This window comes from Edaphobacter sp., assembly GCF_028283685.1.
Classification (GTDB): domain Bacteria; phylum Acidobacteriota; class Terriglobia; order Terriglobales; family Acidobacteriaceae; genus Edaphobacter.
The window spans coordinates 115343-158465 of record NZ_JAPWKF010000002.1; the positions used below are offsets into that span (position 1 = coordinate 115343).

At 56.4% G+C, this 43123-nt stretch carries 24 protein-coding genes (1 of these 24 only partly in view); 12 read left to right on the forward strand and 12 right to left on the reverse strand.

Going from position 1 to position 43123, the window contains the following annotated elements; all coding sequences use genetic code 11:
- Positions 1-792: the 3' portion of a pyrroloquinoline quinone-dependent dehydrogenase gene (locus tag PW789_RS04365; protein ID WP_299371970.1), read on the forward strand. It extends 1416 nt beyond the left edge of the window; the window shows 792 of its 2208 coding nt (coding positions 1417-2208); its start codon lies beyond the left edge, outside the window; it ends in the stop codon at positions 790-792.
- Between the two features lie 17 nt (positions 793-809).
- On the opposite strand, the gene PW789_RS04370 is transcribed toward PW789_RS04365, so the two are convergent.
- Positions 810-1973, reverse strand: coding sequence for an ROK family protein (locus PW789_RS04370; RefSeq protein WP_299371973.1), 1164 nt, complete (start codon positions 1971-1973; stop codon positions 810-812).
- Positions 1974-2317: 344 nt separating this feature from the next.
- On the opposite strand from PW789_RS04370, the gene PW789_RS04375 reads away from it, so the two are divergent.
- The 3 genes from PW789_RS04375 to PW789_RS04385 all read left to right on the forward strand — a co-directional run bounded on the left by PW789_RS04375 (position 2318) and on the right by PW789_RS04385 (position 7622).
- A complete protein-coding gene (locus tag PW789_RS04375) occupies positions 2318-5686 on the forward strand; it encodes a TonB-dependent receptor (protein ID WP_299371976.1) in 3369 nt (1122 codons plus the stop codon).
- A gap of 113 nt (positions 5687-5799) precedes the next feature.
- On the forward strand, positions 5800-6783 hold the full coding sequence (locus tag PW789_RS04380) for a Gfo/Idh/MocA family oxidoreductase (RefSeq protein ID WP_299371979.1): 984 nt from the start codon (positions 5800-5802) through the stop codon (positions 6781-6783).
- On the forward strand, positions 6771-7622 hold the full coding sequence (locus tag PW789_RS04385) for a sugar phosphate isomerase/epimerase (RefSeq protein WP_299371982.1): 852 nt from the start codon (positions 6771-6773) through the stop codon (positions 7620-7622). The genes PW789_RS04380 and PW789_RS04385 overlap by 13 nt, the downstream gene beginning before the upstream one ends.
- 69 nt (positions 7623-7691) lie before the next feature.
- Here PW789_RS04385 and PW789_RS04390 read toward each other — a convergent pair whose 3' ends face one another.
- Both PW789_RS04390 and PW789_RS04395 read right to left on the reverse strand, forming a co-directional pair.
- Positions 7692-8897, reverse strand: a complete 1206-nt coding sequence (locus PW789_RS04390; protein ID WP_299371985.1) for a glycosyltransferase family 87 protein — start codon at positions 8895-8897, stop codon at positions 7692-7694.
- A 608-nt stretch (positions 8898-9505) separates the two neighbouring features.
- Positions 9506-10060 carry an outer membrane beta-barrel protein gene (locus tag PW789_RS04395; RefSeq protein WP_299371988.1) on the reverse strand — a complete coding sequence of 185 codons (555 nt, stop codon included), beginning with the start codon at positions 10058-10060 and terminating at the stop codon, positions 9506-9508.
- Between the two features lie 249 nt (positions 10061-10309).
- On the opposite strand from PW789_RS04395, the gene PW789_RS04400 reads away from it, so the two are divergent.
- On the forward strand, positions 10310-13330 hold the full coding sequence (locus PW789_RS04400; protein ID WP_299371991.1) for a choice-of-anchor D domain-containing protein: 3021 nt from the start codon (positions 10310-10312) through the stop codon (positions 13328-13330).
- A gap of 333 nt (positions 13331-13663) precedes the next feature.
- On the opposite strand, the gene menC is transcribed toward PW789_RS04400, so the two are convergent.
- Positions 13664-14773: an o-succinylbenzoate synthase gene (menC, locus tag PW789_RS04405; RefSeq protein WP_299371994.1), complete on the reverse strand. Its 1110-nt coding sequence runs from the start codon at positions 14771-14773 to the stop codon at positions 13664-13666.
- Positions 14770-15480, reverse strand: a complete 711-nt coding sequence (locus tag PW789_RS04410; RefSeq protein ID WP_299371997.1) for a GNAT family N-acetyltransferase — start codon at positions 15478-15480, stop codon at positions 14770-14772. Before PW789_RS04410 ends, menC begins: the two co-directional genes overlap by 4 nt.
- A 270-nt stretch (positions 15481-15750) precedes the next feature.
- On the opposite strand from PW789_RS04410, the gene PW789_RS04415 reads away from it, so the two are divergent.
- The 5 genes from PW789_RS04415 to PW789_RS04435 all read left to right on the forward strand — a co-directional run bounded on the left by PW789_RS04415 (position 15751) and on the right by PW789_RS04435 (position 24068).
- Positions 15751-17136 (forward strand): APC family permease, encoded by a 1386-nt coding sequence (locus tag PW789_RS04415; protein ID WP_299371999.1) that lies wholly within the window; start codon positions 15751-15753, stop codon positions 17134-17136.
- Between the two features lie 77 nt (positions 17137-17213).
- Positions 17214-18788 (forward strand): D-alanyl-D-alanine carboxypeptidase/D-alanyl-D-alanine-endopeptidase, encoded by a 1575-nt coding sequence (dacB, locus tag PW789_RS04420; RefSeq protein WP_299372002.1) that lies wholly within the window; start codon positions 17214-17216, stop codon positions 18786-18788.
- 93 nt (positions 18789-18881) lie between these two features.
- On the forward strand, positions 18882-20027 hold the full coding sequence (locus tag PW789_RS04425) for a M20 family metallopeptidase (RefSeq protein WP_299372005.1): 1146 nt from the start codon (positions 18882-18884) through the stop codon (positions 20025-20027).
- Positions 20028-20052: 25 nt separating this feature from the next.
- Entirely contained in the window at positions 20053-21684 is a 1632-nt protein-coding gene (locus tag PW789_RS04430) for an amidohydrolase family protein (RefSeq protein WP_299372008.1), read from the forward strand.
- Complete coding sequence (locus PW789_RS04435) at positions 21681-24068, forward strand: serine hydrolase (RefSeq protein ID WP_299372011.1); 2388 nt, start codon at positions 21681-21683, stop codon at positions 24066-24068. The genes PW789_RS04430 and PW789_RS04435 overlap by 4 nt, the downstream gene beginning before the upstream one ends.
- A gap of 6 nt (positions 24069-24074) precedes the next feature.
- Here PW789_RS04435 and PW789_RS04440 read toward each other — a convergent pair whose 3' ends face one another.
- The gene (locus PW789_RS04440; RefSeq protein WP_299372014.1) at positions 24075-24962 is read right to left on the reverse strand and encodes a MurR/RpiR family transcriptional regulator; all 888 of its coding nucleotides are present in this window, start codon (positions 24960-24962) and stop codon (positions 24075-24077) included.
- 324 nt (positions 24963-25286) lie between these two features.
- Between PW789_RS04440 and PW789_RS04445 the strand changes: the two genes are divergently transcribed.
- Positions 25287-28514, forward strand: a complete 3228-nt coding sequence (locus PW789_RS04445; RefSeq protein ID WP_299372017.1) for a TonB-dependent receptor — start codon at positions 25287-25289, stop codon at positions 28512-28514.
- Positions 28515-28669: 155 nt separating this feature from the next.
- Here PW789_RS04445 and PW789_RS04450 read toward each other — a convergent pair whose 3' ends face one another.
- The 5 genes from PW789_RS04450 to PW789_RS04470 form a co-directional block, all read right to left on the reverse strand.
- Entirely contained in the window at positions 28670-31822 is a 3153-nt protein-coding gene (locus PW789_RS04450; RefSeq protein WP_299372020.1) for a TonB-dependent receptor, read from the reverse strand.
- 163 nt (positions 31823-31985) lie between these two features.
- Complete coding sequence (locus PW789_RS04455) at positions 31986-32192, reverse strand: hypothetical protein (protein WP_299372023.1); 207 nt, start codon at positions 32190-32192, stop codon at positions 31986-31988.
- Between the two features lie 3 nt (positions 32193-32195).
- Positions 32196-33368 carry a PepSY domain-containing protein gene (locus tag PW789_RS04460; RefSeq protein ID WP_299372026.1) on the reverse strand — a complete coding sequence of 391 codons (1173 nt, stop codon included), beginning with the start codon at positions 33366-33368 and terminating at the stop codon, positions 32196-32198.
- Between the two features lie 463 nt (positions 33369-33831).
- On the reverse strand, positions 33832-35649 hold the full coding sequence (locus PW789_RS04465) for a heparinase II/III family protein (protein ID WP_299372029.1): 1818 nt from the start codon (positions 35647-35649) through the stop codon (positions 33832-33834).
- A gap of 79 nt (positions 35650-35728) precedes the next feature.
- Positions 35729-39442, reverse strand: coding sequence for a carboxypeptidase regulatory-like domain-containing protein (locus PW789_RS04470; protein ID WP_367182479.1), 3714 nt, complete (start codon positions 39440-39442; stop codon positions 35729-35731).
- A gap of 101 nt (positions 39443-39543) precedes the next feature.
- Between PW789_RS04470 and PW789_RS04475 the strand changes: the two genes are divergently transcribed.
- Positions 39544-41070 carry a hypothetical protein gene (locus PW789_RS04475; RefSeq protein WP_299372032.1) on the forward strand — a complete coding sequence of 509 codons (1527 nt, stop codon included), beginning with the start codon at positions 39544-39546 and terminating at the stop codon, positions 41068-41070.
- 599 nt (positions 41071-41669) lie between these two features.
- Here the strand turns inward: PW789_RS04475 and PW789_RS04480 are convergent.
- Positions 41670-43016, reverse strand: coding sequence for a hypothetical protein (locus tag PW789_RS04480; protein ID WP_299372034.1), 1347 nt, complete (start codon positions 43014-43016; stop codon positions 41670-41672).
- Positions 43017-43123: the final 107 nt, after the last annotated feature.

Genomic DNA, 43123 nt, shown 5'->3' on the forward strand with positions numbered 1-43123 from the left:
CTGAAGCTCACGCTGGCTAAGGCGCCTCTGCAGAGCGGAACACCTGAGATCCGTGGACGCTCATTATTTGAAGCCAACTGCAGCCTCTGCCATGGCAGCGATCTCAAAGGCAAGCCGCCTGCGATCCCTGCATTGCAGGATGTGCATAGCAGGCTCTCGGATGACGAGATTGCGAAGACGATCCGCTCCGGTAGAGGGTCCATGCCTTCCTTTGCTCACCTCGGCGATGCCGATACCAGTGCGATTCTCGCTTATCTCAAGCGCCCCGAACTCGCTCCCGCGATGGCGGAGCAGGCGCAAACCGCTCCTGCTCTCAATCAGGACCCTGCTCAGCTCCACTATCGCAGTGGCTTCGGTTTCATGTTTGCGGAGAGTGGACTCCCGGTGATTGCTCCGCCGTGGACGACGTTGACGGCTTACGATCTTAACACCGGAGACATCCTCTGGCAGCGCCCGTTGGGTGAAGTCCCTGAGTTGGCCGCGCAGGGCCATACCGATACCGGTTCGCATTTTCCCAAGATTGATCCTGTTGTTACGGCGGGTGGTCTCATCTTTACCGGGAGTCGTGACCGCAAGGTCCGCGCCCTGGATGCAACGACGGGCAAGACACTCTGGGAGTTCGAAGTTGGAGCTGCGCTGGAAGGCATGCCCGCGGTCTACGAGGTAGGCGGCAGGGAGTATGTTGTCTTCTGCGCGGCGGCACGCGCGACGACGCATACTCATGCCCTGCCGGATCATCCTGCTTCGCAGGATCCCATCCCCGGAGCTTACGTTGCATTTGCACTTCCGTAGTGCAACGCTATCCAGCGTTAGATGGAATTGAGATACGCGAAGGCTGCAACCGATGCTGCGCTGCGCGCCAGCAGATTCTCTTCGGCCTTGCCAAAGATGATCTGAGTTGACTGAAGGAAGCGGGGCATCACATTGTTCTCGATCGCCCGTAGTGCGGCTGTGCGGAAGACGCCGTTATCGAAGCCCTCGATGTCGGTGAACAGTACGGCCTGCGGATTATTCAGGTGGACCAGCGATGCCACGGCCAGCCCAAGCCCATTGCCCGCAGCGCGCAGAAGCCGCGAGGCGCGTGTCTCACTACGCGAGGCGCGCTCTTCCAGATCTCGCATGGAGGTGATCTTCATGCCCTCGGCCTCCGCTGCCATGCGAAGCGCATACCCTCCTGCAATCGTATCCAGACAGCCATAGCGTCCACAGCGACATAATGTCCCCTTCGGGACTACGGTGATGTGTCCGATTTCACCGGCGCTATCGTCATAACCACGATAGAGCTTGCCGTGAACAAAATGCGCCGAACCAATGGTGGGTCCAAGCATGACGCTGGTAAAGCTCTCCATACCGCGTGCGCTACCGAAGAACTTTTCGCCCACGGCAACAGCATTGGCATCGTTTTCGACCCATGCAGGCAGACGAAGCGCTTTCGTCAGCATTCGCGCAACAGGAATGTCTCGCCATCCCAGGGCAGCAGAGTAGCGGCAGATCCCCTCATCCGCATTGACGATGCCAGTGATGGTGATACCGACTCCCTGCATGCGGCTGCGAGGAATCTTTATGGAACGCAGAAGTGAGTTGAAGGCCGTGCGAGCTTCGGCCACCAGCCTTTCCGGTGTGTCGGGGCCAGGAAGCACCATGTGTTCGATAACCCTTCCATGGAGGTCCGTAATGACCATCGAGATCGCGGACGGATCGATCGATATACCCAGAAAATAGGCATGCGAAGCCTGCAGCTGCAACTGCACCGTTGGCCGTCCACGCTGACGTCCCGTCGTCCGAACGGGAAGCTCAGCCAGCAGGTCTCTCTGCAGGAAGGCCTGCGTGACTTCGGTGATGGCAGCAGGGCTGACGCCCGTGATCTTGCTGAGCTCCGAGCGCGCGAGTTGCTTGTTGCGAAGCAGGGCAGCGATCACGGCATTTCGTGCGGAGCGGAACTGAGGCTTAGCCAGTCGTTCAGTTGCGGTCATACCAATCCTCAGGAAGTTACAACCCGTTGAAACGTGAAGGGTGACGGTACAAAAAGAATTGTTGACGCTCCTCGCAAGGGGCAATATGATCCAGCTACCGAAATATTGCCTATCTCCCCCGGTCAATTCTGTTCTATCTGGCCCTCGTCACAAAAACTACATATTTGTTTCGGTTTCTGAATTAAATAAAGCAAACCTAGTATTTCCGAGAGAATTTTCAGGCTAGCGGCAGTTGGCACCTTCGAGATGTGAAGCGTGTAGGCACTGTAGCGTTTTCTCTGCACTGTCGTGCCTGGCTGCATATTTGTTGCCTGGTTGGTGGGTTGAATTGCGAGGAGGCTCCTATGAAATGCAGCTGGAATTTCTGGACGCGGTATGTCTGTCTGATGATGCTGACCGTGGCGCTGGTCAAGCCATCGTTTGCGCAGAACACAACAGCGGATGTCGTCGGTACCGTAACCGACAGCAGCGGTGCCGTCGTGCCCGGCGCCACCATTGAGCTCACCAATACCGACACGCAGGAGAAGCGTGTTGTGACCTCTGGAGCAGGCGGGGAATATACCTTTACCCTTCTCAAGCCCAGCCGCTATTCGCTCTCCGTGACGGCCGCCGGCTTCAAGGTTTTTGTGATCAATTCCTTCGCGCTCGCTGCGGGCGATCGTGCGCGTGAAGACTCTCATCTTGAAATTGGAGGCACCGGCGAAGTTGTGAACGTCGATGCTGCACCGCCTTCGCTTCATACGGATACGTCTGCTCTCATCACGACGGTAACGGAGAAGGCGACCCAGGAGCTTCCGCTGAATGGCCGCAACTTCATCAACCTCGTGCAGGTGACGCCGGGTGCAACCGAAGGTCTGAACAATGGACTCGCTAGCGGCAATCGTCCGGACGACCGCCGTCAGACCTCTTCGGTCTCCGTCAACGGACAGGCCGACATGATGAATAACCAGCTCGTTGACGGTATGGACAACAATGAGCGCGTTATCGGGTCCATCGGCGTTCGTCCGTCGGTCGACGCTATCCAGGAGGTCAGTGTCCAGACCAACGTCTTTACTGCCGAGGTCGGTCGCTCTGCTGGCGCCATCATCAACGTCATCACCAAGTCGGGTACCAACCAGTATCACGGCACGGCGTACGAGTTCTTCCGCAACGATGTGCTTAACGCCAGCCCCTACAAGTTCGGCGCGAATATTCCCAAGCCAAAGTACCGGCAGAACCAGTTTGGCGGCAGCCTTGGCGGGCCGATCATCAAGGACAAGACCTTCTTCTTCGCCGATTATGAAGGGCTGAACATCGTTCGCACACTCAACCCAACGACGACGACGGTCCCCACGCGCTTCGAGCGCAACAATCCCGGCAACTTCACGGATAACCCGGCGATCAACAAGATCGTTCCGGCTTCCAGCTTCGACAATATAGGTCAGCAGTACATGGCCCTCTTCCCGTTGCCCACCAACGATGGTGTCCTTTCCGGCAACTACGTTGGCGCGCCACGCAACTCGCAGTTCAATAAGACAGCAGATGGCCGACTTGATCATCGCTTCCGCAACGGCGACCTGGCCTATCTTCGCTACACCTACAACGCGGTCGACACGAATATCGGATCGCTCTTTCCGCTAACCAATTCGGCTGCCGGGCAGATCTATCCCGGCGGTAACCTCGGCAGCTATCCCGGCCCTGCGCAGACACGAGCGCATCAGGCGCAATTGAACTATATACACAGCTTTACGCCGAACCTCCTGCTCGAGCTGAAGGCCGGTTACACGTTGCTCGACAACGCACAGTATCCGTTGAACTTCGGCAACGCGATCAATACTGCCATGGGGCAGCCGAATATCAACGTGGACTCCCGCACCGCAGCGCTCTCGGCTGTCACCGTCAATCAGGGAACGGCCACCACCCTTGGCAACCGGCCTCCCATCATCTACCACGAGAATACTTTTCAATACGAAGGTACCGTGAACTACATCCACGGCAAGCAAGCCATCAAGATCGGTGCAGGTCTCATCCGCCGTCAGGACAGCGTCACCCAGACCGACACGGCGAACGGCAACTGGTCTTTCACGGACTTCTCCACGCTGCTTTCCGGCGACTACATCAACGAAGGCCGCAACGAGATCCTCTTTACGCCGCACAACCGTACCTGGGAGCCACACTTTTTCTTTCAGGACGATGTGCATCTCACCTCGCGGCTCACGGTCAACCTCGGTGTTCGTTATGACCTCTTCACGCCGTACACCGAGATCAACAACATCCTGTCGAACTTCGACACCGGTCTTGGAAAGATCGTGGTTGCCGGGCAGAACGGCATCGATGGTCACGGCAATATTCGCACCGATTACAGCAACTTCGCACCGCGCATTGGCTTCGCGTACACGCCGGCCGAAAGGACCGTCATCCGTGGCGGTTTCGGTATGACCTACGCTCCGGAAAACACCACCTCCGGGTCCGCACTCGTCAACCAGCCATTCACGGCAACCTGGGGAGCTTACACGCCGGATCAGGCATATAACACTGCCGTGGGGCCTCTGTATAACTACTCTCCGGCGGCTGCAACAGCCTTTCGGAAGTTTGCGGGTGGCCTTCCAAGCCCGGTCCCGAACAGCGCGACGAACCCCAGCGGTACGGTTACGGCGGCCCTTGACCCGCACTTCCGCTCAACCTATATCGAACAGTTCAACCTGACGGTGGAGCGCGAGTTCGCAGGTTTCGTAGGCAGCGTCTCCTACGTCGGTCAGCTCGGCCGACGTCTCGCCTACTACCTCAACGACTACAACACGCTCGCTCCGACGGCCAGCATCTATGCCAACCCGAACGACACGACGACAAATACTCCTGTGATCGCGAACGCCGGGTTCAATTCTCTGAGACGTTTTGCCAGCACGGTGCCAAACATTACTACAATCCCGTACTACACCAGCAACGGCATCAGCAGCTACCACGCGATGCAGGCTGTGCTAAAGCGCCGCTTCAACAAAGGTCTCGATCTTCAGGTCGGCTACACCTGGGCTCGTCTGCTCGATGATGCTGAATCTATCAGCAACAATGGCGGCAATGGCTTCGGTACATCTGCGGAGCTCATCCCGACGATTGACTACGGCAACGGTAACCTCGACGTGCGTCAGCGTGTCACCATGACCTTCAACTACTCTCTTCCGTTCGGGGAGAGTAAGCATGGCTTCACCGGTGCGCTGGTCAAGGGATGGCAGGCCAACGGTCTCGTCGTCTGGAATACGGGTATGCCGTTCTCCGTCATCAATACGATCAACCGTACTGGTACCCGTCCGAGTGCAGGAACCAGCGATCGACCGAACATGATCGGTAGCGGCAAGACATCGAACCCCAGCGTCAGCCGCTGGTTTGATGTCAACGACTTTGCTTTCCAGAAAGTTGGCACCATCGGAACAGAACGCCGCAACCAGCTCTACGGCCCTGGGCTGCAGCGCGTCGATCTCTCGTTGTTCAAGAACTTCGATATAACGGAGCGCTTGAAGCTGGAATTCCGTACCGAGGCTTTCAATGTTCTCAATACGACCCAGTTCGCTAATCCAAATGGGACGCTTTCACTTACGCCTTGCACGGTCTCCGCGCCATGCTCGGGAACCTATCCGGTGCCTGGATTCCAACCTGTCTCCACCTTTGGCACCATCACGGCAACGGCGAACGCCTACAACCCGCGGCTCATTCAGTTTGCGGCTCGTCTGAAGTTCTAACCGGGCGCAATCGCGAAGGGGGCATCCCATGCTGCATGGGATGCCCTTCACTTTGCTGCGGAAATTTACCCGGGCCTTACCCGGTGTGCGTGCAATAAGAGAAAATACATCTGATGAAGTTTGCACTGCTTGGCTATGGATTTATGGGCGGCGCTCACCTGGCGGCGCTGCAGCGGATCGAAGGTGTCACGGTGAAAGCGGTCGCCTCGCGCACCCGTCCATCAAACGATGGTCCCACGCGCGGCAACCTGGATCTAGCGAGCGGACCGCTCCCTGACGACGTCTTGTGGACTCCCGATTGGCAGGCAGTCCTTGCTGATCCTGAGATTGACGCTGTGGACATCTGTCTGCCAACCGACATGCACCGCGAGACCGTGTTAGCGGCTTTCGCCGCGGGAAAGCATGTTCTGTGTGAGAAGCCGATGGCTCTTACCTTGTCCGATTGTGAGGATCTGATGGCGGCGGCGGCGCAAAGCCGCCGGGTCTTCATGGTCGGCCAGGTTCTGCGCTTCATGTACCCCTATCGTTACGCTGCACAGTTTTTGGGTGAAGCCGGACGAGATAATGTGCAGCGCTGCACGCTGCGCCGAAGCACCGGATATCCGCAGTGGGGTGGTTGGCTGACGCAGAGCGAACGGAGCGGCGGCGCAATCCTCGATCTGCTCAGCCACGATATCGATCAGGCGCTCTCGCTCTTCGGCCCCCCCGTTTCGCTACAGGCCGACAGTGTTGGCCCCGTTGACACCATGCGGGGCGTGCTGCGATACGGTGCTGGAACGGAGGTTGTTGTGGAGGGTGGATGGTTTTCGTCAGAGACGCCGTTTTCGGCGAGCTTTGAGATCGAGGCAGCAGGCGAGCGGCTCGACTATCGTGACAATCTGATGACGCGTACAAACCGACATGGGGAGACGACCACCGTTGCCATCCCTGAGCACGACCCGTACTTTGACGAAATTGCATACTTCGTAGACTGCTGCCGGAATAATCAGGCGCCGGCGCGATGTCTTCCGGCAGAGTCGGCGCTGGCCGTCGAACTCTCGCTTCAACTCAAAGCCTCACGAGACGCAGGTGGAAGGGAACTGAAATGGCAGAGGTAGCACCGATGGAGATTGGGCTGGTGATCTGGGCAGAATCAACTGCCGAAGTGACGTTGAAGCAGGTGGCAGATTATGGATTGCGCGTCATTCAGCTCGGGATCCCGCCTGCGGTCGATTGTGCTGCAGCGGTCGTTTCGTGGAAGCAGTCGCTCGCAGCAGCTCCTCAGGTCGTGATCACGAGCGCGGTCTGCTGCTATGAGGGCGAAGATTATTCCGACCTCGCTACCGTGCATGAATCCGTAGGCTTCACCACACCCAGGTATCGTCCGGAACGCATCGCCCGCACACGCGAGATCGCAGACTTCGCGCACGGCCTCGGCATTGAAGCCGTCTCCTGCCATATCGGCTTCATTCCAGAGGATCCCGAAGACGCGCTTTACGCTGAGTTGATTGAAGTGACACGGACGTTGTGCGATGGGACCTCGGTCAACGGCCAGAACTTTGTGCTCGAGACCGGTCAGGAGTCTGCTGAGGTCCTGTTGCGGTTCATCGCGGATGTCGGTCGATCTAATCTCAAGATCAACTTTGATCCGGCCAACATGATTCTTTACGGATCAGGTGATCCGCTGGCAGCCCTCGCCTTGCTGCAGAAGCATGTTGTATCAGTGCACTGCAAGGACGGCACATCGCCCGTTGCGGGAAGCGGCTCGCTCGGCAAGGAATGTGCGCTGGGAGACGGCGAGGTCGACTTCCCGGGATTCCTCAGTCTGTTGCAACAGATTGGCTATACCGATTCGCTCACGATCGAGAGGGAAGAGCCAGATCAGCAGCGAAAGGTCGCGGATGTCTTCCTGGCCATCGAACGGCTCAAGATGTGGAAGCAGTCCATCGGCCTTTAGGAAGACGGCAGAAGGTCCTTAAATCGCTGAGCGGTCCTCTTACGCAGAGGGCCGCTCTTTTGCGTCCTATCAGCGGCGAACGCTGTCGAGTTCCTTTGGTTCGTTGGCAAGAAACGCCAATGTCCCCAGAAATACGAGTCCTGCAAAAAGCTCGTAGCTGACAAGGACAGACCAGCGTGTGTTTGCAAGAGAACTCAAGGATGGAATGGAGAGAGCGAGCAGGAAGAAAGATGCTTCGAGTCCAAGCAGGAGTGCTCTGCTGCCGCGATATAAAAAGACTGCGATGCAGTAAATCCCCGCAGGAAAGAAGTAGCCGTAATGATGTTCCCACGCGATCGGGGACGCAACCGTAACAATCAGCCCGAAGAACAGAAAGTCCAGCGTACTGTCGCGCCACCGGCGAACCATCGGGAGAAGCAGGGCAAGAGCCATCAACAGCGCAGAAGACAGCACGGTTCCGAGATACACAATGCGGTTATAGGGTGGGAAGTTGACAGCATCAAAGGTCAGGCTATCCCCGGTGTGGAGGAGACGCTGCAACAACCCATTGACGGATTGATTCGGGTAGTACACCTCTCCGTGATGGCTGAGATAGCTGATAACGGCCAGATATTCGATCTCGTTGTGCCAGCCGAACAATAGGATCGTTACCACCTGCGTGATTGCGACGACGCCCAGCATCGTTATGAAGAAGGGCCAGCGGCGCCGCAAAGCGGCCCAAAGCAGAAAAACCCCCAACTGAGGCTTGAACACACAAACGAGACCAATGCACGCCCCACTCAGCCTCTCACCGCCACGCATCCAGAAATACAGGGCAAGAGCCCAGAGGAAGATGAGAAACGCCTGGATTTGTCCAAGTGCGCTTGCCTGGGTCACTGGGTAGAACAGGAGGCCTACCGCCGCAATCCACACGCGGATAAGCACCTTTTCGCTGGGCGAGAGCGACTTTTTCAGGGGAGTTGCCAGCAGGAAAATCTCGCCGCATAGCAGCAGGGTGGCCGGGAAGCTCAGAAGCGAAAGAATTTTGAGCGTGAGCTCTCCATAAAGGCCGAATGGAACGGTCACCTTGTAAAGCAGCAGAGAAGACATCGGGTACTGAAACTTTGCAACATGCTGAAACAAGACGGTCTCGTAGACTGCTTTGCCAGCGCGCAAAGCCTCCCATCCGAAGTCCATGCAGGTGGAAGAGTCATTGTTCAAGCGGCCAAGAACGATATGACCTAAAGCATGAACCTCGCTCCCCTGTGGATGAACGCCCCAGAGGGTCAGGGTCACAACCAATAGCAGGAGAGATAGAGCGGCTAACCTTTTACCAGGTGGCATTTCTTAGAATGTTACCTAAGTTTGTAGCCTTTATCGTTTTAGTTTTCGTCTATTGCTTAGCTGAAGCCGCACATCTACGCATTCGCCATGTTAATTAAGAGGCCTTCTCCTCCACTCTTGATGCTGATAGATGCAGATCGGCCATTAGGGGAGAGCTGGCAGACGAGTCGCAGGTAGTAGAGGCCAATGGCGAATTGGCATATTACTTCCCGCGCCGGAAGCGAGTGCGGTAGACAAACCTGCATGAATATAGGTGAAGCTTCATCGCCAATCAGGCGGCAATCTCAGGCGTACATATTCTCTGTTGCCTGCGCTTTCGGTGCCCTAAGCAGCGCATCGAAAGCTGAATGCTTGTCGACGCAGTCTAGCCGTCGATGAGGCGGGCACGGCCTTCAGTCCACAGGTGAAAGAGATCGTTATTATCGCGTGCAACGTGAGCAAGCCCGGATCATCTTCTGGAAGATACACGGCAGATGCAGCGTGTTGCCGCCGAGGTCAGGCGACCATGACGCAGATGAAATGACAGATGTTTTGGCCGACACGCATCTATTCTTGTCTTCTCAGTGAAAATGGTAAGCCACACCGATTGTTAGTGCCTGAGGATTTGGCGTCCTTAGCGGCACGTTTATCCATTTTTGCCACTCGTAGTCAGCGCGTAGATTGATGGATCGCGAAAGATGATAGTCCAGGCCGCCACCTATACCCATGAGGTTGAAGCTTAGAGTCGCTGACCCGCTTGGATAATCATAGACTCCCCGTCCATACGAGACTCGGCCATAAGGGATAAAGCGGTAGCGGCGCGTGAGGATATACCGTCCTCCGACTTCGTACGTCGTCTGCTTCCCACCATTTCCCGAGCCGTTGAGGTGGTGAAAGTTGAACTCGACACCGATGTGAGGCCTGAAGTCTGCCGCAAGATACGCTCCACCACCAAGCAGATTGACCTTTCGCGTCAGATCGCTGAGTGGCGCTGGATTGCCCTGAGTATCCCAGGGTAGATAGTTGGATCGGCCAATCGAGAACGATCCGCCTGCTTGGAGATCGAGTTTCTGTATCGCCGTGTATTCGGCCTGGCCATACATCGGATGTGCCCGGAGCATAACGTACAGAACCATAAGCACGGCTCCGAAGCTGAGTCTGTTCTTGTCCATTCGACGTAATAGACGCCATCGATCATCTGGAAGATTACATGGCTGCATAATCTTGCCTGCATGTAGTCCTGACGTCGAAAGTTGTCGTCTCCAGAGACAAACGATGTTCATGCAGTAAAGGCACCATTGCGTACGCAGTGGTCTCCGACGAGGATTTTTTTGAGGCGCCATTCAGTTCTATACGCGAGATATCTACTGTTCGCAGTTGCGTTGATGTTTTGTTTGTCAGCGCGCGCTCAAACCTCGGTCTCGATCCACAGCATCATGACGACGACGGGCACGTATCCTCTGCCGGATTCGCCATATCTCTATTCGCACTACGGCAGCGAGGTCTCTGTGACCGGCGTTGTCGTCGGTGTCATGTCCTCGGGCGACTTCACTGGCACTATCTATATCTCAGAGCCCTCCGGCGATTGGGATAGCCTTCAGGCAACAGCCGAGGGGATGCCCATCTTTGCCCTGCAGTCGCTTAATAGCTCCTGCGCCGTAGTGGGAGCCTCGGTCACCGTGGTGGGTAAGATCGTCGAAGCAAACTCTATCGTTAGCACTGCGATTACTGCGGCCAACACGCCAGGTACAGGCATGCAACCCACGAGTTGCACGGTAAATTCAACCGGCAATACGATGACGCAGAGCATCTCCAATACTTCGGCCTTCAGCTCCTTTGGCGGCGCATTGGAGTACACGGGCATGACGACCTCCGCGACCTTCTACGCAGTCTCGCCAACCAGCGCGACACTGGATGAGTCTTCGGAGACCGCGACCTCTACGGGGCAGTTCTGGGCGACCATCTCATCCAACTCATCGAGCAATGGGCACCTGTTCCGTTCGGCAGGAATCGCAGGCGACGAGTATGTGCCATCATCTGCGCCATCCACCGTCGCGACATGGTCGGGTAATCCGCAGCGGGTGTTGATCGATACGACGACCTTCGGAGGCTCGCCAGTCAACATCACTGTAGGGCAGAGCATCTCCTGTACAACAGGTTCCAATATAAAAGTTGGAGCTACAGCTGGCATCGGCCTGATCGATTACACCCTAGGCTACGCCCGGCTACTGATCTTTCCGACGAGTGTCTGTACCGTCAGCGGATCAGTTGCAACAAGCACTTCGGCGGCAGCTGATTCAACGCACTTTCACGTAGGCACGCTCGACCTCGACCGCTTCTATTCGACCACCGGAGCGACGTCAGGTTCCGTAGCCGTCAGCTCGGATGCCTACACGCGGCGACTGACCAAAGCCGCGCTTGCCATCACGAACTCGCTTGGCAAGCCCGATATCGTCTCACTGCAGGAAGTGCAGGACCAAGCCACGCTGCAGGATCTCGCAAGCGCCGTCAACACGTTGGCAAGCACCAGCTATGTTCCATATCTTGAGCAGGGGAATGACAGCAATAGTCTGAACGTTGGCTTCCTGGTGAACTCTTCTACCGTAAAAGTGGACTTGGTTACCCAGGTTGAGAAGTCGGCAACTTATACGACGACGTCGAGCGGCTCAGGGACACTGTGGGAACGGCCTCCGCTGGTGCTGAAGGCAGAGTTCGTCCGTACTGGCATCAATTATCCGGTCACGGTCGTCGATGTCCATCTGACGCCGCGGACCAACATTGGTGACAGCACACTCGGAGCCGACGTGCGGCAACATCGCGCGGCGCAGGCGACTGATCTCTCCGCGCTCGTGCAAAGCTATCAGACTGCCGGCGAAAACGTCATCGTCGCTGGTAATCTGAACGCCTTTGAATTCTCCGATGGTTACGTTGACGTGACGGGCATCATCGACGGATCGCCTGCGGCTTCGAGCGCTGTCACGCTCTACGAGCCGACGAGCAGCACTGGTGCGCTCACTGATTTTGTAACCTCCGTCGATTCCACCTCGCGCTACAACATTATCGAAAACGGCAACGCGGAGGTGCTGGAACACATTCTCGCCTCATCCACCGTCACGAATGATTCCACGGCCTCGGCTTCACTGGCATCTTATGTCTCGGCTGTTACGCAGCCGCATTTCACGGCAGACTTTGCTGCTGTCAATCTGAATGGCTCCGCGACGCCCGCAGGGCTGACCCTTCATGATGGCCTTGTCGTCTCATTCCTCATTCCGCCCGCCCCGACGACCGCGTCGGTTTCTTCCTCTTCTCTGAACTTCGGTTCGGTCGACATCGGCTCGAGTGTGAGCCAGACGATCACCTTCACCAACACAACGTCATTTACCTCAACTGTAACGATCTCGGGCATCACGATCTCGGGAACGAACTCAAGCGACTACACAGAGACGAATACATGTTCGTCCGCGTTGGCCTCAGAAGCCAGCTGCACCATCACCGTAACCTTCGCCCCGACGGCGGCAGGTGCGCGGACGGGTGCGCTGACGATTGCCAGCGATTCGACCTCCAACCCTTCGCTTACGGTCTCGCTGACCGGGATTGGTGTCTCTGTCCTCAGCAGCAATGTGGATTCGTTGAGCTTCGGAAATATCGACCTTGGCGCTACCAGCGCAGCTCAGACCGTTACCGTAAGCAATGGCACCACCTTGCCCATTGCTTTGTCTTCGATCGCTATTAGCGGCAGCGATTTCAGCATCACATCCAATACCTGCGGCACTGCGATCGCAGCGTCCTCGAGTTGCGCGATCTCCGTCGTTTTTACGCCGACCGCAACCGGCGCCCGCACTGGAACGCTCTCTGTTACCAGTATCTCCAAAGGGGCGCTTGCCGTAGCTCTCACTGGAAACGGCGTTGACTTCAGCGCGGCCTTTTCATCTTCATCGGGCTCTATCATCGCCGGCTTCTACGAAACGGTAAATGCCACGCTTACCCCCCTGGGAGGTTTCAGCTCTTTCGTAAGTGTGAGCTGCTCGACAACGGCCAGTGGGTCGGCATGCACTCCATCCGTCTCCAGCCTTACGCTTAGCTCCGCCACTACCGTTCCGATTACGATTACCACCACATCGCAAAAGACCGTCATCGGCCTCTCCGGAGTTGGAATAGGTGGCAATATGTCGTTTTTTGTACTAATTCTTTCCGCCTTCCTTCTGCGGCGTCGAGTCCACAACCTTCCCCGCGTGCTCACTCTACTGATTGCTTTGGGGATCATGCAGGCGCTCACGGGATGCGCAAACCAGTCTGCTGCGAATGCAAATCCAACGCAGCCCGGCACCTATACCTACACGCTGACCGTTACCGATGGTGTGCTTACGCGTTCCGCTGTCTACACCCTGACCGTAACGCAACAGTAAGGTCAATTGGTTTCTCTCTCTTCCGTCATGCAGGGACCCACACGACGCAGCGAATTTTCAAACGATCAATAGCGGTCTCTCGATTGAGCCTCATCCGGACGCGTCAGGGAACGCTTCAGATCAAAGCTGTAACGCCAATACGGCTCTCCAGCCGTGCTAAATGCCTGCGCCACCTGGTTGCTCATTCGTCCCCCCTTTATCAATGATGAGGGGGGGACGAATGAGTGCCTTCGCTTTCTGCCGCAGGTTGCTGTTATACATCGAGGGCTGTCAAGCTCGCGCTCAAAGGCATGTTGGTGAATTGCACGTCACGTCGAGTGCTGGTCAAGCACTTCAAGGTGCCCAGGTCTTTTGCGTGGATGTGAGCGACCGGATATAGTCGTGATCCGGTTCGAAGCCGGTTCCCGGCCCGGCAGGAACGACGATGGTGCCTCGAGGTGTGACGCGGATCGGCTCGGTGGTGATGTCTCGTGCCCAATAGCGTTCGCTGGCGGAGACGTCTCCTGGAAGCGTGAAGCCCGGCAACGAAGACATGGCAATGTTGTGTGCGCGGCCGATTCCGGTCTCGAGCATGCCGCCGCTCCAGACCGGGATATCGTGCTTGCGGCAGTAGTCCTGAATGGCACTAGCCTGTGCATGACCGCCGACGCGTCCGAGCTTGATGTTGATGATGCGTGCGGCTTCGAGTTCAACCGAGGCCTCGACGTCGCGCAGGCTGTGGATGCACTCGTCGAGGCAGATTGGCGTCTTGAGCTGGCGTTGAAGTTCGGCGTGGCGATAGATCTCGTTCCACTGCAGCGGCTGCTCGATGTAATCGAGACCAAAGTCGTCGAGCTGGCGCAGCAGGTCGATCTCGGCGAGCGTGTAGGCGGAGTTCGCGTCCACTGTAAGGTTGATCTGCGGGTAGCGTGCTCGAACCGCGGCGACGACCTCAACATCTTTGCCAGGCTTGATCTTGAGCTTTACGCGCTGGTAGCCGGCGCTGAGTTCGCCTGCGATACGGTCCAGCAGCGCGGAGACCTCGGTGTGAATGCCGAGCGAAACGCCGCAGGGAATCTCGGTGAGCGTACCCCCGAGCATGCTTGCGAGCGAGATGCCCCTGGAGCGTGCGACAGCGTCCCAGACGGCGGTCTCGAGCGTACCCTTGGCCATCTCGTGGCCTCGTACGCGAGTCATCAACGTCGAGAGTGTGGAGACGTCGTCGAACTCGACGCCGAGCACCAGGGGAACGAGAAACTGATCGAGCATGAGCCATGCGGTATCAATGGTTTCGGAGTTATAAAAGGGGAAGTCGGGCGCTGTGAGCTCGCCCCAGCCGATGCCTTGGTCGGTGATGACCTCAAGCAGCAGGATGCGACGGTTCTTCATCACGCCGAAGCTAGTCTCAAAGGGCGCGAGCAGATCCATCTCGATCTCTCGTGCGTTGATACGTTCAATCTTCATCGTCTCTCCAGAAGGTAACTTTGTTGATCGCGGTCGAAGCCGGTGACGGTAAGACCGGAGGCGAAGGCCTCTTCGAAGGCAAGACGCAGCTGGGACTGCGCAGCTGCGTCAGTTCGATCTTTTAGTGGTGGTAGAGGGATGCGGCACTCGGCTTTGGTGCCGGCGATGATCTCACCTGCAAGGGCGCGAAGTGCTCTCTCGCCTTGAAGGTCCCACTCGAGCAGCAATCTATCGGTTGGCAGCCCTGCATGCAGCGGGCTCGCGGTGATGCCGTATATGTTGCGTATGTAGATGTGGCTGGTGGCACCAAGACGCACCAGGTTGAACCAGGCGTTACGGTCCTGCATCGGGTCGAAGGTCCAGTGCATGACGCTGAAGCCTGCGCGTAGAGCGTGCTCGCGCTGTGCGAGCTTGAGGGCGCGTCCGATGCCTGCGTTTTGCCACTCCGGCAGTACAGCGACGCGATGCGAATGGATGTGGCCCGGTTGCCGGTCGGCAAAGGCAAGCGAAAAACCGATCATACTGCCGTCGGGGGTAAACGCTCCGAGCACCTGTCCCGAGAAGCGTTGCGCGACGACGAAGATGGGGCGCCCCTCTGCATCGAGATCACCGGCATTCCAGACGATCTTCTGCAGGTGGACCATGCCGTCCAGCTCCTCAAAGCTGCGGGGAGGGCGTATTTCGATGGGGGGTGATCCGGGTGACACAGGTGGATTCCTTTGTTGCAACATTTGTTGTCATCTTACCCGTCGAATTCTAGGCAGAGAGCGAATCGCTGTCAATCCGTAATCTGCCCGTGCTTCGGCGATTTCTCTCGGTGGTAGCGCAACACCACTAGATTCATTCTTTGGTTGACATCCAAGCCATCTCCCCGCAGACTGTTCACATCGACGTGAAATAAATTATCCAATCGCAACGTTTGTTGCGCTATTGCGAGGCGGGAGCGTGAAGCCTCTCTCGCGGACAGCGCAGCTCTCGTGAAGAGGCATCCTGAGATGGTGGTGACGAAGCCGGAGGCTGGAAGCGAGAACGACACGGGGCTGCTGCGCGACCTCACGATGAGGGATGGCGTCGCCATCGTAGCCGGTGCGGTGATCGGTTCGGGTATCTTCCTGGTACCCGGAGAGGTGGGGCTACGTGTCCCCGGTCTTGCCGCAGTGCTGGGAGTCTGGCTTCTGGGAGGGTTGCTGACGCTGGCAGGTGCATTATCACTTGCTGAATTGGGAAGTATGTTCCCTGCGGCTGGTGGACTCTATACCTACCTGCGCGCGGTCTATGGACGGCCTGTCGGTTTTCTTTACGGCTGGCTGTTGCTCACGGTCATCAACACTGGCAGCATTGCAACGCTGGCTACAGGATTTAGCCTGTACGTCTCGCAGGTTGTAGCTGTCAGCGCAGGACAGCGGAAGCTACTGGCAGCTGGTGCGATTGTTGTCTTTACTGCGCTGAATCTGATGAGTCTGCATCGTGCCAAGGTGGTGCAGAATCTGGGAACGGTGGCGAAGCTCGCGGGCATTGGGATGCTCGCGCTTGAGCTGTTTCTTCACGGCAGCACCACGCTGTTGCGCGAATCGATGCCAGGTGTTCGTCCGCTGACGATGACTGGTGTCGGAGTGGCGCTAGTCTCCGTGCTTTGGGCGTATGAGGGATGGCACGTCGTCTCCTTTACGGCAGGCGAGTTTCGCAATCCGGCGCGAGATCTTCCCCGCAGCCTGGTGTTGGGGACGCTGATTGTCGTTGGCGTGTATATGACATTGAACCTGGCCTACTACTCTGTGCTGTCGAATGCAAACGTAGCAGGTGCTCCAAGCACTGCGGTGCGGGCAATGCAGGCTGTGGGTGGGCCTGTATTAGTGCGATTACTTTCGGGCGTCATCGTGGTGTCGATCCTGGTCTCGATCAACGGGCTGGTGCTAACCGGACCGCGCGTCTTCTATGCCATGGCGCATGACGGCGTCTTTTTTCGCGCTCTGGGAAGGGTTTCAAAGCGCGGCCGCGTACCAGTGGCGGCTCTTCTGCTGCAGGGAGCGTGGGCTATTGGCCTGACGCTGACGGGGCAGTTTCATCAGTTGTACACGCTGGTGATCTCCTCGGCGTGGCTGTTCTATGGCCTGTCGGTAGCAGCTGTGCTGGTAATGCGTTGGAAGGAGCCGGAGCGGCCACGGCCGTTCCGCACGCCGTGGATGCCTTGGGTGCCTGCGCTGTTCGTGCTGGCCTCTGCCGGAATCGTGATCTCTTCGTTTATATCGAGCTGGCAGCACGCATTGATGGGGCTTGGCTTTCTTGTAATGGGCCTGCCGGTATACCTGCTGTTTGCGCGCCTCAACGGAAGAGGAGAGCAAGCAAGGGGCGAAAAGAGATAAAAACGGCAGCCCGCAGAAGCGGACCTGTAGGTTTTGTGGTGAAAGCGAGCAGACGAATGATGAAAGGAGTATGGACAATGGGGTGGACTAAGGGTGTTGTGGTTGGTGGAGTGCTGGCAGTGGCGGCGATGACGGCGTCGACAGTACAGGCTCAGACGCTGAATGAGACGGTGAAGCAGATTGTGGAGCGGCCGGAGTTCCGGCACTCGTACTTCGGCTTAGAGGTCTATTCGCTGAAGACGCATAAGGTGCTTTATACCTATAACGGCGACAAGCTCTTTACTCCGGGGTCGACTACCAAACTGTTGTCGGTAGGTACGGCGATGCACCTGCTGGGACAGGACTACCGCTTCCATACGGTGATCTATCGCACGGGCAAGGTGGTCAACGGTACGTTGAAGGGAGACCTCGTGCTGGTAGCCGCCGGCGATCCGAATCTTTCGGGGCGTATGCAGGAGGACGGCACACTGGCGTACACCAAGGAAGATCACTCCTATGGCGGATTCGATGCGACTGTGGTGGCGGGGGATCCCGTGGCGCCGCTACGCTCGTTTGCCGATCAGATTGCGAAGTCCGGAATCCGCAAGGTCGATGGCCGCGTGCTGATTGATATCAGCCTGTTTCCGGAGGGAGAGCGCGAGGGTGGCTCGAACGTCGTGATATCGCCGATCGTTGTGAACGACAACGTTGTGGACTGGACATCAACGCCGGGTGCAAAGGTAGGCGATCCGGTGACGTTGAAGACAGCTCCTGAGGCTCCTTTTCTGCACTTTGTGAACAAGGCGACTACAGCAAAGGAGGGGACGGAGCCGACGATCGACAGCTCGGTGAAGGAGAGCCCGGATGGATCGCTTGAGATTACCGTGACGGGAGAGCTGCCGCTTGGACGAGGCAATCTGCTTGGCAGTACGCCCGTGCCTGTGCCATCGCACTTCGCGCAGAAGATGCTGGTTGCGGTGCTGGAGCAGAAGGGCATTACCGTCGCAAACAAGAGCGTCAGTTTCCCGGCCTCGACGGAAAGTTACAAGGCGTTCTATACGCCAGACAATAAGGTTGCGGAACACGTCTCTGCGCCGTTGAGCGAGGATGCAAAGGTGACGTTGAAGGTCAGCCAGAATCTGCACGCTGCGATGATGCCCTATCTGGTCGGCGCCTTGATTGGAAAGGCAACGGACAAGATCGATCGCAAGGGCTTCGATCTGGAGCACGACATGCTGCAGGGGGCGGGACTTGATCTCAGTGGCGCCGCACAGAGCGACGGCGCAGGCGGCTCTGCGTACTTTACGCCGGACTTCATGGTGCACTATCTTGCCTGGTACTCTGAGCAGCCTGAGGCGAAGGTCTTCCACGATGCGCTGCCGATTCTTGGCAAGGACGGGTCGTTGTTCAACATTCAGACGCAATCACCTGCGGTGGGCAAGGTCTTTGCCAAGACGGGTACGTATGCGATTGAGGACAAGCTTAACCATGGCCTGCTGATTACCGGCAAAGGACTTGCAGGATATACGGTGACTTCGGATGGTGAGCCAGTGGCGTTTGCCACGTATCTGAACTTTGTTCCGGTGCCGCTTTCGACCGATGCGATAACGCGCGTCGCAGGACAGACACTGGGCGAGATTGCGGCTGCGATCAATCAACAGAAGAGTCACTGATCAAATGGGTGGACGAATGGGGCGCTCGATGCTAACCGCAGGGCGATATTGTGGTCGCGATCGAGTGCCCCACCAGGGAGATGGAGCCGTTCGATGGAAGAGAAGATAGAGGCACGGCTGCTGAGAGTGGCGGAAGCAGCAAAGCCAACGATCCTGAGCCGCACCAGGGAACTGGTGGAGATCGAATCTCCTTCAAGCAGCGCCGAGGCGGTTAACCGTGCTACGGCACTGGTGGCGGAGTGGTGCCGCACGTTGGGAGCCCGCGTGCGCCTGCATCGCAGCAAGGGTTACGGCGATTCGTTGGAGGCGCGTTTTGGGCCTGTTCGCTCAAAGTTGGCGCCAATCCTGCTGTTGGGACATCTCGACACCGTGTGGGATCACGGCACGCTGAAGACGATGCCGTGGAGTGTGAAGAATGGTCGTGTGAGCGGTCCCGGCGTGCTGGATATGAAGGCCGGCGTTGCAATGGCGATTACGGCTATCGAGATGCTGCTGGAGGAATGTCTGCTGCAGCGGCCTGTGATTCTTTTGCTGCACGCAGATGAAGAGATCGGCAGTCCGGGTTCGCGCACGCTGACAGAAAAGATTGCGGCAGCATGTAGTGCTGTGTACGTGCTGGAGCCAGCGCAGGGACCAGAGGGAGCCTACAAGACGGCGCGCAAGGGAGTCGGGCTCTTTGAGCTGAAGGTGCAGGGTATTGCCTCGCACGCTGGTGTGGACTTTGCCGCTGGTCATAGCGCTGTGTTGGAGCTGGCGTGGCAGCTGGAGAGTATTGCAGCTCTGACGAATCTCAAGACAGGAGTGACGGTGAATCCTGGGCTGATCCATGGCGGTACGCGATCGAATGTTGTAGCGGCAGAGGCAGAGGCCGTAATTGACGTGCGTATTCCACGTGTGCGTGACGGCGTACAGATTGAGCGTAGACTTCGCGCTCTGAAGCCGAGAGATAAGGCCTGCAGCCTGATGCTGACGGGAGAGATCAATCGCCCTCCCATGGAGAGAGGCCGAGGGACTGTGGCGCTGTTCCGCCGAGCACAGAAGGCGGCGCGAGACATGGGGTTTGTGCTGACAGAGGCTGCAACTGGCGGCGGCAGTGACGGCAACTTCACCGCCGGACTTGGTATTCCGACGCTGGACGGTATGGGAGCGGTCGGCGGCGGAGCACATGCTGTGACGGAGCATCTGCAGGAGAGTTGCCTTGCACCGCGCACAGCCTTGCTTGCTTGCATGATGTTGTAGAGGCATCGATCGAGAAGGAGAACGAATGATTGGCAAACTTGCTCTGACTGTGATGTTCGCATTGCCACCTCTTGCGGCGGTGTCGCAGCAACCTGCCTACGACGTCGTGATTCGCAACGGACGCGTGTTGGATGGCAGCGGGAGTCCTTGGATTGCGGCCGATGTCGCAATCGCACACGGTCGCTTTGTCAAGATCGGCAGAGTGGAGGGCAAAGGGCGTAGAGAAATCGATGCAAAGGGGTTGTATGTCTCACCGGGCTGGATCGACGCGATGGACCAGAGCGGAGCGACGCTGCTGAAGAACGGTCTTGCTGACAATAAGGTGCGTGAAGGGGTAACGACGGCGATTGCAGGGGAGAGCGGGGCGCCGGTTCCTGCCGAGCAGCTGGCGAGTTACTTTGCGCAGCTGAATAGGCAGGGTATCTCGATCAACTTCGGCACATATTACAGCGAAGAACAGGCACGCATCGCGGTGCTCGACCACAGCACGCGTGTACCGAGCGCTGAAGAATTAGGGCGCATGAAGACGCTGATGGCGACCGCGATGAAGGGCGGCGCGAGGGGCATGACGACGGCGCTAATCTATCCGCCCGGTAGCTTTGCGCAGACGCCGGAGCTGATAGCGATGGCAAGCGTCGCCGGTCAGTACGGCGGTATCTATGCAAGCCATGTTCGTGATGAGGGCGCAGGTGTCCTGAGCGGCGTGGACGAGCTGATCGAGATCTCCGAGAAGGCGCACCTGCCGGGAGAGATCTTCCACGTGAAGGTGGCCTACAAGCCGGACTGGGGGCGCAGCATGCAGCTGATCGGGGAACATGTAAATGCTGCGCGGGCCCGTGGCGTTGAGGTCGCAGCTGACATGTACTTGTATGACGCTGGTGGAACGTGGCTGCAAGCGACCATTCCCTCATGGGCCTTTGAAGGGGGAGAGGAGAAGCTGAAGGAACGCCTTAAAGATCCGACTATTCGGGCGCGTCTGAAGCGTGAGCAGCAGGTTGGCTCTCCGGGCTGGTGGAACATCCTTACGGCAGCGGGTGGGTGGGATGGAATTATGCTGTCCGACGCAACGCAGCCGCAGAACAGAAAATATCTGGGCAAGAGCATGGTCGAGATCGCGAAGGATCGCAACAGTGATCCTGCCGATGCGGCCTTCGATCTTGTGGCCGAGGAGGGAGCGGGGCTGCAGGCCGTTTATCACATGATGAGTGAGCAGGATGTACAGACGGCGTTGCGTTTCCCCTGGACGAGCATTGGATCGGATGCCGGAAGTTCGGAGGTGGCGGGTGGAGCTTCGGACCTGAATCATCCCCGTGCTTATGGAAACTTCCCGCGACTGATCGCGCGATATGTCCGCGAACAGCATGTGCTCACGCTCGAAGAAGCCGTGCGAAAGATGACGGGCTGGCCAGCAGAGCGCTTTCGCCTGGAGGGTCGCGGTCTGATTCGTGAAGGAATGTGGGCTGATGTCACGATGTTCAACTACGACACGATCCAGGACACATCAACCTATGAGAAACCAGTGAGCTACCCGAAGGGTATCGAATACGTGTTGGTGAATGGTGAAGTTGTGGTCGAGCACGAGCAGCACACCGGTGCTAAGCCCGGCGAGGTGCTCTATGGCCCTGGCTACGAGGCAAAGAATGGAGGCACGCGATGAGATGCATCGTGCGTGCGGTGTTTGGAGCTGCGCTTGTCTGCGGCTCTGCTGTGGCGCAGGACATAGCGCCTGCTGCCGAGTACAGGGACGTTGCGCGACTCCTCTCGTTCGCCATAGAGCAGCAGATCGAAAGTAAGGGACTGCCCGCCATATCCGTAGCTCTGGTCGACGGCAACAGGCCCGAGGGGCAGCAGATTGTTTGGGCAAAGGGTTTTGGCTTCGCGGATGCGCAGAGGAGGCGGCCTGCATCGGCACAGACGGTGTACCGCGTTGGCTCCGTCAGCAAGCTTTTCACCGATCTTGCCATTATGCAGCAGGTAGAAAAAGGGCGTCTGTTGCTGGATGAGCCGATCGCAACCTATCTGCCGGAGTTCCATCCTGCGAATTCGTTTAAGACCCAAATGACGTTGCGTCGTATGATGTCGCACAGCTCGGGACTGATGCGTGAGGCCCCGGTCGGGCATTACTTCGACGATACAAATCCCTCGTTGCGAGAGACGGTGCTGAGCCTGAATCGCACTCCGCTGGTGTATGCGCCGGGATCGGAGATGCGCTACTCAAACGCAGCAGTTGGAGTTGTTGGCTACGCGTTGGAGAAGACTGCGGGTATGCCCTATGCCGAGTGGATGCAGCGCTCGGTGCTGGCGCAGATGCAGATGAATGATTCGGCTTTCACGCGGGGGAGGGTAAAGAGTGATCTGCTTGCCGATGGAAGAATGTGGACTTATGACGGTCTCGAAGTCAGCACGCCAACCTTCGATCTGGGCGAGGCACCTGCAGGTTCTCTGTATTCGAATGTGACCGATCTGTCTCGCTTTCTTGAGATGATCTTTCGCGGCGGTAAGAACAGCGACGGGACGCAGCTTGTGCAGCACGATACATTGCAGTCGATGATGACCGCTCAGAAAATGAATGATGGAACAGAGTCGCACTTTGGTCTTGGTTTCGTGGTGGGAAACTGGAATGGACGCAAGGTTGTCGGGCATAGTGGCGGCATCTATGGATTCTCTTCGGAGGTTGACGCTCTTCCGGATGAGCGCCTCGGCATTGTGATCCTTTGCTCGATGGATTCGACAAATGCAGTGGTGCATGCGCTGTCGAAGCTGGCGTTGGAGGCCATGCTTGCGAGAGCCTCTGGAGGCGAGTTGCCGAAGGTGACAGTCACCGAGCCCTTGAAGAGACAGGACGTGTTGGCTTGGTCCGGGCGATACGAGGGTGCTCACGGCAAGTCCGTCATGCTCGAGGAGCACGAGGAGAAGCTGATGCTGAACGACGGCAACAGCTTGGTCGAGCTGAAGCAGCTGCGTGCGGCGCCGCGAGGAACGCTGGTGCGCGACAGCAGGTTGGCGATGGGCGAGGAGAAGCTGGCGATCGGCGAGAATATGCTGAGCCTCGGTGGCCAGAGCTATCGCCGGGAGGCAGATCCTCTTCCGACCGCACTTGATCCGCAGTGGAAAGAGCTGATCGGGGAGTATGGCTGGGACTACGACAAGCTGTACGTTCTTGAAGATCATGGAAAGCTGACACTTTTGATCGAGTGGTTTGAATTGGACCCCTTGACGCAGGAGGGGCCGGACAGCTTTCGCATGCCAAAGCGTGGCTTGTACGATTCGGAGAAAGTCTCTTTTGTGAGGGACGCAAAGGGTCAGGTAACGGGAGTGACGGTGGGCGCCGTTCTGTTCAAGCGGCGCGCATTGCCGCAGGATGGTGAGGTCTACCAGCTGGCACGAGCGTTGAAACCAGTCGATCAGCTGCGACGTGAGGCCTTGGCGGCAACTCCTCCCACGGAGGATGGAGCACGGCTTGCGCCGGACCTTGTTGAGTTGACCTCTCTCGACCCGACGATCAAGCTCGATGTGCGATATGCGTCGACTCGTAACTTTCTTGGCGCAGCCGTTTATGCACAGCAACGTGCGTTTATGCAGCGGCCCGCTGCGGAGGCCGTGGCGCACGTCTCGGCAGCGTTGCGCAAACATGGATATGGTCTGCTTATTCACGACGCCTACCGTCCATGGTACGTAACGAAGATGTTCTGGGACGGCACGCCGGACGACAGGAAGATTTTTGTTGCCGATCCGAGCCAGGGCTCGCGACACAATCGTGGCTGTGCTGTAGACCTGACGCTCTACGATCTGAAGACAGGCAAGCCCCTCGTGATGACTGGCGGCTACGACGAGATGTCGGAGCGCAGCTATCCCTTCTATATGGGGGGAACTTCGAAGCAGCGCTGGCAACGTGATCTGCTGCGGCGAGCGATGGAGGCCGAGGGGTTCACCGTCTACGAGTTCGAGTGGTGGCACTTCGACTACAAAGACTGGAAGAAGTATCCATTGCTCAACGTGACGTTCGAGCAGATGGATGCCTCGCGTAGCGCTGCACGATAGCCACGCTTAATCGGCCTCATACCAGCGATAGCCGCGGCGTTGCTCCTCGGATGCCTCGCGTAGCAGTTCCAGAGAGATCTCACGCTTGTAGTTGGCCGCGGCGACGAGGATCTGGTTGGCCAAAGCTATAGGCGCAACGTAGGAGTCGATGAACGATTGGCTCTCAATCGGAGCGATGAAGAACTCGTCGGCGTAGCGTGCAATTGGCGAGATGTAGGTTCCGGTAATACCAACGCAGTAGGCGCCGTTAGATCGGGCTCGTTTCATGCCGTCGACAGTATGGCGCAGGCCGCGCCGAAAGCTGATGGCAAGAACCAGATCGTTTTTGCCGAAGCTGCGCGTGATATGGATGCTGCGTCCGACGGTTGTTGCGGTGTGGACCGGGAGACCGATGATGGAAAGATGGTAGGCAAGGTAGTGCACCAGATTTTCGGCAAGGTCCCCCCCGAGGATCAGGCAGCGCTTTGCTGTATGCATGCGGCGAGCAAGAGCCTTCAGGCGATTCATGTCGAGGCTGGCGCGGAGCGCGTTGAGGTTGCGAACATCCTGTTGCAGTGTCGCCTGCATGTGGTGCTCGAAGTCGCCGGAGTGCGCGCTGCTCTCGCTGGCAGCCTGCATGCCGTCGAAGGATGTGGCGTTGGAGATGGATAGGTCGTGTAGATAGTTCTGAAAGGCGCGGTAATTCGCAAATCCCATGCGCTGTACGACACGCACGATGGTGGCGGGGTCTGTATCCAATCGCGCGGCGACGGCGCGAACACTCAGCAGGACGTAGGTTCTGGGATCCTGCAACAGCGTCTGAATCAGGTCTCGACGCTTAGGGCTCAGCTTCTCCATCCAGGTGGATAGATTGCCGGGGGGCAGGCCTGCATCTTCTCTCTTCTTGTCTGGCACCAAGGGAGAATCTCTCGAATTGTGGGGCTTGTCAATCATTGGTTTGCACGACCTGCATAGTCGGAATATATGGCAACATATGATGCGTCACGTGATTCTGGTAAATATCAAAGCCTTTGTGCTGCTTTGTCGATGATTTTGTGTTGACAGCTGTTTCATATAGCAACATACTTATCAAAAAAAGAAACGTTTGTTGCATTTTATACCTGCGGCGGCTCAGCGCTGCTTCTCTTCGGGGTATTCGCTTCTGGTGGGAGCTCTCCCTACTGTCCTTGGATTCTTGTCTTTCGTAGTAAAAATCTTCTCTTCAGAAGGACTGCTCGTATGACTGCTCGGGTTCTGCGTTGTTGCTCTTTTCTCCTTGGTGTTGTGATTGTTGGGCTGCCGGCGACGAGCTTGCTTTCGCCGGCAGCCTTTGGTCAGGTTGCTTCATCCATCAATGGCCATGTTGTGGATCAGCAAGGCGGCGCCATCACGGGAGCTACGGTCGAGGTGACCAGCTTTGCGACGAAGGCCGCTCGTCAGACTGTCAGCGACAAGAGCGGCGAGTTTCAGATGAAGGGTTTGACGCCGGGTTTTTACAGGATTCAGATCTCCGCCTCAGGATTTGCTACCCAGTTGATCCCGAGCGCCGAGGTGCTCGTCAACCAGATCTTCTCCCCAACGATCCGTCTTAATCTTTCGAGCAGAGTGGAGGAGATCGTGGTGCAGTCTTCGCAGCCGGAGCTCGAACTGAATAATTCCTCGACCGGAACGACGATCGAGACGCGGCAGATTCTTGATATCCCGATCAACGGGCGCAATTATCTCGATCTGATGCAGTTGGTACCAGGTGTCGCCATCAACCGCGCGGCAGATTCAAGCGGCGACCAGGCGACGCCGATTCTCGGCGAACGCGGAGGCAATGCGAATTATCTGATCGATGGCATGCCGAACAATAACTATCTGAGCGGCGGTGCGGCGGCCCAGTTCAATCAGGACGCCATCCTGGAGTTTCAGGTATTGACGTCGTCGTACAAGGCCGAGTTCGGGCATTCCTCCGGCGGCGTCATCAACGTGGTAAGCCGAAGCGGAACCAACGATACGCACGGAATGGTGACTTTCTTTCACCGCAACTACAAGCTCGACTCCTCCAATAACTCCAATGCAACGCCGTTTCTTCTGCGCTGGGACCCGGCAGCGCAGCTGGGCGGTTGGCTTATCAAGGACAAGCTCTTCTACTTTGGTTCTGCCGAGCGCATCATGGAGTCGCGTCAACTGAATTTTGTTTACCCCGAGGGGACACCCGATATTCTGAAGCAGACCGAAGCGGCCTACAACAAGCATCAGATGACGAACGACACGCGCGGCCGTTTCAAGCTGGATGAGCAGTTCAAGCGTCACTATATCTCGGAGCAGTTCAACTACAACAACAATCATCTGAGTGACTATCTGCCACTGTCTTCTGCGACGAACCTTCCTTCGACGCGCTCGAACATCGGCTCGCGTTACCTGATGATCGGCGGGACGGACTCGTGGATGATCGGAGACCTCGGCAATCCTCTGCTGGTGACCTCGTATCTGCAATATCGCCGCGAACCCTCGCAGGTCAGTGCTTCCCATCCCGAGGCTGGTTTGGCTAATACGCTCGATAATCTCTTTTCGAGTGTGGATACCGGGCAACTCTTCGGCGACCTGGGGCAGGTTTCGTACGGTGCTGGTTATACGCCCGCCACGCTTGATCAGCGTTACTGGTCGCTAGGTAGTAATGCGACCAAGAGGTTTGGTCATCACAATCCGAAGTTCGGCTACGACTACCAACAGACGCACGTCGACGGCACGGAGGCCACGGCACTTTTCAGCCAGCTGTTCTCGACGGTCAGCGATCTGGCACAGTATGGTTCGGTCGACTCCGGAATCTACTATCTCAGCGCGCAGGGTGGAGCGACCGCAGCCGACAACAAGATCAAACTGCGTAACCATTACAGCGGACTTTACGCGCAGGATGACTGGCAGATCGCACCCAAGCTGACACTGAACCTTGGCATTCGCTGGGACTACGACTCGACCTTCCCAAACAAGGGGAATGTCTCGCCGCGCATCGGCGTTGCCTGGAACGTGCTTCCCAAGACGGTAATTCATGCCAGTTATGGCATCTTCTACGACCACTTCCGGCTTGGAGTGGCGCGCGATATCCCCGGTTTCGGCGGGGCGAATATTGTCAGCCAGAAGTATCTTTCCTTTCCCAGACTGTTTTACGGTAACCCCACTGGAATTACCTCCTACTTCAATGGCAACGGTCTCAATGTTCCCTGCGTAGCGAACTCGATGACGGATGCCCAGATTGCGAATGCAAAGTTGACCTGTAACGACGACGGCGTGACGCCGCTGTACGGCGTCGATCACCTGAACTCGGTGGTCTCCAGTGGGCACGGTTCTATTGCGTCGGGAGCGGTTGTCAACGCGGGCAATGTGCAGAGCCTGACTGGACTAACTCCAGATGCTTATCTGGCTGCGGCCGCGGCTGCAATCGGGCAAAAGGATGGCTACTTTACCTGGGACCTTTTCAACAATCTCTCGATCCACAACGCCTTCTCGCAGTACTCGGTCCCTGTCACGGTCGATCCCTCGTTCAAAACTCCGTATACTACAGCGATCCACTTCGGAGTTGAGCAGCAGCTGACGGATACGCTGTCATTGAACGTTGATTACTTCCACCGGAATATCAACCATATCCTTGGCGTTCGCGTGACCAATCTTACCTTTGGTGCCAGAACGCCCGATGGCGAGAGCACCTATACCAACGGCAGTCAAAGTGTTCTTGGTTACGGACCGTGGTTTGGTGGTTTCTTCGACGGCCTGACGGTGGAGTTGAAGAAGCGCATGTCGCATCACTTCCAGGGCGCTCTGGTCTATACCTACGCCAAGCAGTGGGACAACATGCTGAACTCCAGCCTGAATACCAGTGCACAGACCAACGGCATGGGACTAACCTATTCGGCGTTCCCCACCGATAGCTACGTCGGCGCCGTGCCGAACTACACGGACCCGGTTTCAGGAAAGAACAACTCGAACTCTGGCTTTATCGCCAGCAACGGAAACTATATTCCGAAGGCACAAAGCCATTACAACGGTGCGAATCTGGATTACGGTCCGTCTGATCTCTCGATACCGCACACCTTCCTGGCGCACGGTATCTATGAGCTTCCTTATGGATTCCAATTGAGCAGTATTTTGCGTATGCAGAGCGGCTTCGCCTACACCCTGACCTCCACAGATCCACCGGATGTTGATGGAGACGGCCTCTACGGCGCCCGTGATCTGGACACTATCCGTAACGGTCAGCGCGTCGCGAAGTTCGTCAACATGGATGTACGTGCCGCGAAGACCTTCAATGTGATGGAAAAGAAGAAGCTGAGTCTCTACTTCGAGATGTTCAACCTCTTCAATAACGCAAACATCGCGGGCATTTATCAGTATCACAACCCTGACAGTACGGGAACGACGCCTCCGACAACCAAGCAGAACCTTGCGGGCAGAGAAGGGCAGGTCGGCCTGCGATTTACCTTCTAGCATGGACGCCTTGCATCGTCGCAGTTCAACTGAAAATAGCCCATAACTTTATGGACATATAGGATTCATTCCCGCGTTCCCTTGTTAAAAACGGATGCGACTTCTTGACGAAGTTCGCATCCGTTCAGGACCAAAAACTGGCTCGTTTGCGCCTTTCAGAAATGAAGTTTCACGGCGAGCTGAAGAGAGCGTGGTCCGCCGCTCTGATACAGGGAGTTGAGGCCACCCAGTGAGTTTGAAAGAAGATTGTAGGCGATGCCGAATCGTGATGCACCGGTTTGCCCATAGGACAACTGATTGTAGACCGCACCGAAGATCGGGTGATTCAGTAGGTTGAAGGCTTCGACCCGGAACTGGAGACCGGTTCGCTCGGTAAAGACGAACTCGCGGCGCAGAGCCAGATCGGTCTGCACTGCTCCAAAGCCTCGTGCGCTGTTGCGTCCTGCATTCCCTTCGACCAGGGTTGTACCGTCCGAAGCATAAGCAACGGAGTACGCTGCATAGTTGATCGCGCGGCGATTGGGCGCAGATGCGTCCGTGATATAGAGTGGTTGACCCGCAACGCGATTGGGGTGGTTACTAATGACGATGCCGCTTGAATCTGCAAGGGCGGCATTTGAGATCACATCGACGGGTAACGCCGTCCGGGCGAACGTTCGGCCATCCACGGCCCATCCTCCGAGGGTGGAGGAAAGAATGCGTGAGTTATAGCGTGTGGGTAGATCGTATGTCAGAGCAGCTTGAAAATTATGCGAGATATCGGTATCAGAGCTGGCGCGCAACTGTGTCGCGATCTGGAAGTTGCTGGTTGCGTCATCGATCGAGTGGGCCCATGTATACGATAGCAATGCCTGAAGACCGTGGGACAGCTGCCTCTGAAATTGAAGTTGCAGGGCGTTGTAGTTGGACGAGGCCCCATTCTTGGTCAGGTAGAGGTAGGAGCTTGCTGCGTAGTTCGAATTGCCGCTCTTCGCAGGGTAATACTGCTTCTGTGTCGTGAGCTTGCTGCCTGCCGATCCCACATAGGTGATGGTCAGATTCTGTCTCGGTCCGAGTGCCTGTTCAATGGCAACGTTCCACTGCTGTGTGCGGGGTAGCTTCAGCTCTGGATCGAAACCGACCATGAGCTGCTTATAAGGGGTATTGGTGTTTGGCTGGCTGATGGTGCTCAGCTGAGCGTCACTCAGGGGAAAGCTGACGTTAGTGAAGGTCGTAAGCGACGTGATACCGGTCGCATACCAGTAGCCCTGTGCTGCAACACTGCTTCCGATGTCGTAGAACAGACCATATCCCGCGCGGACTACGATCTCACGGCCTGGAGTCTGCGAGGCCTGATAGGCAAAGGCGACACGTGGCGCGAAGTTGTTATAGGTTGTCTTCCAGAGAGGCACTCCCTTTTCAGCGAGCTTGAGGGTGGTGACGTCCGTGCTGGTGAGGGCGTAGGGTTGATTTCCTCCGGCATCCGTCGGAGCAGGGTTCAGATCCCAGCGAAGGCCGAGCGAGAGATTCAGCCGGGGAGTGGCCTTCCACTCATCTTGGACATAAAGTCCTAGGTTATGAAACTCAGGCTTGGCCGTGATGCCCGCGCTATAAATTGTTACCGATGGTGCTGTGCTGGCGGCTACAGCGGCAGCGTTTGCGAAGCCCACCGATTCATAGGTCTTAGCTAGGGGAAAGGATGTCAGCATATTTCTGTAATCGACGCCCCACTTGAAGCTGTGCCGACCCACCGAGAAGGTCATGGAGTCGACGATATTGAACTGACGCTGTTTGTTCTGCTGAGGTTGAAAGCGCACCGCCGGATATTTGTCCCACAGATAGAGGAAGACCCAGTCGGTGGGGCCGACTCCCGGCATGTTGAGCGAATCGTAGTCCAAGGGGGTAGCCCCGCCGAAGTTGTCGATGCGCGGTGACGACTTCGAATCGTTCCATGTCATGCCAAAGCGGGCTTCGTTGGCGAGGGCATGGGTGATCAGAGTTGTCGCACCCAGCGTCACATTCTTGATGTTGATGGTGGAGGAGGTCAACTGGGCAAGATTTCCGGAGCTGGCGGATGCGCGGGATTGGGTCGAGGAGGGCGTCGTCGAAAAGCGGCCGAATACGCTAAAGCGATCATTGAAGTGATGGTCGCCGCGGATGCTGGCGTTATCAAGCTGACTCGGCAGAGAGTAGGCCAGGGTCGCGTGGGCCAGACCGTCAGTGCGATCGTTGAGGGTGGGAAGAGGAAATGCATTCAGTAGCTTCTGCAGCACGGGCGTCGAGGCACTCTGACGCAGAGCCAGACTCGGCACCTCGGAGGTGATTGCAGACTGGGGGGAGCGGAGACGAAGCCCTTCATATGCAAAGAAGAAGAAGCTACGGTCGCGGCCGTCGTAGAGGCCAGGGATAACGACCGGACCGTGGAAGGTACCGCCGAAGTCGTTCTGGCGTTCGGCGGTACGCTGCAGGCCGTTAAAGTTGTTGAACCAGCTATTCGCATCCAGGGCATCGTTGCGGAAATAGTCGTACACCGATCCATGAAAACGGTTTGTACCGCTCCGAGTATTGAAGGAGAACTGACCGCCGGGCGTACGTCCATACTCCGCGGAGTAGGTTGAGGTGGTGGCGCGGAACTCTTGCAGAGCGTCTATCGGAACAATACTTTGTGTCGTGCCGAGAGCCGTTTCCCCGGCGACGGAGCCGGAGTATCCAGCGCCATATCCTGGCGTCGAAAGACCGGCTCCAGAGTTCGCGCTTACGCCGTCTACGGTAAAGTAATTCGCCTCGGTGCGCTGACCGTTCACCGTCATTTCTCCACCCGAGCCGACCCCGTTGGAGGGAACCGCCGTCACACCAGGTACCAGTGACAGGAGAGACTGGAAGCTACGGCCGTTGAGTGGGATATTTTCGACGAACTTCTGATCGATCACTGTGCTGACCGAAGCATCCATCGTATTCATCTGTAAACCACTGCCATCGACGGTAACCGTCTGGTTCTCGCTTCCGACCTTCAAGGTGATCTCAAGCGAGACCTTGGCGGCAACTTCAAGCTTGAGCCCCTGGATAACCTGTTGATCAAAACCCCGCGCCTGCACGGTCATACGGTAGACGCCCGGTTGTAGAGACGGTAGCAGATAGAGACCTTCGCCATTGCTCCTGGCCTGCCACTTCACGTGAGTGCTGGTGCTCTCGAGCTCAATTGCGGCATTGGGGATTGACGCCTTGGAGGAGTCGCGTACCAGGCCGGAGAGCTGTGCATTCTGGGCGAATGCAACTGTGCCAGAGAAAACCAGTGCCAGAACGCCAACGTTACGAAGGAGTGTAGACATCAGGCGCGAAAATTTTTCGTTCCATAGAAAAACGGCAGAGCAGGTCATCCATTTGCCTTTCTTTAAGGCGAACGCCCCTCATGGCCGTTCGCGTGGTTTGTCGATCTCAGAGTTTTTGCGGTGCTTCGCCAAAAGACAACCGCATGAAACTTTTGTATCGGTTCTACTGTCGATTTGCTGCTTGTGTCGGCTTCCGTCGTCCGCTGCCGAACTTCCATGCGATCACCACCAGCGGAACCGCCATGGCTACCCAGGAGAGAGCGTCCCAGATGCCGTCACCGACAAGCGCTGACAGGAGTCCATAGAGAGTGATTACAGCCAGCACGATCGCAGCTCCGTAGACACGACGAAATGGAAAAGAATGGCTCATTGTCTAGACTCCCTGCGACTCTTCTTCTTTGAGAGCTACAAGACGATCGAGCTCTTTTTCTATGGGGGTTCTTCGGCGGGAGACCCACAGATAGAGTCCGCTTCCGAGGACCATGATGATTGCCACATCAAAGAGCGCCCAAAGAATCTTCAAAGGAAGGCCGCCATAATCGCCGAAATGCAATGGCCTGCATACCTCCAACAGGCGAAGGTACCAGGGCAGGGCCTTCGCTACTGTGACCTGACCGGTCGAGGCATCGACGAGCACCGGGGTAAAAAGCCGGGAGGTCATCGGTGTCTTGCCCCGGGTCCACACAATGTAGTGACGTGAGGAGCCTACGACTGCATTGGGAAAAAGGACAGACGTGGTCTCCATGTAGGGGAGCGCTTTGGCTGCGCTCGCCATTGCTTGATCGATCGAAGCAAAACGCTGTGGGACAGGTTGGCCACGGTAGGGAGCGAGCAAAGCCGGCATGGTTTGTGCGCGCCAGAGGCCGAAGAGCGGTGTGGCCAGTGCATTCATCACGCCGGTAAGACCGATTACCAGCGCCCAGGATAGAGTGACGATGCCGAGCAGGTTGTGCAGATCGAACCAGCGAACGCGTGCCGCTGCCTGGGAACGGTAGGTTCCGAAGTCCAGCCGCCGCATGAATGGACCATAGACCAGCGCTCCGGAGATGAGAGACAGAACGAAGGAGAGAGACATTGCTCCCATCAGGAGTTCGCCGGATAAACCCAGGAAGAGTTCACGGTGCAACCGAAAGACAGCATCCAGAAACGATCCTCCGAACTGTGGCTGCTTGAGCTGCTTGCCTGTGTGTGCGTCATAAACAACGGCGTGAAGGTCCGCGGCGCTCTTCGGATTCGGTGTGGCGGTCATCGTCACGAACACCCGCGGCTCGTCGTCGTCGAGTGCAACTGCGTAGGCGTGCAGTGATGGATAGAGAGTCTCGGTCTGACGGACCAACTGGTCGAGACTCACAAGAGAAGCTCCTGCCGGAGTTGCGACGGGGTGCTCGTGTGGCTGAGTCAGATCAATCAGCTCGTCCATGAAGACAAGGGGCAGACCGGTGATGCACGCGATCAGGAGAAATGCTGTGCATATAAGGCTCGACCATTTGTGAATCCGGTACCAGGTACGTACCGCTTGGGGCCGAATCGAATGGAAGATCTTCATCACGGATGCCTTTCTGGAGCGATCTAAAGGCCACTTCGAGCATCCATGGATAGATATTCGCAGGCCTTTTGGGTTGTCGATCTCGGGCCACTCGCGATGCTTCGCCAAAAGACAGACGCGAGTGGCAATATAAGACTAAAGTGGTCCGCTTTAGGATACCTAAAAAGACCGCTCTTGTCCCGCCAGATTGCAGACGTCGACTCTGGGGTCACACATTTGCAATCTGATCAACAGCCACGGTGCTCGGATAGAAGAGCAAACCACGGATCGCCATCCTGTTTCGAGCCGTGCATTCCCATGTGGGCTTCGGGTTTAGGTGGATTGCCTGATGGTCTTATCCCCATGAGGAGCGCAGGCTGACGGTGTTGTCGTGGACGCGTCAACACGGAGTTCTTTCATCGAGTAGAAGATCTCCGGATGAACTTATCCCGGGAGCAGCGCCCGCATAGATCGCCTTCTGCGATCACGGCTGGAATGTAAATGTCACACGGATCAAGAATGGGAGTTCCCGATCATCGTTGATTGGGCACTCCATAATCAGGTTCTTTACGTTGGGTTGCTGGCCCTGGGGCTTTGGAGGGTCTGCGCTGATTGTTGAAAACTTACCCCCTTTGGGAGACTCAGCAGTAAGCCGAACCGACTTGCCGTTGAGTCTCAGCGTTGCGGAGTTCGCCTGGATAGTGACCTCTGCGGATGTGTGCATGTTCCAGCGAACCGTCTGTGCTGTACCTTTTGTAATGGTGTCTGTGATGACAACGCGCGTTTGTGGCTGACGTTCGAGAACAATTGTTCGTCTGACTGAGCGAAGCCACGAGCTGTAGGCCTCCGTTAGATCTACCGTTGCCTGTCCCGCTTGCGCTGTCGACTTGAAGTCCGCGAGTGGCGCTTTAGCTGACGTTATCTGATTGTCGTCTCCAATGCTAAGCGTATTATGGCCTTCGGTCCGGAGCCTGTAGTAATCCCATCGCTGCGCGCCGAAGTAGCCGGGGAGATCGTAGTCGTCCGGGCCGAGATCGATGGCCCAGCGCTCGCCAGCGGCGTCGAGAACGAAGGTGCCGAGATCAAGATGGCCATGTGAGACTTTGTTGCTGCCGCCTTTGAAGCCGACGAAGACCGCGTTGGGGTCGGTCCAGGAGCTGCGAAAGTAAGCGAGGTCGATGCGCTTAAAGTTGATGTCTACAGGCAGAGGTTCGCTCTTGATGTCCACGGTGTGCGGCGACGACCAGACAAGGTGAAAGATGCCGGGCTGTGCGCGGCTTACTACGGAACACTCGCTGGTGATGTAGAGCGGTTTGTTAAAGCGTTTGCCAAGCCACAGCATCTCAGGTGCGACGCCGGTCTTGGCACCGGCGTCAGCGTAGTTGAACTGCTGGCCCGAGGGGCCAATGGATGCTACGCGGAAATCTCCGGTCTGCGCGAAGCCTTCGATCTCTGAGAGATCGAGGTCTGTATTCAGTGCGCTGAGCAAGGCTGAAAGCATGTAGCAGGTGTAGTTGGTTGCATATGACCAATAACCTGGCCCTTCGGGCCATCCGCCGTCCGGTGCATAGTTCATCATCGGATTACGAATCTTCTCAGTCGTCAGCGCGAGAATATGTGCGGGTTCAGGTGCAAGACCTCCTGGATCGTCGGCTCCGTCCTGTGCGATGGCGAGAGCTCCCACGGTGAGGCCGCCGGCGCACACCTGACCCCAGTTGTTGGCGAACGGCAGAGACCAGCTGACGCCGCGTGAGTATTCTGCGAGTCCAGGACGAAGACCGAACTCGACGATCTTCAACCGTATCGTGCGGCGTTCCTCTTCGGAGAGCACCTCGTATATCCAATCGTAGCCAAGCGCAGCTGCATTAGTCATCTCGGCAACGTCGAGGAAGTGCGGTGGATGCCACGAGGGGAAGGCGCAGATGGCACGAAGCTCCTCACGCGCGCGGTCAGCTTTTTTTAGATCCCCGTCCAGTCGATATAACCCTGCCAGCACGGAGATGCGAGCGAGTGCGGCTCGGCTCTCATAGAGCAGGCGCGGGCCGACAAGTTTATATTGGGCAGTTGGCTGCGCCAACATTGTGGCTGCAGTCTGCTGTAATTGCTCGTACCAGTGCGTCAACAATGTGTCCTGGCGGATTGCTTCTCGAAGAACATCCCACTGAGACTTGCGCAAGTGCAGCCGTGGATGTTCGCGATGCAGCTTTTCGCTAATCAACTTCGAGATGTCAGGCTGCGTGAAGAGCTCTCCAAGCAGCCTGTCCGGCCTGAGCGCGGCCAGTGTGCCAGCCTTGCCGGCCATTCCTAGGAATGCCCGACGGTTCTTCGAATATGACATATCTTCCTTCCGGGGACAGAGTTGAATAGACAGATATCTATTGTTAGAACGTGAGTCTTGCAGTCAGCTGGATCTGGCGCCCTGACCAATAAGAGTTGAGAAAGTTCTGCGTGCCGTCAGTTGTGTTGGGGTTGTTATACCCCTGGATATTGAAGGCGTTAAAAGCATCGAAATTGATGCGAAGCTTAACCGCCTCAGTGATGGCAAAAACCTTGAAGAGTGAGAGGTCCGCGCGGTAGTTCATGGGGCCCTGAAGAAACGTCTTCGAGTAACGGTTTACACCTTTCGGCCCCGGCGAGTAAGCCACTTGCACGGTGGATCCATCCTTCAGCTTGAGCGGGACATTGTTGTTGCCGTAGTTGGTTGTGCCGGGCACGTTGTTGATCGGGACCTGATAGGGAACATAGTCCGAAGGCAGGCCGGAGACACCGTTCGTTGCGGTATTGATAGAGCTGGGAGCGATGTAGCCGTTAAACCAGAGGTTCGCCTTGCGGCAGACACCGCTGCGACAATCGGTTATATGCTTCGAGTCCCGATAGGCGTGGATCGGGTTCGTCGGCCCCCAATTGCCAGATGCAACCTGAAAGGATTGCGAGACGACCTCGCCTAACCCTGCTACCTGGAAGCCACCGATGAGTGCATTCCAGAAGCGGTTGGCATTGCCGAAAACTGCTTTTCCTTTTCCAAAAGGAAGATCGACAAGGCCGTTGAAGGCGATGTGATGACGAGGAATTGCCGTGTCGAGTTGATAGTTCTGGAAGCGATTCAGTTCGCCAGGGTCGCTTGAAGGAAGCACGCTGGGCAAAAAGTTTGCAGCGGGATAAAGTTGGCTGTCGCGGAAAGTGTTTCCTCCTACGCGAAATGCCTGTGAGTAGACCCAATAAACCTGGAAGGCATATCCGTTTTTGAAGAGACGCTGCGCATTGATCTGCAGAGCGTTGTCGTTGGAATAGCCGCTCTTCTGGCTGAGAACTGCACCTCCACCATAAGTGGTCTGGTCGTAAGGTCCTGTGGCTGTGTTTGAGTACTGTCCTGTCGGGGGCACGACACCGTTGACTGCTTCCCACACATAGGTGGAAGGATGGTTGTTGTAGTACCAGTTCTGGTCGAGGTTGGTTCCATGATCATAGAGATAGGTCACACGAAGCACCGTATTGAACTTTACTGGCTGCTCGATGGTGAAATTCAACTGTGTGACATATGCGGGAGGATAGTGCGGATCGAGCGTGGTCAGCGTGACGCCAGGTTGAATGGAGGTGATCGAAGACGAGTCGATCACGTTGGTGCTGTTGAGTCCCGCGACAACCGCCTGCGGTTTGCGCAGCAGATAGTTAGGCAGACCGTCAGGCGATTGATTCGAAGTGGTATAGCTTGTGGAATACGAGGCAGTGAATGGAGCATTGGCAATCGGCAATTTGAGCGAGTTGCGAATAGGGACCGGATAAATGAATCGCCCGAAGCCTGCGCGTATCACCGTCCCGTGTCTTCCATTGAATGGCGTATACGCGAAGCCGATTCGTGGACTGAAGGTGAAGTTGTAGTCAAATAGCATTGTCTGCGGAATGCCCGCTACTTCTGGGGTCTCGAACTTCACGCCAAGTTGGGTAAGATTGGTAACGATGGACTGCGTGGTATATCCCTTCTGTATGTAGTAGTCGGTGGGATACTGCAGCACGATTGCCTTGTTCTTAAGATCAAAACTCTGTGTGAGGCCGTCTTTGGTGTATGGTCCGGGATGGATCTCCCATCGCACGCCGGCATTGAGCGTAAGGTTCTTGTTCACATGAAAGTCGTCCTGAAAGTAGGAGTCGATTTCCTGATCGCGATAGTGTCCGTATGGGGCATTGCGATAGACACTATAACTATAGGCGGCCCCAAGAAAGAGGTCGGCATTGGCGTTGCCAGTATTCTGCAGGCCGGTATAGTTCGCTCCTGAAGAGGGGTCGAGATTTGCGCTGGCGTAGGCGCCAAAGCTAATGGAGTCGCTTCCGCGGTCGGGGAGATAGCCGAAGCGCTCGTGGCGGTAACGGCCACCGAAAAGGAGTTGGTGCCGCCCAACGATCTTGTTGAAGTTCTGATCAACGTTGGTGATGATCTGCGCCTCTTTGTAGTTGAACTGGGTTCCGCCGTAGGGCATGGAGCCGCCGCTTATGTTTGGAAAGCCTACCTGACCAAAGTTGTTCGGCAGTCCAAGCATCTGTTCATAGTTCAAGTTGGGCTGACCGCCACCGACGAAGTACTGGTTGAACCACTGTTGTGCCACGTTGGTCTCAGAGACGAATGTGGGCGAGAAAACATGTGTGTAGCCCAGCGCGGAGCTGACGGTCGTAACCAGAATCTGCTGCAGGCCGGTTGCTCCTGCGGGTAGTCCTGCACCGGCGATTGAGGCTGCGGAGTTCGAGGGATAGTTGCGAAGGCTCGCCTGGTCCTGGTTGATTGAGGTGAAGCGCAGGAACGCGCGATTACGCTCATTGAGCGTATGGTCTATGCGGAAGTTGTACTGCGGAATCGTGGCGTTATTGATGCCGGCGGTATTCAGGTTTGGAGCGACCAGAGGATTGTCGTTCGAGGTTGGCAGGGGCGTAATCGCCATAAGCTTTTGCGCGAGAGGACTCATACGCGAAGGATCGATTTTGTTGCCAGCAAACTGCTGACGTTGTCCCGTAACGGGGTCCGTCGTTGTCGGATCGTATATCTTCAGCAGTACTCCACTGGCATTGGTTAGATTGCTAAAGTCACCGGCCCTCCAGTTCACCATCGGCACGGTCACAAGCTCGCTCGAAAAACTGCGAAGAGAGTAACGTTCGTAAGCAAAGAAGAAGAAAGACCGGTCGTGGCCGTCATAGATTTTGGGAATATCGATGGGGCCGCCGATTGAGCCGCCGAACTCGTTGCGAACATAATGTGGGGCCGCATAGTCGGCCGGATTCTGCCTGACCTTGGCGATGCCTATGGCGTTATTGCGGGCGGTCTCGAAGAGAGAGCCATGAAAACGGTTCGTACCAGACTTCGTGGTAATGATTCCCGTCGCAGGCGTGGAGAAGCGCGCATTGGAGTTCGTCGTCTCAATGCGGACTTCCTGTACAGCGTCAGGGTCGGGTAGCTGTGCCTGCGTGGAGTTTCCTGCACCACCGAAGTTACGATTGACCAGCGGTGCGCCGTCTTGCACATATTCGAGCGCTTCGCCCATGTTTCCATTGGCGCGCTGGCCGCCGCCCTCAAGACCCGGCGTGGTCACACCTGCAAGGGAGAGGAGAAAGCGGCCGTTCACAGGAAGCTCGCTTAGCCGGGCGTTATCGAGGGTGGAACTGATGGTTCCGCTGTCGTAGGTTGCCAACTGCACAGTGTTACCCTGTACGGTCACTTGCTCCGTTACGGCTCCGGCGGACATCTGTGGGTTAATCGTGGCGACTTGCGCGACCTGAAGCGTTAAAGTGGTTTCGTATTTCTTCAGCCCGGGTGCCGCAAATGTAACGGTGTAGTTGCCCGCAAACAGTGAGGGGATGCTGTAGAAGCCGGCGCCATTAGTGCTTGTCTGCACGGATGCCCCGGTGCCGATATTGATGACATTCACGCTGGCTTGGGGGATGACGCCTCCGCTTGAGTCCGAGACTGTTCCCTGGATGGAACCGGAACCGCTCTGTGCATAGAGGGCTGGTTCTATCGAAGAGAATAGCCCTGCAATCAGTCCGGCGCTTAAAGCCGCTGAGCGTAAAGCCCGCTGCATTGCATGATGACCCCAAATTCTTCCCGTCATAGTGGTTCCTCCCTGAAGTTACGTATCTTTCGTGATGGGCCTTGGCTGCGCCTCTGCCTTTAACAGGGGAGAATCTTCCGACGCATCTGGGGTGATGGCAAGTGAATCGCGCGTTTCTGAACAACTCTTTACGTAAAAAGCGCCAGATGTTATGGTTTTCGCTGTCGATTAGGCCATCAGCGCGGCTGAAGGCCAACCAGCCTGTAAGTCCGTTTCAGCAGCGGGGAACAAGAATGTCGAGTGAGGTCGTTATCTTCGAGTCGTCTGTTCCGCGCACTAGCGCGTTGGAGAGCGACGAGCGCTGGCAACTGGTCCAGCGGATCGTCTTAAGCGAGAGGTTTCAACGTGCCGAGCAGCTAAAGAAAATGCTCCTGTACATCGCTGAGGCGGGAATCCTGCATCCGGAGACGGTACTTCACGAGTACGAGATTGCCTGCAATGCTCTATCGCGGCGGAACGACTTCAATCCGGCGAACGATAATATCGTCCGTGCTCAGTTCATCAATCTACGCCGTAAGCTCGAGCAGTACTTCAGCGAGGAGGAAGGCCGGCAAGAGCGCCTGCTCCTGACGATTCCCAAAGGTAGTTACAGCCCTGTTTTTCAACCAGTAGTGCAGTCGATAGATGAGCCCAGAGCATTCAGCTCGGCGGTTCACACGACCGGGAAGTGCCCTCAACCCGCTGCCTATCACCCTGCGGGAAGCGATTCTTCACAACGTGCCTCCAGTGATCTGCCTCATACTCCACTGCGCAGCTGGTGGAAGCGGGTTGGTATGTGGCTGACGATGGTGGGAGTTGCCGAGGCGTTGGTTCTCGGCGCGCTGCTTATCAGCCGATTGCACGGAGCAGGCGGAACGGGAGACCCGCGAGCAAGTGACTATAACCCTGCGTTCCTGCAGCTCTTATCGCAGATGGGAAGATCGTTTTCAGTGGTGCTGCCCGACACCTCCGAGATGATGATCCATCTCGTTACGCGGCAGGACATCCTGGCGAATGATTACGTGGCGAAGGACTATCCCCGGCGACAGATCGAAACGCTTAGTGATCCCGAAGAACGCAAGTTGCTTTACCAGCTTGCTCTTCGCAGAAATACGACGGAGACGGAATCACAATTAGCGTTCGGCTTCATGGATGCCATCCGCAGTGTTAATCATTCAGCACGGCTGCAGTATGCCCGCGATATACGCGTGCGGGACTTCAACGAAGGCAACACCATCCTGATTGGCAGTCAAGACAGCAATCCGTGGGTAACGCTTTTTGTCGACCGCACCAACTTTCAGTTGAAGCAGGCTCCCAACGGAGCAAGATACTTCGAGAATGTGAAGCCGCTGCCCGGGGAGCAGAAGGAGTACATCATCGACACTCCCGCAGGTAGGGGAAGCAACCAGTATGTATCGGTTGCAATGGTGCCCAACCCTACGAGAAGCGGATTCGTTTTATTGATCACTGGTAGCGATACCGCCTCGGTTGAAGGAGCCTCACAGTTTCTATTACACGGCAAGATGCCGCCCGAGGTTGATGCCTTGTTCCACCGAAAGAACCTCGATTACTTCGAGCTGTTCTTCAAGAGTGTCCATATGGAAGAACAGTCCGAGAATAGTTTCGACCTTCTGTCTCTACGAATGTAGCGTGGTTCTGGGGATCTAAATACTTCAATGCGGGGCATCGGAAGAAGTCAGAATTTAGCAAGAATAGGGATGGAATCCCCACTCGCACGGTAGTGCAGCATCTCTGAAGAAACATGGCCAGTCACGCCCCCCCGGGACTAGACCAGCCGACTGTCACGCCAGATCGGACGTCACACGATTACAAATCAAGTCGCCTAGCCCAATAAACTATGGGCCAAGCCATGATCGATGACGGTGGCCCATAGCAGAAAGTAGCCCATGTGTTTCTTTTGCCTTTTAAATCGCAGGAGACTGGTCTTTGAAGAACTGGACAAGTTGATGATTGAAGTCTTCAGGCTGCTCCATCATCAAAAAGTGTCCGGCGCCAGGGTAGAGTTTGAAACTCAAATTCAGAAACATGGTATGTAGCGCACGAAGTGCAACGTCAGAGGCTGGAGAGCGATAGAGTGCCAGCGTTGGAAGCTTTCTACTCCTGCATATGTAGCAGCAAGCGCAATGAAAGGACTCCTCACGCCGGTGAAGTGGTCAGAACGATCCCATGGTGATTAGAAATCCCCAGGTCATCGCAATAGTCGATGATCTGGACACAGATTCCCCAGCTAGTTTGAGATGCGCCACGCGACAATTTCACTTGCGGCAGCATTACCACCAAGATTGCTGGTTCTCAGAAGAACTTCAAAGTGCGGAGCCTGGTGATCTCTCCAATCGACCATCTTCAAAAACTGTTTTAGCCTCCCCTGATTCGAGATGAACTCCCATGCGCATTCAGTTCCTGCCATGGAGGTTCCCTCGAGCACTAATACGTTTCCCGCTCCTGAAGGGTTCGCCAGATAAGATACCTTGCAATAGGCGTTTTTCAGTCGATCCGCCGGGTCTGAAAACCATTGAGCAGGTTCTCCATGCGCAGGATGGCGATTCTCGATTGTATAAAGCGTTCGCTGGTGGTCCTTTGTTAGCACAAAATTCATTGTCCCTTGAAACATCTGGTTCCAGGGATTGGTTTCACTGCTGCCGATAAGGACCACATTGTTGTATTTCAGGTCATTCGGGCGTACATCGCGCGCAAAACGCAGAAGCGGTTCAGCCTGATAGATTTGCGCCATGTTTGAGAGCTTCTGGACAATCTCAAGGTCAACCATCGACGTATACCGTCGTCTCAGCAGGCTAAGAGCGATTTGCTCTTCAGGGCTGAATGCCCCCTCGTGAGTCTTGCTGTAATTGGAAGCAAGGTAATCCGGCAGGGTGAGATTCCTGTGCTGTGTCTCCTGCCATATAACAAGACCGCTATCTCCTGGGACCAGGATTGTAGGCCGCCCCTTTGTAAATAGGGCTGCCAACGGGGATATATCCGTCAGATTCGCGGTACGGAAATGCCGATAGAGCAAAGCCCCGGAGATCAAACTCATCACAATGAATCCCGCCACAATTCCCAGCCACGGTACTCGACGGGAGACAGCCGGAACCAGATCAGTGTCTTTCTGCTCCTCCTTTATTAAAGGAGGTAAAGGAGATCCCTCAGGGGAAGAGGATTCAACTCTCTCCTCTCTTTTCGCTGAAAGGGCGACCTCCGACTGGTCCGTCTGCTTCGCAGCGGAGTTGAGTTCGATCCGCTCAAATCTTGGCTGATAACTCCCTCGAGGAATGACGATGCGAAGGTGTTCTTCACTCCCTTCTCGCATGTAATACATTTCGAGTCGGCGCCTCAGGCGGCTGGCATGGGAACGGACGATTCCATCGGTACTCGGATCGTAGTCTATCGGCAATCGAAAGACCGAGTGGCCTATCTCCTTTTCACTCAATTCGGCGGCTCGTCCCTGCACCTCAAGCTCACAGATGTGCAACAAAAAGCTGGAAAGCCGTTCCGACTTATTGAATGGTCCTGAAGCAATAATGCGTTGCACCAGTTCGCGCTTTGTCGTTGGAGACAATGTCTCTTGTGTTTGCAAGCAGGATTGCCTCACACCCTTGAATGAATGCCTTTCATTCTACTGATTCTCTGTAAAGGGAAGGCAATCGTATGAACACAGCATTTTTATCCTCAGATTTAACCTTT

Excerpts from the sequence above, each read along its gene's own strand:
- PW789_RS04370 (WP_299371973.1), bottom strand. The coding sequence starts at position 1,973 with ATGACCGCAACTGAACGACTGGCTAAGCCTCAGTTCCGCTCCGCACGA.
- PW789_RS04375 (WP_299371976.1), top strand. The coding sequence starts at position 2,318 with ATGAAATGCAGCTGGAATTTCTGGACGCGGTATGTCTGTCTGATGATG.
- PW789_RS04380 (WP_299371979.1), top strand. The coding sequence starts at position 5,800 with ATGAAGTTTGCACTGCTTGGCTATGGATTTATGGGCGGCGCTCACCTG.
- PW789_RS04385 (WP_299371982.1), top strand. The coding sequence starts at position 6,771 with ATGGCAGAGGTAGCACCGATGGAGATTGGGCTGGTGATCTGGGCAGAA.
- PW789_RS04395 (WP_299371988.1), bottom strand. The coding sequence starts at position 10,060 with ATGGTTCTGTACGTTATGCTCCGGGCACATCCGATGTATGGCCAGGCC.
- PW789_RS04400 (WP_299371991.1), top strand. The coding sequence starts at position 10,310 with ATGTTTTGTTTGTCAGCGCGCGCTCAAACCTCGGTCTCGATCCACAGC.
- menC (WP_299371994.1), bottom strand. The coding sequence starts at position 14,773 with ATGAAGATTGAACGTATCAACGCACGAGAGATCGAGATGGATCTGCTC.
- dacB (WP_299372002.1), top strand. The coding sequence starts at position 17,214 with ATGGGGTGGACTAAGGGTGTTGTGGTTGGTGGAGTGCTGGCAGTGGCG.
- PW789_RS04425 (WP_299372005.1), top strand. The coding sequence starts at position 18,882 with ATGGAAGAGAAGATAGAGGCACGGCTGCTGAGAGTGGCGGAAGCAGCA.
- PW789_RS04430 (WP_299372008.1), top strand. The coding sequence starts at position 20,053 with ATGATTGGCAAACTTGCTCTGACTGTGATGTTCGCATTGCCACCTCTT.
- PW789_RS04435 (WP_299372011.1), top strand. The coding sequence starts at position 21,681 with ATGAGATGCATCGTGCGTGCGGTGTTTGGAGCTGCGCTTGTCTGCGGC.
- PW789_RS04445 (WP_299372017.1), top strand. The coding sequence starts at position 25,287 with ATGACTGCTCGGGTTCTGCGTTGTTGCTCTTTTCTCCTTGGTGTTGTG.
- PW789_RS04450 (WP_299372020.1), bottom strand. The coding sequence starts at position 31,822 with ATGTCTACACTCCTTCGTAACGTTGGCGTTCTGGCACTGGTTTTCTCT.
- PW789_RS04455 (WP_299372023.1), bottom strand. The coding sequence starts at position 32,192 with ATGAGCCATTCTTTTCCATTTCGTCGTGTCTACGGAGCTGCGATCGTG.
- PW789_RS04460 (WP_299372026.1), bottom strand. The coding sequence starts at position 33,368 with ATGAAGATCTTCCATTCGATTCGGCCCCAAGCGGTACGTACCTGGTAC.
- PW789_RS04465 (WP_299372029.1), bottom strand. The coding sequence starts at position 35,649 with ATGGCCGGCAAGGCTGGCACACTGGCCGCGCTCAGGCCGGACAGGCTG.
- PW789_RS04470 (WP_367182479.1), bottom strand. The coding sequence starts at position 39,442 with ATGACGGGAAGAATTTGGGGTCATCATGCAATGCAGCGGGCTTTACGC.